Below are 57,671 nucleotides of genomic sequence, written 5' to 3'. Positions count from 1 at the left end.
TTACTCTACAAATGCTACTTTAATAGAAGCACTTAACAGAACAGACAAAGCACAGAAAAACTCAAGTAAACAATACATCGAGGATTTCTTTACACAATTCGAAGCTGTTAATCAGGAAAAAAGAACGAATCTGAAACTTGCGGATCCTGAGATCTTCGGAAACACGAATCTTTCTGAGATCAAATTCAATACGCCTGACGATCAGGTTAAAAATATTGTAAGAAAAAAAATAGATGCATCTGTAGGAACGGCTTATGAAGTTCTTAGAACACGTATCGACAAAATGGGTGTTACACAGCCAAACGTTCAGAGGGTTCCCGGAACTGGAAGGATCTTGGTGGAGATGCCTGGTATCAAGGATATCGACAGAGTTAAAAAGATGTTGGCAACTTCTGCTAAGCTTCAGTTTTGGGAAGTACAGCTAGGGCAAGAGGTTGTACCATATTTTTCTCAACTGGACCAGCTGGTTAAAGCTAAAGGAGATTCTATAGGTGTTCCCAAGACAACGAATTTAATGAACTTGATCCAATTGAATTCTACACCTGGGAATGCAGTGGCCAACGTAAAATTGGCTGATACAGCAGTTGTGAATAAATTACTTAACAGCGATATAGCTATCAAAGCGAGACCTGTTAATTTGAAATATACCCAGTTTATGTGGGGTTACAAGCCTGAGAATAATACTTCCAACAGTCTTGTATTATATGCCATCCGTGGAAATATCACACAGAAAGCGCCAGTTGACGGTGCTGTAGAATCTGCAAATATCAATTATGACCAGTTAGGTCGTATCGTGGTGGATATGCAGATGGATTCTCAAGGTGCTCGTGATTGGAAAGCGATGACTGAGAAAAACAAAGGTAAAGTGGTAGCTGTAACTCTAGATAACAGAGTTTATACCGCACCTTCTGTAAATGATGTGATTCCTAACGGTAGAACTCAGATCTCTGGAAACTTTACTCAAGAAGAAGCTAAAGATCTGGTAGATGTTCTTGGGGCTGGTAAATTGCCTGCGGGCGCCAAAATTGTACAGGCTGATGTTGTCGGTCCATCTCTTGGAGCTGAGTCTATCAATGATGGGATTATGTCATTCCTTATTGCATTTGCAATTATTATCGTTTACATCATTTTCTATTATGGTGGCGCAGGAGTTTATGCAGTCATTGCAATGACGATCAACTTATTCTACATCTTCGGGATCATGGATTCTGTGGATGCTACTCTTACGCTTCCTGGTATTGCTGGTATTGTATTATCTATGGCGATGGCAGTGGATGCCAACGTTATCATCTATGAAAGAACGAAAGAAGAATTGTTCCTTGGAAAAGGAATTATGGAAGCTTACAAAGATGGTTTCAAACATGCGATCTCTGCGATCATCGATGGTCACGCGACTACTTTCATTACAGCTTTGATTCTTTATGTCTTCGGAACAGGACCTATCAAAGGTTTTGCAGTAACGTTGATGATTGGATTGGTAATGACATTGTTCACTTCGGTATTGTTATCGAGAGTGATGATCTTCAGCAGACTGGAAAAAGGAAAATCTCTTTCTGTTTGGACGGCGCCAACTAAAAATCTTTTCAGAAATACTTGGCTAGATTTCATCGGGAAAAGAAAATGGTCTTACATTGTATCAGGTATATTGATGGTGATCGCAATTGCATCTATCGCAATCAATGGATTCAAATATGGTATTGATTTTACAGGTGGGCGTAACTATGTGGTGAGATTTGAAAAACCTGTAGATGCTGAAAAAATTGAAAGTAGTATAGGTAAATTGATGGTAACTACAGATGGTCAAAATAACATTGTAGAGGCTAAAACTTTTGGTAACTCTTCTCAGTTGAAGATAACTACTGATTATTTAATTGATGACGAGTCTCTTCAAGCCGATCAGACTGTAGAACAAAAAATATATGAAGGACTTAAATCTGAATTACCAGCCGGTATGACCTTGGCAGAATTTAAGTCTGCAGATAAAGGCCACGCAGGAATTGTTTCTTCAACCAAAGTTGGACCTACAGTTGCAGATGATATCAAAACACATGGTATGTTGGCGGTAGCTGCATCATTGATTGGTATCTTCATCTACATCCTGGTAAGATTTGATAAGTGGCAATTCTCGCTTGGAGCGGTTGCCGGTCTATTCCATGATACTGTGGTTATCCTTGGGGTCTACTCATTGTTCTACAAAGTAATGCCTTTTAATATGGAGATCAATCAGGATTTCATTGCAGCGATCCTGACGGTGATCGGATATTCCATCAATGACACGGTGATCATCTTTGATAGAATTAGAGAATACCTGCGTGAGAAGAAGGCATTGACTTTGGCTGGATTATTTGATGATTCGATTTCCAGTACAATTGGTAGAACGTTCAACACGTCTTTCACTACGATCTTGGTGATCCTTGCGATCTTCATCTTCGGTGGGGATAACTTGAGAGGATTTATGTTCTGTCTATTGATTGGTATTGGATTCGGTACTTATTCATCTATTTTCATTGCATCGGCTACGGCTTATGACTTCCTGAAAGGAAAGAAAAAGGAAGATAAGGTAACAGGAAAATCTTCGATCAGCAATGCTGAAATAGTGAAATAATTTTCTTAAAATATATAATAAAAAGCTCTCAATAAATTGGGAGCTTTTTTGTTTATGGTTGTAGCTTGTGTTGCTGGGTTGTAGTTTTAAGAATGTAGGTAATATTTTATTAAACCAAGACTATTGTTTTGTAAGCGTCCAGGTGCCTTGTTTATCTTTGTCTTTCCATGTTCCCTTCTTATCTTTCAGGTTACCGTAAAGTGTAAAGCTAAGTGTGTGGAGATCACGGGCTGCAATGTGCCATCGTCATAGACATAGCTGGCCAGGTCTACTTCTGTGCGACCCAATGACCCTGTGATATTACCATTTTTAGAAATGTCCAGAGTGAGGGTTCCCACTTCGTTGCCATTATATGTTCCGACCCATTTTCCCATAAATGGAGAGGTATGATTCTCTTCTTCTTTTTGTTGCCAATAGTTGTCTGTGATTTGGTCGCAAGATGTGATTGCGAAAAGTATGGATAGGGTTAAGGTGATTTTGATTTTCATTGGATGGTGTTTAGTTTGTTATTTTATTTGGGACAAGCAGGATGCTCGCACAGGCGAGGTTTAAATTGCTTACTAGTTTTGTGTAATATTAATTATTTTCTTCCAGAATCTACCAATTGAATATGATCAATTTAGGAAAATAAAACTATGTAATATTTTGGAATTTAATTGTAAGATCAAAAAATTCTTATCTTCGCAACCGTTATGAAAACAAATCAAAAATCTGCTGCTATCGGTTTTATATTTATCACATTATTGATAGATATCACAGGCTGGGGAATCATTATTCCTGTAGTCCCCAAACTGATAGAAGAACTGATCCACGCAGACATCAGCGAGGCTGCAAAATATGGTGGCTGGCTTAGTTTTGCTTATGCTTTTATCCAATTTGTTTTTTCCCCAATGGTTGGAAACCTCAGTGACAAATATGGGCGAAGACCAATTATTCTATTATCACTTTTTGGATTCTCTGTAGATTATATTTTCCTGGCTTTATCACCCAATATCTGGTGGCTGTTTATAGGTAGGATCATCGCAGGAATTACCGGAGCCAGTGTTACAACTGCAAGTGCGTACATCGCAGATATCTCGACAGATAAGGACCGGGCAAAGAATTTTGGATTGATAGGAGCTGCTTTTGGACTAGGTTTCATTATTGGGCCTGTTTTGGGAGGTGTTCTGGGGCATTATGGTTCCAGGGTTCCGTTTTATGCAGCGGCGGTTTTGTGTATGATCAATTTCATTTACGGATATTTCATCTTGCCCGAAAGTCTGGATAAAGACAACCGTAGGGAATTTGACTGGAAACGTGCCAACCCAATTGGCTCTTTAAAATTACTGAGGAAACATCCTGAGATTTCGGGATTGGTTATTTCCCTGATCTTGATCTATATCGGCGGGCACGCCGTACAAAGTAACTGGAGTTTCTATACGATGTACAGATTCAATTGGGATGAGAGAATGGTTGGTATTTCTCTTGGTGTTGTAGGCTTGATGGTTGGACTGGTTCAGGGATTACTGATCAGATGGGTCAACCCGAAAATAGGTGATAAAAAAAGTATTTTCTATGGATTGCTGTTGTACTCATTCGGGATGTTGCTGTATGCTTTCGCAACGGAAGGCTGGATGATGCTGGTATTTACAATCCCTTATTGCTTAGGGGGAATCTGCGGACCCGCTTTACAATCGATCATCACTAAAAATATTCCTTCCAATGAACAAGGAGAATTACAAGGGGCATTAACGAGTTTGATGAGTGCCACTTCTATCATCGGGCCACCATTGATGACGAATTTGTTTTACTATTTCACACACAAAGAAGCGCCATTCCAGTTTCCAGGAGCGCCATTTTTCTTGGCATTCTTGCTGTTTATGGCGAGTATCTATTTTGTTTATATTAATTTTAAAGGGAAGAAAGAAAATTAATAATGTTTCTTTTTATGATAAAATTATGATAACTAAATGTCTGCTAGCTTTATAATCTTTCTTAATTTTGTCAAATGGAATTGAGTATTGGAGAAATGCTGATGATTGCTCTGGCGATCGTTGTTTTGTTCGGCCCCGATAAATTACCCGAGATTGCAAGAGGTCTTGGAGAAGGTGTTCGTAAGATGCGCGGCGCCGTAGATGATATCAAAACCGAAATCATGAAGGAGGCGGATAACCCTGTTTCCGAGATCAAAAAAGAGATTGAAAAAGTGAAGCAATCTGCACAGGAATTCAATCCTTTGGCAGAGAAGAAAAATGATTCTTTTCTAAAACAAGAAACACCTAAAATAGACCTTTCCGAGGACGATTCTCACGAAGGTCCCGTAAGCCGATAATCTATGAATGAAGTAATTTCTCTGGATCAACAACTTCTATTATTTCTCAATGGTTTGGGAAGTTCCACGTTCGACCCGTTTTGGCTTTTGGTTACGGGAAAATGGTTTTGGATACCGTTTTATGTGATTTTACTTTATCTTGTTTATAAAGCTGTTCCTACTAAAAAACTAATTTTTGTCCTCATTTTCATCGCCATCGGAATCACGATTTCCGACCAATTGGCAAGTGTTTTCAAACATGGTGTAGAAAGATTGAGGCCTTGCCATGAGCCATTACTAATGGGAAAAATGCGATTGGTGATCTGTGGCGGAAAGTATGGTTTCTATTCTGCGCACGCTTCCAGCTCTTTTTTTCTGGTTAGTTTTCTTACGATATTGATTGGGAAAAACTACAGATACCTGCCGTACATCTTAGTTGTCTGGGCATTTATAGTGTCTTACAGTAGGATCTATATTGGCGTTCATTATCCGGGTGATATTGCTTTTGGCGCAGCAGTTGGTTTTCTTTTAGGTGGCGTTTTGGCGAATCTTACGAAGAAAGTACTGAACAAGCAATCGGTTTAATTTCTAAAAAATCGATTTTCCGTTTGAACTCAAAACTGACTCAAAAATTTTACGGATTAGATAATTTGCGGGCTTTCGCAATTATTTTTGTTTTCCTATTTCACTATTTTATTTTGAGTGGAGGCGAACCGGAATGGCTTCCTGATGTTGCAAGATTTGGCTGGACGGGTGTCGATTTATTTTTTGTGTTGAGTGGATTCCTGATTTCATCTCAATTATTTCAAGAAGTAAAAAATGATGGTCAATTATCATTGAAAAACTTCTTCCTTAAAAGAGTTTTCAGGATTCCGCCGGCTTACTTTTTTACAGTAGGATTATATTTTTGCTTGCCGTTTTTTCGTGAAAGAGAAAGCCTGCCGCCGTTTTGGAAATTTCTGACCTTTACTCAGAATCTTGGTTTGAATTTAAAAGATGAAGGGACATTTTCCCATTGCTGGTCACTTTGTGTGGAAGAGCATTTTTATTTATTCCTTCCATTGATCCTGATGCTTATCGTTTCCGGAAAATGGATGACGCGGGCTTATTGGGTTTTGGTTTTATTTTTCATTTTCGGGATTGCAATCAGAATTTACAGTTATAACGATTTGTATATGCCAAATATGGCGGATGAAAGCAATTGGATGTATTGGTACAAATATGTTTATTATCCGACTTACAACCGTTTGGATGGATTATTAGCCGGTGTTTTGATCGCAGGACTTTATCATTTTTATCCTAAGGTCTGGAATAGAACCTCGCTTTTTGGTAATTTGATTTTATGCTTTGGATTAATGATTCTTGTTTCTGCCTATTTTTATGTGAAAATCAAATGAGTTTTGAAGCTTCGGTTTTTGGATTTCCTTTGATTGCTTTGGGCTATGGATTGTTTGTTTTGGGGGCAATTGCTCCGACAAGTTTTTTATACAAATGGAATTCTACAATACTGAGTAGAATCGCCACGCTTTCTTATGCTGTTTATTTAACACATAAAGGTGTGGTCCATATGACCCATCAATTGTTTGAAAATTATGAGATTGACAGTAATTTGATGCTTATGATCTGTATGATGACTTGTATTGGTTTTGCTCAGGTCATACATCTGGTCGTTGAGAAACCATTTATGAAACTTAGAAAACGATTTGTCAAATAATATCAATCATTATGATAAGGCTTTCCTTGCAAAATTGTAGCTGCTCTGTAGATCTGTTCCACAAAAAATAACCGGATCATCTGGTGCGTAAAGGTCATTTTTGATAATGATATCTTTTCATTGGCACGTTGGTAGATCTCATCAGAAAAACCATAAGCACCACCAATCAAAATATTAATTTTTTTCACGGAACTTCCCATCCAGAAATCGATTTTCTCAGAGAATTCTCGGCTTGTGAATTGCTTTCCTTTTTCGTCCAAAAGAATTACCAGGTCAGAAGAATCGATTTGGTTGTGAAATAGTTTTGCTTCCTCTTTTTTCAGTTGGTCAGAACTTAGATTTTTGGCGTTTTTGATATCCGGAATCTCTATCAGTTCAAAGTTCCAGTGTTTGGGGATTCTGGGGAGATAATATTTGATAAGAGAAACAATTTCTTTATCATCTGTTTTGCCGATACAGATCAAATTAATACGCATTTACTATATTTGTGAGGCAAAGATAAATGAATGGCAAAAAAAATACAGCGTTTTTTCCTCAAAATCAAAAACTTTTTCGACGGGATCCACATACCAGTTTTGGGAATTTCTCTCTGGAAGATGTTCACGATATATTCTGATGCCATTTTCAAAAATCCTTTAGGAAGACAGGCTGCCAGTATTTCGTGGAGTTTTTTTCTAAGTCTTTTCCCGATGATTCTTTTCTTGTTGTCGGTTTTGCCTTATATGCCGCACTACGATAAACTTCAGTTTTACATCTTCGAAGTTCTGATGCCTCGTATTTTTCCGTCTCATATGCAAAGTGATGTCACGGGTTATATACAAACAAGCCTTCTTCCTAATATGAAGTCGATAAGTACTTTAACGATTTTACTATCTTTTGTTTTTGCGACTAACGGTTGTTTCACATTCATCAATGGATTCAACAGAAATACGGAACTTAAAAGAGGTTTCGTAAAAGAATATGCTTTGGCGATGTTGGTTACAATTTCCTTTCTGACACTGGTTTTCCTTTCGATTTTTGGAATCTATTACAGTGAGGTTGTCCTCAAACTTTTCACGCCGACCTATGACATTGGCTGGTTTACAAAGAATCTTACAAAGATCATTGGATTTATATCTTTTCCGTTGTTCTATCTTATTTTGTTGACACTTTTCTATTGGGTTGGCTGTCTAAAAATCACAAGACTTAGAGAAGCTTTCCCCGGAGCAGTTTTGACAACAGTTCTATTTGTTACATTGACCTACTTCTTTGCCATTTATGTGGCGAATATCGCAAGATATAACGTTCTTTATGGTTCCATTGGTTCTATTATTTTGGTAATGGTTTGGATTAATGTCAATGTTTTTCTTGTACTGATGGGAAATGAACTTAATCTTGCCATTAAAAAGGTTAAGTTGGAAAAGTTAGTACGAGATGAGATGATAACAATTAAATAGTTTGGTTGAGATGTTTATCCCAATAGCGTTTATTAAAATTATTATATTTACAATACTAAAAATAAAACACTAAAATATATAACTATGGCAAAAGGTCAAGATGCTAAAAAAACAGTGAAAAAAGAACCACTGAAAACAGCAAAAGAAAAGAAAGAAGCTAAGAGAGAAAAGAAAAATGCTTCTAAAAGAGATTAAAATTCATAAACCTTTCAATTAAATTTCGGAAGGTTTTTTATTGAAATTTAAAATTACAAAGCCTATAACTCCGGATAAAACCGAAGCAGCCAGAATGCTGATCTTGGCAATTTCTTGATTCTCAATTTGATCAGGAAAAGCTAAAAGCGAGACGAAAATTGACATAGTGAAACCTATTCCGGCTAAAAATCCTACGCCAATCAATTGCTGCCATTTTGAAAAAGCCGGAAGCTCACTCCATTTTAGCTTGACAACGATCCAAGAAAATAAATTGATACCAATAACTTTTCCAGCAAATAATCCGGCAATAATTCCTAAGCTCAATGGATTGATAAAATTGGCAAAAACCTCTGATCGAAAAGTAATATTAGTATTAGCCAATGCAAATAATGGCATTATCACAAAACTGACAGGGATATGAAGTTTTTGTTCCAGCTTTTCTAACGGAGAGATCTCGGTTTCGGAAATATTTGTTGGAATTGTAAATGCTAAAATCACTCCTGCAATAGTTGCATGAATACCGGAATGGTGCATAAAATACCAAAGAAATAATCCCGGGATCAGATAGAATAAAAGATTTTTAATCCCTATTTTGTTTAAAATAATTAGAAGAATTGTAATTCCGCCACAACCCCCTAAAGAGATCCAATCAATAGAATCTGTATAAAACAATGCGATCACGATAATAGCCCCCAGATCATCTACTATTGCTAATGCGCTTAAAAATACTTTGAGAGAATTAGGGATACTTTTTCCAAGCAATGAAATGATGGCCAGAGAAAATGCAATATCGGTTGCCATTGGAATTGCCCAGCCATTTTTATACCCGGAATTATAATTGAATGCAAAATAGATCAAAGCGGGAACCAACATGCCACCGAGTGCGGCGAAAATTGGGAGATTCGCTTTTTTCATGTCGGATAATTCGCCCTCCAACAGCTCTCTTTTGATTTCCAATCCTACCAAAAGGAAGAAAATAGCCATCAATCCATCGTTGATCCAAACAGAAACTGAATAATTCAAATGAAAAAATTCAGTTCCAATATTGGAATTAAGAAGATTTTGAAAATTCTCCGATAGAGAACTATTTGCGATACCTAATGAAATGAGAACACAAATGATAAGTACAATTCCAGAGCTTTTGCTGTTGTGAAAAAATTGTTGAAAGTATTTTGATAATTGCATTACGTTCGCTTCACTTTAGAGACGCCTTTTATAGCTTTTAACTGTTTGAAAGTTTCTTCCAATTGACTTTTATTTTTAACCTCGAGAGCGATACTTCCTGTAAAAATACCATCATTTGAAGCAATGCTCATACTCTTCATATCCATATTCATAGAACCGCTGATAACTGCTGTGATATCGTTGATCATTCCCATTCTGTCCAGGCCTTCGATCTCTATTTTGATCCTGTTTTTGAAGCTCTCTGCGTTGACCCATTTTGCCTGCAGAACTCTGTAATCGTAATTGGCTCTTAAGTTGATCGCATTTGGGCAGCTTTCACTATGGACCTTGATCCCATCAGAAATGGTAATGAACCCGAAAATTTTATCACCAGGGATTACTGTACAGCATTTAGCAAAAGAATAATTCAGTTTTTCCTCATCTTTTCCGAATACGATCATATCCAGATTAGAGTCGACCTTTTCGACGTACTCTTCTTTGGAGGATGATTTTCTGAAACGGTTGAAGATATTGCTGAGAATGCTTTTTTTATCAGAATATCTCTTGATATCACCAATATCGAAGGTTCCGTTTTGGAAGCCTAGAAATAAATCTTGAGAAGTTTTCAGATTAAGAAATTTTTGTAATCCATTGATCTCTTCATCGGAGAAATTCAGTTTTGCGTGACGCATCTTTCTCTGAAGTATCTCTTTCCCTTCCGCGGTGTTCTGATTTTTTTCGGAATTAAGGATGTTCTTGATCTTGGATTTGGCTTTGGAAGTTACTACAAAGTCCAGCCAATCAGCCTTCGGTTTTTGATTTTGAGAGGAAAGGATGTCTATCTGGTCACCATTTTGAAGAACATAACTTATCGGAACCAATTTTCCGTTGATCTTTGCTCCCAGACATTTTGTTCCCAGATCTGAGTGAACCGAAAATGCAAAATCCAAAGCAGTTGCTCCAGTCGGAAGAATTTTGATCTCCCCTTTTGGAGTAAAAACGAAAACCTCTTTGGAGTAAAGATTTAATTTGATATTATCAAGAAGTTCAGATGTGGAAAGGTTTTGTTGTTGCTCAAGAACGTCCCTGATCTCGGAAACCCAGTTTTCGAATCTCTGGTCATCAGTATTTTTTCTATAGCCTTCTTTGTATTTATAATGGGCTGCAACTCCTTTTTCGGCAATCTCGTTCATTCTTTCGGAACGGATCTGGACCTCGATCCATTTTTTATCCGGACCCATTACGGTCAAATGGAGACTCTCATAACCAGTTGACCTTGGCTGGGAGATCCAGTCACGCATTCGGGAAGGATTGCTTTGATAAAGGTCTGTTACGATGGAGTAGATCTTCCAGGCTAGGAATTTTTCATTTCTAGGGTCGGATTTATAAATGATCCTGATGGCATAATTGTCATAAACTTCTTCAAAAGTTACGTTCTGCTTTTGCATTTTACGATAAATCGAACTGATGGCTTTTGCGCGTCCTTTGATCGTGAAGTTGAGGTTTTCTTCTTTCAGCTGTTCGGAAACTTCTTTTGTGAACTCCTCAACATATTTTTCACGAACTTCTTTTGCTGTTTCTAATTTGTTCAGGATTTCATTATAGACCTCTGGATTATTATATTTTAAAGATAGGTCTTCTAGTTCGGATTTGATAGAATAAAGTCCAAATCTATGAGCTAATGGAGCATAAATGTATGCAGTTTCTGCAGCTATTTTTTTCTGCTTTACAGGATGCATGCTTTCCAGGGTTCTCATATTGTGCAGTCGGTCTGCTATTTTGATGAGAATCACACGGAAATCTTCCGAAAGTGTAAGTAATAGTTTTCTGTAATTTTCAGACTGGACAGAAATGTTCTGTTGGTTCATTACAGATATTTTTGTCAATCCACTGACTATATCCGCAATGGTTTTGCCGAAGATTTTATTAAGGTCTTCGTAAGTATATTCAGAATCCTCTATTACATCATGGAGTAGAGCGCAGGCGATACTTGTTGCACCTAAGCCGACTTCATTTGCTACAATTTTAGCGACTTCTATCGGATGGTAGATGTAGGGTTCGCCGGTTTTTCTACGCTGGTCCTTGTGGGCGTCCAAAGCAATATCAAAGGCTTTTCTGATAAGCTTGTTCTGCTCCTCGTCCAAGGTACGGTATGTATTGGTAATGAGGTCTTTATATCGCGCAAGGATTTCCTTGTTTTCTTTCTCTAGGTCGTAAATCATCTAAATCGTGTAAATGAATAACGAATATACTAAAAATTACAAAAAAAGTCAAGGGAAATGTTGTAGTTGAAAGGATTCTGTTATGGATTTCTAATTAAAATATAAAAATTGATTTTATTGCTTTGATGTGTCTTTAGATAGGGGTGTTTTAAATTTATTTTATATAAAAATTATAATTACCCCTGTTAATTTTATATATTAGTGTTTTAAAAACATAAAATATAGCTATGAATGATGGTTTTTTGAGTGGTTATCCAGCAATAAATGATATTTATGACGAAATGATGTCCGATAATGTAGTAAGAAATCATTACCGGGATTTTGTGACCGGTTTTTCCAAGTTTGATGTTTCTGAGATGGACCAGAAAAATGACCTTGCGAAAAAACTGTTTATGACGCAAGGGATTACTTTCACGGTTTATAATGATGGAGAAGGAATCGAAAAGATTTTTCCTTTTGACGTCGTTCCGAGGATAATTCAGTCTTCGGAATGGGATTTTATACAGAAAGGAATCAAGCAAAGACTCAAGGCTCTCAATATTTTTCTCAAAGATGTTTATCATCAGCAATTCATTATCAAAGATGAAGTTTTGCCATCGTCTTTGGTTTACACTTGTCCCAATTATCTTCGTGAAATGATAAATGTGGATGTGCCATTTGATATTTATACACACATCAGCGGAATCGATCTTATCAGAGATCATGATGGTAGTTATTATGTTCTGGAAGATAATCTCAGGACACCTTCCGGAGTCAGTTATATGTTGGAAAACCGGAAAATGAGTTACAGGCTTTTTCCTAATATTTTACCTAATATCAAGGTTAAACAAGTCAATATTTATCCCGATCTGTTAATAAAAAATCTATTGTCCTTTGGGCGCCAGATCAGTGCAAAACCTAATGTCGTTCTGCTAACACCGGGGATTTTCAATTCCGCTTATTTTGAACATACGACTTTAGCCCGATTAATGGGAATCGAATTGGTGGAAGGTCGCGATCTGGTGGTGCAAAATCATCAAGTCTATATGAAAACGACGAAAGGCCTAAAAAAAGTGGATGTCATTTACAGAAGAGTGGATGATGAGTTCATTGACCCGCTGGTTTTTCGCCAAGACAGTGTTTTAGGTGTTCCGGGATTGTATCACGCTTACAGAAAAGGAAATGTCATCATCGTGAATGCGATGGGAAATGGCGTTGCGGATGATAAGGCCATTTATTCCTACGTTCCGGATATGATTCGATATTACTTGGGAGAAGAACCGATTCTGAAAAGTGTTCCAACTTACCGAATGGAAAACCTGGACGAACGGAAATATACGATAGAAAACATGCACAAAATGGTTGTGAAAAAAACCAATGAAAGTGGTGGTTACGGAATGTTGATCGGAGACAAAGCTACCAATGAAGAAATCGCTGAATTCACAAAACAAATCAACCTGAATCCAAGAAGTTATATCGCGCAACCAATCATTAAGCTTTCAACTGCGCCTTGTTACATCAATGGTGTTTTGCAACCGAGAAGAGTTGATCTGAGACCTTTCGCATTATACGGTCCTGATGGAATTGATATTGTTCCAGGCGGATTAACCAGAGTTGCTTTGAAGGAAGGTTCTATTGTTGTGAATTCCTCTCAAGGTGGCGGTTCCAAAGATACTTGGGTTGTTGACTAATTCAGTTTTAATCATTAACAATTAACCATTAAGAACAATGCTAAGTAGAGTTGCAGAAAATATATTTTGGATGAGCCGTTATATGGAGCGGACCAATTTTCAGCTCAAAGTTTTTCATACCAGATACATCGCTTATCAGGATGGCGCCTCTGTAGAAAGTTGGGAGAATTTTTGTGAGGAAAATCAAATTGAGATCGATAATGATGATTACAGTTTTGGAAATCTGATCTCCAAGGTGCTTTTTGATATCAATAATGATCTGTCGATTGCCAGCAATATTTTCCGGGCGAGAGAAAATGCCAGAAGTGCGCAAGACCACATCAACAAAGATGTTTGGCAATGTCTCAACGATTTTCATCATCAGATGAAAGACCATTTTCTGTTCAATCAATCCAGATATGGTGACCCGATCAGTGTTTTTGATCTTTTGGTAAAGCAATCGATGGTTTATTATGGCGTTATTGACAATTATGTGGCGAGAGACGAAGGTTATTGTTTTTTAGAATTGGGAAAGTATATAGAAAGAATTTTAAATAGTATTAACCTGATCAGAAAACAGTGGATCCTTTACGGCGAAGACCTTTTGGATAATGATTATTCCAATTGGCGGTATTTTCTAAGTTCGGTGAGCGGGTATGATTTTTACCTTCGACATAATCTTGGAACTATGGAAAAAGAACGGATTTTTTACCAGATGATCTATGAACCGCTTTTCCCAAATTCAATTACATATTCTCTTAATGAATTAGATAAATTTTCCAAACAGCTCAATTCCGGCGAACAAGGTGAAAGTGATGAAACGGTCGGTTTTTTCATTGGAAAATGTATTGCGAATGTCCAGTTTACAAGACATCCCAGGACACGTGAGGAAAAGATGCTTTTTCTTGCCAGGATAGAAAGTGATATTTACGAAATTTCAAATATTTTTAACCACCAGTTTTTTGGTTTGGTTGTTTGAGAAAATGTTTAATTGTAAAATCGCTAAATCGTCAATTTGTCACACCAACAAATTAGAAAATCAACAAATCATCATTATAAATGCCAGTTTTCAACATTTTACACATTACAAGATACGAATATTCTTCTGCGGTCACAGACAGTGCGAACCAAATTATTTTGTCGCCATTGACCAATGATTTTCAGGAAGTTATCGAGCAAAAGATCTCCTTGTTCCCCAATTCTAATATCGATTATTATTATGATTATTTTACCAATAGAATAGGTGTTTTTACGATCATAGAACCGCATCATTTTTTGGAAATCAAAGTTGAGTTGGTTGTGGAAACTTTTCCAATAGAATTGCCGATTATCAATCTGAATGTCGAAGAGCAATGGCAGATCGTGAAAGAACAGGCCGATCAGTTTCCTTACATCGATTTTGTAAGACAGGAAAATATTAAGAGTAAAGAAGAGATTTTGTCAACCTTAAAATCTGTAGCTAATTCAGATTTGTCTGTGATGGAAACAGCAACAGCTTTGTCATCTTACATTTATGAGAATTTTACTTACAGGCAGGGAATCACAGATTTCGAAACGGAAATAGATGAGATTTGGGAGCTGAAAGCAGGTGTTTGTCAGGATTTTGCGCATTTGCTTTTGGGAATGTTGAGAATGTTGGGCGTCCCGTCAAGATATGTCAGCGGATACATTAGTCCAAGCAATCAGGAACTGAGGGGAGAAGGCGCAACGCACGCTTGGGTAGAAGTTTTCATTCCGGGTTATGGCTGGCTAGGAAACGACCCGACGAACAATTGCTGGGTAAGCGACCGACACATCAAGATTGCTGTGGGAAGAGATTTCAAAGATTGTACACCAGTGAAAGGTACTTATAAAGGGACATCCAGTCATAAATTGGGCGTTTCTGTGATCATCACAACCGATAAGACCAAAAATTTAACTGAAGTTCCTAAACTTCCAATGTACATTAGAGAAAATAATCCATCGATTGAAGAACTTTTACCTCAAAGCAATTCTTATCGGATGTTTCTAGAAATGCAACAACAGCAGCAACAGCAACAATAGTTCGTATATTTGGAATCGAATTTTCTGTATGGGTCTTTTGAGGAAATTATATAAAATACTGATTCCGTCTTACGCCTTATTTCTGCTTTATCTGATGTTTTTCGGATTTGGGAGAAATCAGTATGATATTAATATTGTGAGACTGATCCCGATGTTTTCAACGGCGGGTTTCATCAAGCAAACGATTCTTTGGAAAACGATCATCATTAACATATTCGGTAATATTCTGATGTTTGTTCCATTTGGATTTTTAGGAATTATCTTTCCGAGGCTCAACAACTTTTGGACTCTGATCCTGGACTTTCTTTCCGCTATTATTTTGATAGAAAGTCTTCAGTATTTCACAAGATTGGGTGTTTTCGATATTGATGATGTTATTCTGAATACTGTTGGTGCTGTGATCGGCTTTTGGATTTACAGAATATGGACTTCGAAAACCTCAACCCGGAAATAAAATTAAACTAAGAAATTGAAAAATATTTATCTTGCAGATTTAGCCAATTTTGCAGATTCAAACGATTAAAAATCTGCCAAATCTATAAATTCACCACTTATTGATAAGGGTTCTTAGTGTGAACTTCCATCCATCTTGCCGGTTCTTTGATGTTGTTCCATCCAAATTTTTTATAAAGCTCGTGAGCATCTGCTGTTAAAAGAATCCATCGTCTCAAACCTTGTAATTCCGGATGATTCATAATGTTTTCCATTAATAATTTGGACAGGCCAAGACCACGAAATTCATCCAAAATAAATACATCTCCCAAATAAGCGATCGTCGTAAAATCTGTGATCACTTTTGCAAATCCGACTTGCAAATCTTGATGAAATACACCGAAACAAAAAGAATTAGCAATCGATTTTTCAACAATTTCTCTTGAAACGCCTTTCGCCCAATAAGATTCTTCCGATAAATAATGATGAATGGTTTCTATGTCCATTTTAGATTTATCGGTAGAAATATAAAAGTCTTTTTTCTCGTGCATTGTTTATGAATTTAATTCCTTTGCTCTGTTTTCCGCGGCCAAGATTCCTTTTTTCAGGATTGATTTCAATTCGTTTTCCTCAAATGTTTTAAGCGCCGCTTCTGTTGTTCCGCCTTTTGAAGCCACATCTTTTATCAATTCTTCCAAAGATTTATCAGAATTATTAATGAGATGATAGGCGCCTAACATGGTCTGTTTTACAAATAATTTAGATAAGTTTTCATCAATTCCCATTTCGGTCCCGGCTTTTATCATTGCGTCTATGATGTAATAGAAATAAGCTGGTCCGCTCCCGGAAAGTGCAGTGACGGCATTCAAAAGATTTTCATCTTCCAGGTAAACAGAACGTCCTGTAGAATTCAGTAAACGTTCAACGTTCATCAATTCTGAGAAAGAAATTCCTTCCGCTGCCGTATAGCCTGTGATTCCCATCCCGAGGAGAGTAGGAGAGTTGGGCATTGCTCTTACGACGGATCTGTGATTTAGAAGTTTTTGGATTTTATCAATAGAGATGCCGGCCATTATCGATAAAATCATTGATTTTTCCGAAATTTTGAAAGGCAATTTTTCTGCCACAAAACCAAAATCCTGAGGCTTCACAGCAATGATAATAAGGTCCGCTTCCAACGTTTTAATTTCGTCAAAAGACGAGATTTCTGATTCCGGAAACAGTGTTCTTATTTTATCTTTTTTGTTCTCGTTTCTTGTAATGAGGTGTAGATTTTGCGGTTTTATCAATTCATATTTCAAAAAAGACTTTGAAAATGACAAACCCATATTTCCTGCTCCTAAAACTGCAATTTTCATTCGTGTTTTTATATTTTATTTATTTTTAATTCTCGCAGATTTTTTGATTTTGCAGATTCTTAATCCGCTAAATCTGCGAGGAGATTATTTTATAAAAGTGAGAATATATCTTTAATTTTTTAGCAATTATTTCCATCAACATCACAAGAATCACCTTCGCTTACAATATTGATCTTTGAATTGTTTTCAGAAAATTCTGTCCAGCTTTTTTCCAAAACCTCAGAAAATAGATGTGTAGGTTGTGCTCCTGAGATCGCATATTTTCTATCGAAAACAAAAAACGGAACGCTGTTGATCCCAAAAGAGGCTGCTTCAGAAATATCATTGTTTACCAATTCTGTTAATTCAGAAGATTGAACTGCATTTTGGATCTCTTCTTTTGTGAAACCCAATTTTTCTCCAATTTCAGAAAGAATTCCGATATCATCAATGTTTTTTCCAAGGATGAAATATGCTTCAAACAGGAGCTCTTCCATCTCGTTGGCCTTGCCTTTTTCCTTTGCGAGTTGAACCAATATTTGACTTTTGAAAGAATTAGAAACTTTCACTTCATCAAAATTGAAATCGATTCCTGCATTTTTTCCTATTTGAATAAGATTTTCGTGCATCTGGATCGTCTGCTGCAACGAGTGACCTTTGATGTCGGAAAGATATTCGTAATGATTTCTGCTAAGGTCGGTCTTCATTTTCGGATCAAGTTGGAAAGAATGCCAATTGACTTCAACCTTATCATTTTGAGCAAAATTCTGAAGTGCTTTTTCAAAATTTTTCTTTCCAATAAAACAAAACGGACAACGTGTGTCGCTCCAGATATCTACTTTCATTTTTTATTTTAAATATTTTCTAAATGTCTTAGAATAATTATCATTAAAGTTAATCAACTCTATGTTCTTAAAAGAAATTTTATCCGGCTTTTTTAAGATCTTTCCTGTCGTGTCATAATTCTGAATAATGACAGATTTTTCATTGATATCTAAGATTTCCCCAATCGAAAAATAGCCGATTTTCTTTTCTCTACTTTCTATGATGCAATGGAAATTTTGTTTTTTGATCGATCTGAAAAGTGATTCAAAATCTTTTAAAGAAGTTTTATCAATAACTTTTTGGTTGAATTTAATAAGTCCTTCTTCTGAAAAGATCATTTTAGAAACCTTGTCAAATTTGTTATGACGAATACTTTTTATGTTTTTGTAAGGAACGATTTTAGTTCCTGCTAATGAGAAATCGTACGTTTCCTCGATCATCAAAAACTCGTTGGATGACTTGACAATGAACCCAAATATAGAAGAATCGTCTTTGAGGATTACTTTTACAAAATTGACCTTGTCAATATGTTTCCTGATGAGTTGCCTGAATTCTTTTTCTGATCGATCCGCCATATCTGTTTTGATTTTTAGTTATTAAAAGTCATCCGACAATTTTTTTCTAAATGATATTCACTTCCCGTTCCAATTCGATCCCGAATTTTCCTTTTACCGAATTGATGATCTCCGAAGAAAAATCAAAGATTTCTTTTCCGGTTGCGTTTCCCGTTGCATTGATGATGACTAAAGCCTGAAGTTTGTGGGAAGCCACACTTCCAATTTGCTTGCCTTTCCAGCCATCTTGTTCTATCAACCAACCGGCAGGAACTTTTACAAGATCGCCATTCGGATAACCGGGGATATTTTCGAAAGTTTGTTTTAAAACTTCAAATTGTGAAAGTGCAATTGTAGGGTTTTTAAAGAAACTTCCTGCATTTCCAATAACTTTTGGGTCTGGCAATTTGCTTTGTCTGATGCGGATGACCGCTTTTGAAACATCTTGGATAGTAGGGTTATTGATTCCAAGATTTTCCAATTCAGATTTGATTGCGCCATATTCCACATCAATTTTGTGCTCTTTTCTGGTCAATCGGAAAGTGACTTCCAGAATCACATATTTGCCTTTCCCTTCTTGCTTGAAAATCGAATCTCTGTAGCCAAATCGACACTGTTCTGAGTTTAAGATTTCAATTTCAAAGTTTTGCAAATTCAGTACTTTACAACTTTCGAAAACGTCTTTTATTTCTGTTCCGTAAGCACCGATATTCTGCATTGGAGAAGTGCCGACATTTCCCGGGATCAACGACAGGTTCTCTAATCCGCCATAATTTTTCTCCAGACAATACATCACAAATTGATGCCAGTTTTCACCAGCTTTTGCTGTAACCAGAACCTGATTCTCATCAATGATCTCTTCTGAAATTCCTCTCAAATTCAAGTGAATGGCTAATCCATCAAAATCTTTTGTCAACAGAATGTTACTTCCCCCGCCAATAAATAGAAGAGGGAGAGTTTGAGCGTTTGAGAATTTGAGTGCTTCAGTTAATTCTTCAACAGAATTGACTTCTGAAAAATACCGGGCTGAGGCTTCTACTCCGAATGTATTGAAAGGTTTTAAAGAAAAATTTTCCTGCATTACTATTTATATTGTGAGAGCAGATTATTAAGATTGGTTTTTAATTTTTCTAATTGTTTGTAGTTCTGTGCATCCTCAGATGCATTGAAAATCTCATATTCCTTATCTTTTGTAACAATACTGAAAATCTCATCATGTCCATCGTAAACCCCTCTTCTGGCTCCATTTTGAGTTTTGTCTAAAACAGAAATATCTAAAACCGAAACCAATTTTTCCCAATCTTTGGAATTGATCTTTTTATTGAAATTAGGGTAATCCGTCATTCTTCCGCCTGCTGAAGTAGCTATTAACGAATCTTTTGTTGCGGTTATAGATGTGAAGCCGCCTCGTCCATAAGTATTTCTGAACGTTATAGATTCGATCTGTGAACTCTGAGCGACAGTTTTACAGCTGATCAAAAGCATTGCAAAAGCCGATGCAATTAGTCCTATTTTTAATATTTTCATCGTTTTTGATTTTATGATTGGTGTAAATTTAATGATAAAACCACATAGAAATTTTAATTTTTAATAGAATTTTCTATGTGGCTTTTTAGAAATAATCTGAAATTGATTTAATTCAAACCAAATTCGGTTCTGTATTTTTCTATCGCATCTTTTAAGAGCTCAACACTTCTTCTAAGGTCTTCCTGCTTCAAAACATATGCGATCCTTACTTGTTTTTTTCCTAACTCCGGATTGCTGTAAAAGCCTCCCATTGGCGCAACCATAACAGTTTCATTGTTATTGGAATAACTTTCCAAAAGCCATTGCGCAAATTTATCAGAGTCATCTACGGGCAGTTCTACACCGCAATAGAAAGCGCCTTTTGGTTTTGGGCATATCACGCCTGGAATTTCATTCAATAATTCTACCAGAAGATTTCTTCGGTTGGTATATTCTTCTCTTACTTTGGCGATATATTCTGCATCGTTTTTATGAGCTGCGGTTGCTGCGATCTGGCCTAAAAGAACCGGACTCAATCTCGCCTGTGCAAAAAGAATTGCTGCATCGTGAATCTTCTTAGAACGTGTGATCAAACATCCAATTCTTGCACCACACATTGAATATCTTTTAGATTCCGAATCGATGACGATAACGTTGTCTGCTACTTCAGGAAATTCAAACATTGAGATCTGTTGTTCACCGTCATAAACATATTCTCTGTAAACTTCGTCAGAAATAATCACGATATCGTGTTTTTTTGCAATCTCTGCCAACTTCTGAAGTTCTTCTCTGGAATACAGATAACCTGTTGGATTTCCAGGATTACAAACAATTATTGCTCTTGTTTTACCTGTGATTTTTTTCTCAAATTCTTCAATTGAAGGTAGAGCAAATCCTGTATCAATCGTTGAAGGAACCGCAACTACATTGATGTTGAACGTTCCTGCGAATCCGTTATAATTAGCATAATAAGGTTCCGGAATAATGATTTCATCTCCGTCATCACAAAGCGTAGAAATGGCGAAATTCAAAGCTTCTGAACCTCCGTTTGTTACGATGAAATTATCAGGAGTAAGATCCGTAAATCCAAGAGAATGATAATATTCTGTCAAAGCTTTTCTGTACTCGATATTGCCTTCTGATAAAGCGTATTCCAAAACTTTGAGGTCGATGTTTTTCACAGCATTCAAAGCAGTTTCAGGTGTTTCGATGTCCGGCTGACCAATGTTGAGATGATAAACTTTGATTCCCTTTTGTTTTGCTATTGTTGCATAAGGAACTAATTTTCTAACTGGAGATGCAGGCATATGCTGCGCTCTTTGCGATATTTTCGGCATTATTATTTGACTTTGGGATACAAAAATAAGGTTTAAATTTTCAATAAAAAAATTAGTATTTTTGATTCAGAATAATTGAATTTTATTTAATCGTAAAGGGGCTAAATTTTATAAAGTATTGTGTTTTTAAGTCGCCAATTTTTTCAATAATGAAAATCTTGCGACTTAATAGTAATTCAATTTTAATTTGTTTTTGCGACTTTGCGATAAACTTTAATAAATGATCAAATGCAGATTTTTGTTGATACCATAGAAGAATATATTTCCCAGATTCCTGAGGAAAGAAGAGATGCTTTCAGGAAGTTATTAGAAACTGTTGATCGCAATCTTCCCAAAGGCTTTCAACAGAATATGCAATACGGAATGGTCACTTGGTGCGTGCCCTTGGAAACTTATCCTGCGGGTTACCATTGTGCGAAAAATACACCTTTACCTTTCATAAGTGTAGCTTCGCAGAAGAATTTTATTGCTTTTTATAATACGGGAATCTATGCAGACCAAAAGATTTTAGATTGGTTTGTATCAGAATTTCCCAATCATTCCAAAAAGAAACTGGATATGGGAAAATCCTGTATCCGGTTCAAAAAAATGGACGATATTCCTTATGAATTGATGGGCGAACTTTGTACAAAAATATCTGTAGATGAATGGATTACAATTTATGAGAAGAATTATAAAAAGTAATTTAGTTTACCTTATTTTTGCGCTGTTTTTTTTAACAAGCTGCAAAACTCATAATACTTCGATTTTGGAAAACGGCGATTTGCTTTTCGTACCTGCTGTAGAGTCCGGATTGTCCGGAGCTATTAATAATGTGACACAGACAGAGAAAAAAACATCTTACGACCATATCGGAATTGTGAAAAAAGAAGACCATCATCTTTATGTTCTTCACGCTGCACCAAAAGGTGGTTCGCAGAAACAAAAACTCAATCATTTTTTAAAAGAACAAACAAGATCTGGGCAAAAGATCGATGTTTATCGTTTGAGATCTGAGTTCAGATCATCAATTCCGAATTCTGTTTCCAAGGCTGAAACTTTGGTTGGAAAACCTTATAACTTCAACTATATTCTGGATGAGCAATCGTATTATTGCTCCGATTTTGTAGAGCGTGCTTTTCGTGAAAATCAGATTTTCAAATTAGAGCCGATGACTTTCATCGACCCTAAAACTGGAAAAACCAATACGTTCTGGGAAAAATTCTATCAAGAGAAAAACATCAAAGTGCCGGAAGGTGAACCTGGTTGTAATCCTAATGGACTCGCAGCTTCGGAAAAATTATTTAAAGTAGGACAAATAGAGTGAGTTTTCTTCTAATTCTCATGCAATAAAAAAACGGAACCATCCCAATGTTAACAAATAATGAATTTGTGTAAATTTAATTCATACTTATTTGGTGGGAATTAAATAATTTCTATATTTGCAATGTAATTAAGAAATAATGAAACAGATTTTCTCACAGATGGCGATGATGTGTAATACGAACTGAAGGGTGCGGTGAGAAAGCTATGACATAAAGCTTCATCTTACCGGTGAAGCTTTTTTATTTTAAAATTTCAACTATGGATCAAACTAAAAAATACTATACAGACGAAAATACCGTAAGGTTGACAGCATTTTCAGTGATTGTCGTTGCCGTCGTATCTCTATTTTTTAAATGGCCGTTTCTACTTTTGCTCTTAGTTTTTGATTTTATTATTAGAGCTTTAGGACAATCATTTTCTCCTTTAGCTCTTTTTTCAAAATCAATCGCGAACATATTAAAACTGAAAAAGAGATCCATTTTTGCAGCACCTAAAAGATTTGCTGCAGCATTGGGAGCGGTTTTCACCGTGCTGGTTTTTCTATTAATGATAAATGGATTCTATGATGAGGCTTTCATCACAGGGTTTTTATTAATTATCCTCGCAAGTCTGGAAAGCTTATTCAAAATCTGTGTTGGCTGTTACATCTACCAATTTGTCGTTGTCCCAATTCAAAATAAAATTAAATAATACACCAAATACCAAATATTACTATGATCTACAAACAAGAAACTACCGGCAACAATTTTCTTCCGAAACCCACGAGAGAAATAATCCTTGAGATAGAACTGAATGGAAAGATCAGATTCGATATCTTACTTTATACGATCTATAATCATTATAACGTAAGTTACAAAATCGTAAATGCCAATATCGAATATCTCAACGGAAGTAACTTCGGAAACGTAAAACTTCTCCTAAATATCACACAGGACCAGATCAATAAGATAGAAAGTTATCTTAGAGAATATAAATTGTTGAGCAGCAAAATAGATGTTCTGCAAAAAAAGGAGGCTTCTTAAACAGCTTCCTTTTTTATTTTTTTATTTTTAATAAACTCGGAGGGAGAAACACCCGTTTTCTGTTTGAAGATTCTGTAAAAACTGGCTTTGGACTGGAATCCGCAGTCATTAGCAATGGACATGATCGTGAATTTGGATGTGTCTCCTTCTTCAAATTTCTTGATGACCTCTGCGATTCTATGATCATTAATTAAATTATAGAAATTGGTATTGAGATGTTGATTCAGTAATTCCGACAATTTTTTGTTGGAAATGCCAATGCTGTCAGACAAGTCTGTGAGATTCAGCTCATCATTTAAAAATATTTTATCGATTTCTAAAACCCTGTTCAGTTTTTCTTTTATTGAGTCTATCTCTTCTTTTGAAAAAATATCCAATTGTTTGATCGATGAATTCTTTTCCGGATTTTCAGCAATTTGATCGATTTCATTATTGAGATGATCATCACTGTTGATGGTATTGTCATTTTCGATTTTTTGTAATAGGAAATCAGGCATAAGGATCCTGGACTGGAACATCCCTTTGTAACCTAAATACAAATAGAATCCAACAAATAAAAAGGCAATGACCGTCCCGATATTCCAAGGGATTTCTGGGAAAAACATTTCGTAGATCGTGCAAAAAGAATCAATGGTTATTATGATAAAAAGACCAATTATAAGTTGTCTGTACCAATTGAGGTCGTTTTTTTCCAAGATAGAATAATTCTCCTTGAAAACACTTTTTAGTTTTGCAAAAAAGTTGAGTGTAATAATGATGTAGGTTGCCAAAAATCCATTCTCCAATAGATTAAAATAAGGTTCTATCCTTATATAAAAATGGTGGAATGGTGTAAGATAATCCGTAGCCATTGCTACAGACAAGGGAATGTTGAAACATACAAATACGACAAAAAAAGGAACAAGGTTCTTGAGAAGTGGAAGGATGATTTTTTTCTGAGGAAGGACAAGGGATTTGAGTAAAAATAATAGCACAGGTCCTAGCAGATATCCAACTCCGTGACCGAAAAATACGGCAATAGCACCAATTAGACGTGAACGATGCAAATATCCATAATAATAGAATAGAAAGAAAAGGGCATTGCTAAATAGAACAATTAGCAGGATCCGTGTAATATCTTTACCGGATTTTATTAGGAAAAAAATCAATAAAAAAATAAAAAACATTCCGGCAATCAAACCGAAGTCAATGAGCATCTCCCAACTTTCCATTCCGAAAATTAGAAAAAGTACAAGACTTTTGCAAATTTGATTGCCAGAATTTAATAAAATTTAATTTTTGATAATTTTTGTTTGATATTTGTTGCCGATTTTTAATATATAGTTTCCTTTTGGAAGAAGATTGATTTTTATTTCTTGCTTGCTATCCAGAACTCCGGTTGAGATTTCTCTGCCAGCCATGTCGTGTATAATATATTTGTTACCAGATATTTGTTCTTTTGATTTTAAATAGATCATATCTGATGTAGGATTTGGATAGATCAGTAAGTCCGTTTTTGAATTGATATCCTTGACTTTAAGATCGGTATTGTTAAGCTTCACCACATAAGAATCTCTATAACCTCTTGAAAATAGATAATAGCTTCCATTTCCTGTCGGATCAATATTCACAAGGTCAGTGAATGCGCCTCCGATGTACAGATTTTCATCAGCGTCCATCGCTGCACAATGCGTATCGATAAAATTGGAACCGGCAAATAACTTTGCATCAACAAATTTCCCCTGTGAGTCTAATTTTGCAACAAAAGCGTTCATAAAATGGTCTGTATTCTGTTCCAATTCGATATCATCAAATTTGACATTCCCGGCAATATATCCCGTTACAAATGTCTCTTGATTTTTATTGGTGACAAGGCCATAGCCAAGTGACGAAGCCTCTTCTGTACTAGGTTTTGGATAATTTGCCCAAACCAATTTCCCATCATTTCCAACTTTGAACACAAATCCGGTAAGCATACTTTCAGAAGTGAATGTGTATTGTCCATTATGTTCAACATCAGGTCCAAAATCTATACTTCCTCCGAAATATCCTGAAACATACGCATTGCCATTTCCATCTATGCTAAGATTTGTGGGCGTAGTTCCGGTAGAAGAGTTGAGGCTTTTTGTAGTTGTTACATTGACGAAATTTCCCGAAAGGTCTAATTTTAAAAGGTAAGCATCAAAACCAAGAGCCGTAATGTTATGTGTTTGTGCACTATCGGGATCAAAATCTGTGGTTTTTTTTAAATTTCCCAATGCATAAAGATTGTTATTGTGCAATTTCATATCCATTGGCGTTGTCATAAAACCACCAATTGTCCTGACCCAAGAGAGGCTTCCGTTGTCTGATAATTTTGCAAAGAAAGAATCTACAAGACCAATTGGACTAATAGTATTTTCTGATTCAGATGGGTCGAAATCAACAACTCCCGTAAAATATCCGGCAAGGTAAACCTCTCCATTGGATGCGACTTGTATAGCACTTGTTTCTTCATAGAGTTCTCCTCCGATTCCCTTTACCCAAACAAAATTTCCACTCGAATTTAATTTCAAGATAAAAATATCCTGCACACCTTTCGATGTTAAGTTTTGAGCAGTTCCATTCGGGTTGAAATTCACTGTTTCCTGAAAAATACCAGTGATATAAACATTACCATTAGAATCGACAGTTATTGCTGTTCCATAATCGTCGGCAGTTCCTCCTATGGCTTTTACCCAAAGTAATTCGCCATTTGGGGAAGTTTTGGAAATGAAGATATCAAACATCCCTTTGGACGCTATTTCTGTCTGCTGCAATTCTTCTCCGAAAATACAATAATCGGAAAAATAGCCGGTCGCATAAGAATTGCCTTGTGCATCTACAACCAAAGATCGGATGACATCTTCGCCTTCTCCCCCGAGTCTTTTGCCCCAAGAAAACTCTTGCGCATTACTTTGAAAGAACAATAAAAGAACTGTAATAAAATAAAATAGTTTTCTCATACTCAATTGATTGTTTAATTATTTTGAGCAAAATAAGTGAGAAATACCATATTAAAGTTCTTATTGGAAGCAGTGAGACATCTAAAAGCTCCTTTTCGGGCATTAAATGCGAATTTGAAAAATAAGCATAAAAAAAGCGCTCAGAAATTTGAACGCTTTTAAATTTTATATTCTTCTGATATCTGCACCAATGGCTCTCAATCTTTCGTCGATATTTTCATAACCACGGTCGATTTGCTCGATGTTTTGGATCACTGATTTTCCTTCTGCAGAAAGTGCTGCGATCAAAAGTGCATTTCCGGCTCGGATATCCGGTGATATCATCGTTGTTCCACGAAGTGGTGTTTCCTGATTCATTCCAATTACAGTTGCTCTGTGCGGATCGCAAAGAATAATTTGTGCTCCCATATCAATCAATTTATCCACGAAGAACAATCTGCTTTCGAACATTTTTTGATGGATCAAAACAGAACCTTTTGCCTGAGTCGCTACAACCAAAATAATTGATAACAGATCTGGTGTAAAACCTGGCCAAGGCGCATCTGAAACTGTTAGTATAGAACCGTCAATAAATTTTTGTACTTTATAATTTTCCTGAGAAGGAATATAGATATCGTCACCTCTTTGCTCAAGCTCGATTCCTAATTTTCTGAATGTATTTGGAATAACACCAAGTTGATTCCAGTTAACGTTTTTGATGGTGATCTCAGATTTTGTCATTGCTGCCAATCCGATCCAAGAACCGATCTCAACCATATCAGGAAGCATTGTGTGTTCTGTTCCGTGTAGTTTGTCAACGCCTTCAATTGTTAATAAATTTGATCCGATTCCAGAAATGTTAGCTCCCATTCTATTCAGCATTTTACACAATTGCTGAAGATAAGGTTCGCAGGCAGCATTATAGATTCTGGTTTTTCCTTTTGCTAAAACAGCTGCCATCACAATGTTTGCAGTTCCTGTAACCGAAGCTTCTTCCAATAGGATGAATTTCCCATTCAGTTCTTTTGCTCTCAAGGAGTAGAATGCTTCTTCCTCATCATAAGAGAACTCTGCGCCGAGCTCCACAAAACCTTGGAAATGCGTATCCAGTCTTCTTCTTCCGATCTTGTCTCCACCAGGTGTAGGTAAATAGGCTTCGCCGAATCTCGCCAACATTGGCCCCAATATCATAACAGAGCCTCTTAGTTTTGCCCCGTCTTTTTTGAATTCTTTAGATTTTATATAATCGAAGTTGACTTCATCTGCCTTGAAGGTATAATCGCCTTTTCCATTTTTTATTACCTTTACATTGAAGTCCTGAAGGATTTCTATCAGTTTGTTAACATCTTTGATATCTGGAATATTGTTGATTCTAACTTCATCCTCCGTTAGCAAGACAGCGCAAAGGATTTGTAAAGCCTCATTCTTCGCACCTTGTGGCGTGATCTCTCCGCTTAATCTTTTTCCTCCTCTTATTTCGAAAGCTCCGCTCATTATCTTCTCTTGTTTTTATGGTTCTGGAAATTATTTTTCCTGTTGTTGTTATTGTGATTTGAATTTCTGTTGTTATTTCTATTATTATTGTTTCTGTTTGTCGCGTAATAGATCTTGCTCTTGTCCAGAGAATCCAATCCGGTAAGATCCAATCGGTTTTTGGAAAGTTCTTTCAAATGTCTGAAGATGACATCATCCTGCACATGTTCTTTGTTGTAAACATTGTAGGATTTTTTCATATTATTGGCAATCACTTGTATCAGAGCATCTTTTTCATCACCTTCTTCCAGGGCAATTGCTGTTTCTATCAGTTGAAGAATACTCTTCCCGTAAAATTTATAATCATTTTCCAAAGATGGGTAATCCATTTTTCTTGGTTTGGTGATCAGATCATCGGCTGAAAGAATTGGATAAGGAGAATCCACGTCCAAATTGTGGTCAGCAAGAATGAACAGATGGTCCCAAAGTTTATGTTTGTAATTTTCCTCATCACGAAGATGCGGATTTCTTTGTCCCATGAACTCGATGATGGCGAGCGCCATTTCGTTACGTTCCTCTTTGGTTTGCAGTGTTTTGCAATGCTCCACCAGCTGCTGTATATTGCGCCCGTATTCGGGCATTAGTAGTTGTGTTCTGTCGGTATTATATTCCATAATATTGCAAATATAAAACATTTCGAGCTCAAAGTTTGAAATTCAAAACCGAGTCTGTGTTTTTCTGGATTAAATTTCATTTAACATTACTTAAGCGGAGCTTCTCAAGCCAATTTTTTATTCTTCAATAAATTTTTTTCTCTGTTCTGCATTCGGGAGAAAACATTGGTTTGCTGCCAATTTTTTTCGATTTCTGGAAATCAAATTATAGAACTGATTCCCAATAAAATCTGGAATGATTTTCCCGATCGCAGCCAAAGAATAGATTCCGCCAACTTCTGTGGCAATTTTTAAAATTGCCTGGTATTTAGATAAGTAAAAATCCGCTGGTTTCCAAAGATAAAGCGTATCAAAAACCTCATTCGGAAGATTTCTGTCATTCAAAAACTTCTGTCCAAATACCGATTGAAGAGAAGAAAACAAGAACTTATCCTTCTTATCCCTTTCCAATATCCACTGCACCCAATGATTGCAGAATCCACATTCACCGTCATAGAAAACAATGAATTTATCTTTCAAATTAACAGATATTTCTGTGGTCATAATACATTTGAATTTTCAAGCTCCTTCTGGATTTTCCTGAAATACTGTGCCAATTCCTTTCTCTGTTCATCAGTCAATTTTGCATCTGGATGTCCCAAAAGATAACTTTCCAAAGGCATTTTCTTTTGCTCTACATACTCCGCAGCTTCCTCCAATTTGTGTGCTTGCCTTTTAGGTTCATAAGTTGCAAATGTAGAGAAATTCATCTCTTTTCTACCTTCATCAATATGGTTTTTCAACAGCCATGCAAAAGGCTGGATATTACTGTAAAAAGGATATCTCGTTTCGTTGGAATGGCAGTCGTAGCAGGAGTTACGTATGATTTTCGCAATTGGTTCCGGTGTGTTTTTGATCTTCAGAAAATCCATTCCTTCGTTGGTCGCAGGATTCGTTTTATCAATCGGAAAAAACTGGATGATTATGAAGGCGACAAGTAGTACAATTAATATTTTTTTCATAGTTCAGATTTTAAAATTAGTATTACAAAATCTTGTCCAAAAATAAAATTAAGAAATAAGACAAATGTAAAAAGAAACAAGTTGAATAATTATTAGAATTATATGTTTTAAATCTTTGATGAGTTTGTAGTTTATGCTGAGCCTGTCGAAGTCCTCTGCGAACCTTAAAAATATCTTCGATAATGGATGAAAACTGTATGGACTTTGTATTCAGAATTTTGAATAACAACTCTCAGTCAAAAAACCGTATCTTTGCAAAAAATTTGGGCTCTTAAAGTAAGAGTAACCCATTAATAATCTTATTATTAAACAATTTTATGTCAAACATTGTCGCTATCGTTGGGCGTCCCAACGTAGGAAAATCCACATTATTTAACCGTCTGTTAGAAAGAAGAGAAGCCATTGTAGACTCTACAGCAGGTGTTACGCGTGACCGTCATTACGGAAAATCCGATTGGAACGGCGTAGACTTCACAGTAATTGATACAGGAGGTTATGATGTGGGAACGGATGACGTTTTTGAAATGGAAATCCGTAAACAAGTTCAGCTTGCTGTGGACGAGGCTACGTCTATCATTTTTATGGTAAATGTGGAAGAAGGTCTTACCGATACAGACCAGGAAATATATGAACTTTTAAGAAAGGCCAACAAACCACTTTATTTGGTGGTCAACAAAGTGGATTCTTCAAAAGAAGAATTGCCAGCAACCGAGTTTTACCAATTAGGCGTTGAAAAATATTACACCTTGTCTTCAGCGACCGGTTCTGGAACTGGAGAATTGTTGGACGATGTTGTGAAAGATTTTCCGACAACAGACTACAAAGACCCGTTTGAAGGTTTGCCGAAAATCACAATCGCAGGTCGTCCAAATGTTGGAAAATCAACTTTGACAAACGCTTTACTTGATGTCGAAAGAAACATCGTGACTGATATTGCAGGAACGACTAGAGACAGTATCCAGACTTTGTATAACAAATTCGGACATGAGTTTGTATTGGTTGATACGGCTGGAATGAGAAGAAAATCTAAAGTTAATGAGGATCTGGAATTCTATTCCGTGATGCGTTCCATTCGTTCCATCGAGTTTTCTGATGTTGTCATCATTATGGTAGATGCAACTTTGGGCTGGGAATCTCAGGATATGAATATCTTCGGTCTTGCTCAGAAAAACAGGAAAGGAATTGTAATTCTTGTGAACAAATGGGATTTGGTTGAGAAAGATACCAATTCAACCCGTGATTTCGAAGCGGCTATCAAGAATAAAATCGGACAGTTTACCGATATTCCGATCTTGTTCGTTTCTGCATTGACTAAACAAAGAATCCTGAAGGCTGTTGAGGTTGCTATGGAAGTTTATAATGACAGAGCTAAAAAGATCAAAACTTCTAGACTGAATGAAGTAATGCTTCCTGTTTTCGAAGCATTGCCGCCGCCAGCAATCAAAGGGAAATATGTTAAAATCAAATATTGTGTGCAGTTGCCAACGCCGTCGCCACAATTTGTATTCTTCTGTAATCTTCCTCAATATGTGAAAGAGCCATACAAGCGCTTCACGGAAAACCAACTGAGAAAACACTTTGGATTCACAGGTGTTCCAATCGAGGTTTACTTCAGACAAAAATAAATATCAACCCTTTCAGAGCTTAGGTTCTGAAAGGGTTTTTTATAATAATTAATTAATTTTTGAGATTTAAGTTATATTTTTGAATCTAATAATCATACATCAAACTATGCTAGCTATACTTTCAGAAAACTTTTCTCTTGTCAATTCATGGATCAATGATCTTCGAAACGTTGAAGCGCAGCAAGACCGAATGAAATTCCGTAGAAATATGGAAAGGATCGGGGAGATTGCTGCTTTCGAGATCAGTAAAACACTTGGACAAAAAGAGATTGAAATCACAACGCCTCTTGATAAAATCACAGTAAAAGAAATCGAGACACAGCCTGTTATTACCACTATTTTGAGAGCGGGAGTTCCATTATTTCAAGGAATTCTTAACTATTTTGATAAAGCAGATTGTGGATTTGTTGCGGCTTACAGAAAACACGATGCCAACGATTATTTCTCAATCAAACAGGATTATTTGACTTGCCCAAAACTAGACGGTCGCCCATTGATCGTTGCTGACCCAATGTTAGCAACTGGAGCATCGCTTATCGAAGCTATCAAAGATCTGTTGACGAATGGGAAACCGACTTCTATTCATATTGTTGCTGCAATTGCGAGCAGACAAGGAGTTGAAACTATCCAGAATGCTTATCCTGATGCAAATGTTTGGATTGGCGCTTTGGACGAGAGTTTAACTTCAAAAGGTTACATCACGCCAGGTTTGGGAGACGCAGGAGATTTGTCTTACGGCGAAAAACTGCAAAGGTAATTATGAATTATCAGTTATAAATTATGAGTTGTGAGTTTTTCAAATCACTCATCACTCATAATTTATAACTGATTAAACGTCCATCGCCATCACCAAAATACTGATTTTTACATTCTCGGAATTATTGAGGATTTCCCACGCAATATTCGACATTGTGTTTCCGGTAGTATAAACGTCGTCAATTAAAAGAATGTGCTTGTCATTGATGTTTTCTGTCAATTGGTAAGCATTTTTTGTTTTCAGTCTTTCACTTTGATTTTTCTTAGCCTGCGCTCGGGAATGTTTGATTCGTTTCAGTAAAGTGTGATTAACAGGAATGTTGTAATGCTTCGATAATTCGTTTCCAAAAAGATGCAGCTGATTGTAACCGCGTTGTTTCAGCTTTTTGTAATGAAGTGGAACAGTAACCAATAAATCTGGTTTTCCATTAGCGAAATCAATTCTTTCTGTAGTCCAATTCACTAAGACTTTCCCGATTTTTTCTCTGTGATTGTATTTTAATTGATGAACAATTTTCTGCGCAAGGCTTTCCTTTTCATAGTATAATAAAGAAAAGGCGTTTTCAACAGGAATCAGCAAAGATGCTTTTTCCATCAGCGAATTAGTTTCAAAAAATTGGTGATTGGAGAAATTGACCTTGTCCAGACACAATTCGCAAACGACATCTCGTTTGTCAATCAGCTGATTGCAATCCAGACAACGATTTGGGAAAAGAAAGTCAAAAATCATTGTCCTAAATTAATGATTTTCTGATTTTCTCAATCGATTTTTTCATATCGAGGTTGAATTGCTCTTTTTCCAGTCTCGTCGGTGGTGCTTGTCTTACTTCACAATTCTGTATGCTGCAGCTTTCACAGGTCACACCAACTTCAATCGTTTTTAAAGAAGACGATTTGGCAAAATTCAGTTTTTTTATGGTTTGATTATTGAGCAAAATTCCCAAACAATAACTTCTGTTGCTTCCGTCGGAAAAAGGGTTTTTTTGTGAAGTGGAAATCACGAGATAACTCACGCCCTGATCCTTGTAATGCGAGATTTGCGCATCGGTCAAAGTTTCATTTTCCTTTAGATGATGCAGATTTTTCACCGCAATCCAGCGCCTGCAATAGTGCTCATTGGTTGCATTGGAATGTGGTGCTTGCTGATGATTAAGATGCAATTCTTTCAAGATTTGAATTTTATCAGAATCATCTTTCTTCACAAAACACAGGTAAAACAAATCCTTGATTCCAAGTTCTGATGTCAAAACATTCGTTAATCGATAATAAAATGTCTCCGGCGAATCTGTAAAATGATTGATCAATGCTTCAAAATTCTGAGATTCCCATTGTTTTTGGTCGAAGAAATCCGAGGTTTTTTCAATCAGTTCTTTTTTCGAAATTAAGAAACAGCCTGCAAAATAAGAAGCGTAAAAATTATTTAGAATTTCTTCAAAACTTCCAAAGTCCAACCAGGAATAAGTATTTGGTCTCGGATTCAGTTTCAAAACATTGAAGCCGATTTCTTTTGCAAGAATAAAGGTTTTTTGATTGAAGTCCAGTCGCTCGTTCAAAAGCAACAATTTTTTTTCCGGAATATATAGTGAACGAAGTTTGTTCAATGCATAATCATGCGAAAAATCCTTTGACTGAATATGATAACCGAATTTTTCTTTCAACAGATTTTCCAAGATTTCGGTCTTGAGATTTTTATTGAGTTCCAGCTGATTTTCATTCGCAAACTGGATCGCTTTTTCCTCAACTTCCGGGAAATAATTATCATACAATTCCTGAAAAGAACGCATCACAGCAAAATAAAATCGTTCTTTTCCTAGGTTGTAATTCTGGGAAACCTCAATTAAAGCGTTAATGAAGGCTGTTACTTTTTTCGGTGCATCGCTGATGATGCTGATGAGATTGTTCTTATTGATCCCGAAAAGGTCCAATGGAATTTCCTTGAAAAAATCAGATTGCAAAACATCATTGATTGGCGTCAGACTTTTATCTAATTTAGTCGAAACCAGATCATCGAAAGTACAATTCAAAGCTTCCGAAAGCTGGATTATCTTGTCATGTTTCGGATACTTTTTGCCGTTTTCTATTTCGTTGAGATAAGATTTGGAAAGTCCGGTTTTGGTTGCAAGGTCTTGCAGGGACCAGTTTTTTTTCTGTCTCTGTTGTTTCAGTTTTAGTCCGAAAACTACGCGTATATAGTCGCTTTCTGCAATCATAGAATCAAAGATAAATATTAAAGCGATTATCCGCATAATAATTTTTATAAAAAAATTAGCGAACGTTCGCTAAATGTGAAAATCTTTTTTATATATTTGTCAAACCAAATCACAAAATATTTTAATTATGGAAACGATGAGCCAGCTGAAAATTTCTCCAAAAAGTAAATTCCAAGAGGTTTTTACCGACGAACTAACGGATTTTTTAATCAAACTTCACAGGAATTTCAATCATTCAAGGATTGATTTATTAGAAGAAAGAAAAAAGACGCAATTAAGATTTGATTCGGGAGAATTGCCATCATTTCCATCAGAAACGATTCATATCAGAAATGGAGAATGGACTTGTTCAGAAACGCCAAAAGATCTATTGGATAGGAGAGTGGAGATCACTGGTCCGGTTGATAGGAAAATGATCATCAATGCACTTAATTCCGGAGCTAATGCTTTTATGGCAGATTTTGAAGACAGTAATTCTCCGACTTGGGAAAATTGTATTCAGGGTCAAATCAATCTTACGGATGCTATCAATAGGAATATCGATTTTATTAACGAACAAGGTAGATCTTACCAACTGAATGATAAGATTGCAACATTGATCGTTCGTCCGAGAGGTTTGCATCTATCCGAAAAAAATATTGAAATTGAGGGTGAAAACGCGTCGGGTTCTTTGGTAGATTTTGGAATTTACTTTTTCAGAAATGCGAAAACTTTGATTGAAAAAGGAACAGCGCCTTATTTTTATCTTCCAAAGTTAGAACATTACAAAGAAGCGCGTTGGTGGAATGATGTTTTCATTTTTGCTCAGAATTATCTGGAAATTCCGCAAGGAACGATCAAGGCAACAGTTCTGATAGAAACAATTACAGCTTCTTTTCAATTGGACGAGATTCTTTTCGAACTGAAAAATCATAGCTCCGGACTCAATTGTGGACGTTGGGATTATATATTTTCTTATATCAAGAAATTCAGGAATCAAGCCCAATTCTTAGTTCCTGACAGAGACCAGGTGACGATGACTTCACCTTTTATGAGTGCCTATTCCAAACGAGTGATTGAGGTTTGCCACAAAAGAAATGTCCACGCAATGGGCGGGATGGCAGCGCAGATTCCTGTGAAAAATGATGATGAAGCCAACGAATTGGCGTTTGAAAAAGTAAGAAACGATAAAGAAAGAGAAGTCAGGAATGGTCACGACGGAACTTGGGTGGCGCATCCGGCCTTGGTTCCTGTAGCGAAGGAAATTTTCGACCAATATATGCCGAAGAAAAATCAGATCCATAAAAAATTTGACCATAAAATCAAGGAGTCCGAATTGCTTGAAGTTCCCGCCGGAACAATCACGGAAAATGGCGTTCGAAAAAACATCAATGTTGGAATTCTCTATATCGAATCCTGGTTAATGGGCGTTGGAGCGGCTGCACTTTATGATCTGATGGAAGATGCGGCAACGGCTGAGATTTCCAGAACTCAGGTTTGGCAGTGGTTACATCACGGTGTTGTGCTCCAAGATGAAAGAACACTGACTAGAGAATTGGTTTTGCAATGGGAAAAAGAAGAACTTTCCAGAATCAAAAAATATGTTGGAGAAGACCGATTTACAAAAGGGAAATTCAATCTCGCAAAAGAGCTTTTCAATGAATTGATATTCTGTGATAAGTTTGAGGAATTCCTCACTTTGAAAGCGTATCCGTTTATTTAAAAACAAGAATAAAGAACAAAGATGAAAGACTCAAGATTTAACAAAGAAATTTTGAGTCAGGAATCTTTATTTCTAAAATCTAAAAATATAATCAAACCAAATCACCAAATATTATGCAAACAAAACAAGAACAGATCCAGGCTTTGGAAAAAGACTGGCTGACAAATCCGCGATGGATTGGCGTTACAAGACCTTACACGGCAGAAGATGTATTGAAACTAAGGGGTTCTTACAAACTGGATTACACGATTGCAAATGAAATGTCCCAAAAACTTTGGGATAAACTCAATAACCAAGATTGGGTTGCCGGACTTGGAGCGTTGACAGGAAATCAAGCGGTTCAGGAAGTGGATGCAGGACTGGAAGCGATTTATTTATCAGGATGGCAAGTTGCAGCAGATGCGAATCTTTCAGGCGAAATGTATCCGGACCAGTCGCTTTATCCTGCGAATTCAGTTCCATCTGTTGTCAAGAAAATCAATAATGCCTTATTGAGAGCAGACCAGATTCAATCAGTCAACGGAGGCGGAGAAAAAGAATATCTCGTTCCAATCGTTGCTGATGCAGAAGCGGGCTTCGGCGGAAACCTGAATGCTTTTGAATTGATGAAACAAATGATTGAAGCTGGTGCGGCAGGCGTTCATTTCGAAGATCAATTGTCTTCTGCCAAAAAATGCGGCCACCTTGGTGGAAAAGTTCTGGTTCCGACTCAGGAAGCAATCAATAAATTGATTGCTGCTAGATTGGCTGCGGATGTTTGTGGTGTTCCGTCTGTGATTGTTGCAAGAACTGATGCGGATGCGGCGGATCTGTTAACTTCTGATATCGATGATAGGGATAAGAAATTTGTAACCGGAGAAAGAACTTCGGAAGGATTTTATGTTGTGAATAACGGTGTGGAGCAGGGAATTGACAGAGGTTTGTCTTATGCCCCTTATGCTGACCTGATCTGGATGGAAACGTCAAATCCTGATCTGGAATATGCAAGACGATTTGCTGAGGGGATCCACGCTAAGTTTCCAAACAAGATGTTAGCTTATAACTGTTCGCCGTCTTTTAATTGGGCAGCAAAATTGACCGTTGAAGAAATGGAGAACTTCCGTGAGGAGCTGGCGAAAATGGGATACAAATTCCAGTTTATCACCTTGGCTGGCTTCCATGCTTTGAATACAGCGATGTTTGAGTTAGCTTATGCTTACAAAGAAAGAGGAATGGCAGGATATTCTGAATTGCAGGAAAGAGAATTTGCGCTTCAATCCAAAGGTTTCCGTGCTGTGAAACATCAGTCGTTTGTTGGGACAGGATATTTTGATGAGATCCAAACGATCGTTACTAGCGGAAAATCTGCAACTGTGGCCATGAGGGATTCTACAGAAACAGCACAATTTCATTAAGGCTCATAATCCATATTATAATTGTTGAATTTCGAAATATGTCAACAAAAAACCCTGATTTCTATGAAGTCAGGGTTTTGAATTTTATTTGGACGATGATCAATACATCAATTTATAATATTCATCCGCCATTCTGTCGCTATTGAATTGATATTTCACATCATCCATTGCAGTTTGTACGATCTTTCTCCATTGGTTTGGATTTTCATAATAAGTTGGGATAATTTGATTTTCCAGAACATCATATAGATTATTAAGGTCGAAATTATCCTGCTCGATTTGGGGCCAGTTTTTGTAATCTGCCTGTGGAACTACGAAAGAATTTTCTCCGTTTTTCGCAAATTCCGGAATCCAGCCATCGTCAGTAGAAAGGTTTACAGAACCGTTCATAGAAGCAGTCATTCCACTTGTTCCTGACGCTTCTCTTGGAACTCTTGGATTGTTGAGCCAGATGTCAGAACCCTGTTTCAGGGATTTGCTTAATGATAATTCGTAACCTGTAAGAACTGCCATGTTTTTATGATTCTTGCTTTCCTCAACCAGGTTGTTGAAAGTAGAAATTGCTCCATAATCCATTGGGTAAGGTTTTCCTGCCCAGATGATCTGAACCGGGTATTTACTGTTTTCAAGCATTTTTCTGAAACGCTCTTTGTCTGCTAAAAGAAGGTCGGCTCTTTTGTAACCTGCAAAACGTCTTGCCCAAACGATCGTCAACACACTTGGGTCAAAGATTTTTCCTGTCTGGTCAGCAACGATCTTGAATGTTCTTTTCTTGAGATGTTTTTTTCTGTAATCGAAAAGTGCGTCATCACTTTCGTCTTTAGCATCATATAATGGCTTATCTGCCCAATATTTGAATTCCTGGGCGTTTGTTATTGATTTGATTTCACAGATTCCCGGATATTTGCTCCACATTTCTCTGGAAACAACACCGTGAAGCTGAGAGACACCATTGGAAATTCTCGACATTCTCAATGCACAAAGTGAGTGGTTGAAACGGTCGTCATTTACACCCTCGATGTTCTTAACTTCATCGATCGTTAATCCGCAGAAGTATGACATATCGTGGCAAAGGTGGATGTTGTGTTTCTCGTTTCCTGCTTCTTCTGGCGTGTGTGTTGTGAAAACTAATTTTTCTTTCACCTTGGAAAGATCTCCGCCATATTTTCTTAATAAGTAAAAAGCGGCTGGTAAGCCGTGCGCTTCATTCAAGTGATAGATATCTCTTTCGAAGTTCATTTCGTCCAACAATTTTGCTCCACCTTTTCCAAGAAGGATGTACTGGGCCAGTTTTGTTGACTCGTTTGCATCGTATAATCTGTGAGAAATTGTTTTTGAAAGGTGGTCGTTTTCCGGAACATCCGTACTTAGAAAAAACATTGGGCAGGTCTTGAAAGTTTCAGGATTCAGGTACCAAACTTTTACCCAAACCGGAGCATTGTGGATCTCGATTTGGAATTTGATGCCTGTATCTTCCAGGAAGCTGTACATTTTTTTTGTCCAGATCGGGTTCAGTGTTTGGTCGGCGTTTCTGCTTTGGTCGTAGTATCCATATTTCCATAGGATTCCAATTCCTACGAAGTCTTGCTTTAAATTATATGCGCTTCTCATATGCGATCCGGCCAAGAAGCCAAGTCCGCCACTGTAGATCTTGAGCGATTGGTCTATAGCGAATTCCATAGAGAAATAGGCAGTTCTTTTGGAGTAGTTTGGATTGATGCTGTAAGGCATCTTGAAGTTTTTGAAATCCATAGTTCTTTTTATATATTTTAAGGTCTTGTCTATAAGGTTGCAAATATAAGAATTAGTTTTTTGTGCAATAGATCAGGGTGGTGTAAAGTCATGAAATTAAAGGTGAAAATCTGCCATGTGACCATTATTGCTTACGAAGCTTTCTTCTGTCCTTGAACATTCATTAGCCTCTTTATATTTTCTTTATTATTAATTTTAATTAATATAATTATTTTGTAATCAATTATTTAGTAATTTAGAACAGGTTTAATTTCTAAAAGGAATGGTATGATCTTTTGCGAGGACCTTAATAAGAATCTGGAGATCTGTGTGGCTTCCAAAAATGAGAAGACGGACGACCTTGTCAAATGGTATGATTCCATTGGCAGGGCAAATCTGCATGAGCGCGAAGAATATCAGAAAAAAACCGAGTTGCTTTTGCTTAATACATTGTTTAGCCATTTTCCTGAAATGGAGATTGAAAACCTGACAGGTGAAAGCCCGGATTTTATCATCAATTATAAAGGAAAGCGGATCGGGTTAGAGGTTTCGGAGATTATCAACCATTTTGAACTCAAGAAAAAAGAAAGCTATATTAATCATATCTTTCGTACGGTGGAAAATCTGTTGTCCGAATATAAAAGTCTCTACGGCATCTATCATCTTAATATCGATTATTTCCAAGATGACTTTTATCAGCAGCCGGAACAATTGATCAAAGAGATCTCGTCAGCAATTACCAATAACAAGAGAACTAAAATAGTTAGATCCATAAGAAGGACGCCTCATCATAAAGGCGTTCTTTTGTTTTTAGAATACAACCTGTCTTTGTTTGATGAGCTCCATTCCGATAAAATATTGGAAGTCATCGAAAAGAAGAATTCCAAATACCCCCTGTATAATCACAAGGCCAAGGAATGTTGGCTGATCCTGGTCTCCAATATGTACAACATTGCGTCCAGATACAGCTATATCAATGGCAAAGAGGAGCTCAGGAAAGTGAAGAGCCCGTTCTCAAAGATCTTGCATTTGGAAAATCTCTATAGCCAAATGATGGTGATCAAGTGAATTTAAATCATTTTTTATGCTGTTTATTATGTTAAGTGTCTATTTGTTTGATGTTATTTGTAAATAATTTTCATTTTAATGTTGTTTTTGTGTTGAATTAATTATTAATTTAGACTCAATGCAATATTGCAGAAAAACACAAATAATTTTTTTAAATGGCTATCAAGTACAATTTGATTCAAAAGGCACAGCCGGGCATTGCCGGTGGAGGCAGAAAGAAGTGGTATGCAAATATTGCAATAGATGGTGAGCTAATGATCGATGATCTGGTAAAGCAGATCGAGAAATTTTCTGCGCTCTCGGAAGCGGATATCCGGGGTGTCATCATTGCCCTCGAAAATGTGATACAAGACCAGCTCGCCAATGGCAAGATCATCCGACTGGACAAACTGGGGAGTTTCTATCCAAGCCTTACCAGCGAAGGGGTGGATAAGGAAGGAGAATTCACTACCGCTAATATCCGTGGTGTAAAAGTGAATTACAGACCCGGGAAACGGATCAGTAACGCCCTGTCTGTGGCCACTTTCAAGAAGAAAAGTTAGTATTTCTGAAAAACCAAGCTTGTAGTTCACCAACTACAAGCTTGTTGTTAAGTAAGAACAAGCTTGCTTTTAGGAGAAACCAAGCTTGTTGTTTTATAATCGTTAACCAGGGTTTCTTGAACTTAAGGTTAAGTGTTTGTGAAATTTAATAAAATAGGATATGAATTCATAAGAGGGTTCTACTTAACAAAGCCATCATTTGTGAACCTTTTTTACATTTATATTAACTTTTTATACCCTCGGATTTTATCCTTCTTATAATTTTATATTTGCTTGCTTATGAAAACAAAATGTGATGAAACTAAATCTATTATCAAAAATTTCGTGCTTTTATGGTAGTTCTTTAAAAGCTTTTTTTCTTTTCTTTTTATTGATTGGCGTGAACGTTTGGGCACAGACAATTACAATAACAAATACTACGGCAGGAGGGACTGGCAATCTGAGCAGTGCCAATTATGATGGTGGTGCGGAGCGTCTCTGGACTCAAAATAGTTTAAATTTTGGAGGGCAATACATTACCAATGGAACGGGCGGTAATGCAAGTGCGATTCAAGGACAGGCAAATAATGGTTTATTATATAATATATCTGCAGTACCTGGTAAAATTATTAGTATCGTAATTAATGGGAATGCTGTTGCATCAACACTATATGTTGGGACATTATCGACAGGAAGATTGGTGCCTGCTGGTGCGGGAACTGGCTACATACCATCCGGGACTGCCCAAGGGGCAGGTAGCCCTGGTAGTTGGACAATTGGTTCTGGAGATTATAGATTTTTTGCAATAAAAAGAGGCTCGAGTGCGTCCTATTGGACATCTGTTGTAATCACTTATGATGCCGGCAAGACAGTTACATTCAACTCTAATGGAGGCTCGGGAACCATGGGTTCTCAAACGGCATCTGTCCCTACCAATCTTACATCCAATACGTTTACGAGAACCGGTTATAGCTTTACCGGATGGAATACCAGCGCAAATGGATCAAGCACGCCTTATGCCAATGGCGCCCAGTATAGCTTCAGTGCAGACATGACGCTTTATGCGCAATGGTCTGTCAACAGCTATAATGTAACTTACAATGCAAATGCATCCACTAGTGGAACTGTTCCGGCAGCACAAAGCGGAAATTATAACTCAAGCATCAATTTATCATCCAACACTGGAGCGCTTGCAAAGACAGGATATGTCTTCAATGGATGGAATACCAATGCCAGCGGAACAGGAACTCATTATAGCGAGAATGCAAACTTTACAATACCTGCGGGCAATACAACTCTGTATGCGGAGTGGAAACTGATAGCGTCTTATTCCGGGGTGGGTGCGGGAGCAGGTACGGAACCGGCAACACTTTCATCTCTTGTCAATACACAAACGGATTCCGTACTTAGCTTTGATTTTACAGTCACAGATGATAATAATACGACGGACGGCAATGATAGTCTGCCAACTTTGATCAGTCAGATCGTTATCCCTCAAAATACAGGAAATGATATTGCCAACTGGACGCAGGCTATCGATGGGGCTGTGCTTACAGATGGCGTCAATACGATCATGGGAACGGTTAATGCCACTAACATCACATTTTCTGGTATTCCTGTCGCGGCCAAATCATTAGGATATATTGCGGATGATGATAATAAGACCTACAGCTTGAAGATTTGGTTGAAGACCTCTCTTGGGGGAACTTTGCCTACAACGATAGATGGTCAGAATCTGGTCTTCAAAGTAGATAGAGGTAATTTTACAACGGCAGGCTCCACAACGTCTACTCAATTTGAAGCTGGTACAGGAGCGGTAGTGGGATCTGGAGCCAGTAATAATGCGGTTGAGGTCATTGCAACAAAATTGGATTTTGTACAACAGCCTACCAATATTACGGTCAATAGCAATATGTCTCCCGGGGTCACGATATCGGCAAATGATGCTAATGGAAATAGGGACAAGGATTATACAACGGCAGTTACAGTAACATCTACAGGGAACTTGACGGGTGCTCCTGTGAGCTCTAATGCTGTGTCTGGATTAGCTACTTTTTCTACACTTAGACATATGGCGGGTGGAACTAATCTGAAATTGACTGCCGGTTCCTCGTCGTTCGCAAGTATAGAATCGGATCCATTCAGTGTGACCTTGGTGACGCAGGCGTCTGATTATTTTAAAAGTAAAGAGGTGACGGGTACTTGGGCAACGGCAAGTAACTGGCTGTCTTCACCGGACAATGTAACCTGGATCAACTCTACTTTGGTACCTTCAAATACGGCATCTGGGATTACTATATCAGATAACAGTACAATTACGGTCTCTGCAACTGCGACGGGGAAAGATATTACTATAGAAAGTAGCGGTGTTTTGACGGTCAACAGTACATTTACTATTTCAGGGACCAATGTTGTGAACGGAACTTGGAACCAATTAACAACAACGGCCATCTCAAACAGTGGGACACTTGTTTTCGGAGACGATGCTATCTATAATCATAATGCCAATGGCGGCACAATACCAACGGCAACCTGGAGTGATTCTTCCAATTGCAACGTGATAGGCTATACGGGTACTTCCAATATAAATGGTGTTTCTGGGATAGTACAAGACTTTGGGAACTTGACCTTTAATAATACAAAAACGGGTTATCTCAATTTGTTTGCTGCTGCCGGAACTATGACCGTAAGAGGAACGCTTACAGTGGGGCCATTGACAAGTAATCTTGTGTCATTTGGTAATTCTAGTTTTTCTGTGACGGCAAACATTAATAAAATTAATGTAACTGGCGGTGCTTTGCATGGGGTTGGGTCTGGAACGGTTTTGAACTTGAATGTCACAACTGACCTTGTTGTTGATGATACTGGTGCATTTCGTCTGGCGACTGGCAACGGGAATGCTAATGTCACGGTAACAAATGATGTTTTGCTCAAGGGTCAGGGAAGTTTAGAGGTTGTAGCTGGTACAAGTTCAACTGTTGGGACGCAAATACTTTCTGTTGGAAGAGATTTTGTTATTGCCGGAACTTCGGCCATTTTAAATTTGAAATCCAATATAGGAGGGGCCACAGGGCCTGGTGTAGTTAATGTTGGAAGAAACTTCAGTTCAAATAATACTGCTACAGATGCTATAGATGTTGATTTTGGTATTGGGAGTGTGTCAAGTAATTATATTGCGATTTCTGGTAATCTGACCCACACAGGAAATGGTGTTTATCAAACAACTTCATCATCACAGGCAAGAGGTTTTGTTTTTAGAGGTACCTCTTCTATGCCATCCCAGATCAGCTACTCGGGAGAGAATTCTGATTACACGAGTTATGAAGTAGATGCTGGCTACTATGCAAAATTAAATACCGATCTGACATTGGGGAGTAATACAGGACCTGTTTCCTATTTTACAGTAAAAGGGACTCTTGACTTTGACGATAAGTCGATCATAGGAAATAATGTTGCAAGATTTGTTACTGCAAATGGAGCTGTGTTAAGTACATCCAATGCTCACGGATTTGGAGGGACCAATACTACGGGTAGCTTGAGGTCGTTTGGCGCAACTGGTTCCACTTCTAATAACGGAACAGCACAGTTTATAGCGGGTGCCAACTATTTGTTCAATACTAATACAATTACTCCTTTTCCAACAGGAACCATAGGGAATCCTGCAAGCCTTACTTTTAACAATGCAGAAGTTGTATCTAACAGAATGGGAAGTTTGATAGTTTCAGGAGCTGTTAATATCAACGGAACTTCTAAGTTTTCACTCAATAGTGCGGGAAACAGTCTGGCTTTGGGAGGTGTAATGACCATTGGGGAGAATGCTGCATTTGATAATAATGGTGAAAACCAGATTACAAGTGGGGGAAGTGGAGCAGCAATTGTAATAAATGGAACATTTGTTACAAAGGATGCACAAGGGTTCACCGGTAGTAATTCTAGTGTGCCTACCGTTCCCGTTACTATTAATGCGGGTGCTACGGTTCATTATGCGCTAGATGGTGCTCAAACAGTGTCGTCCAGGGCAGATTATCAAAATCTACTCTTTACAGGGAGTGGTACAAAAAGTACTACGGGTAGCATTGCAGCCATCGCTGGTACGGTTGCTATAGATGGGAGTAATACTATATTGGATGTTTCCAATAATACATTTGGTAATTCTACAACTGGTCTTACAATGGTTGCCGGGACTTTTCGTTTGGCAGGTTCTGGTGTAAAACCGGATATCAGTGGGTCTTATAATCTGGCATCAGGAACCAATATAGAATTTACAGGAACCTCTGCCACACAAATTCGCTTAGCACCTCAGTATGCGAACGTTATTATTTCAGGAAGTAATGTGGTTGCGGGAACTACAACTAATGGAGGGCTGACTTTCCAGGAAAATGGAAACTTCATAGTGAAAAACGGAGCGAGGTTCAAGGTTAATAATGATAATGGCTTTAGCGGAGCTTCTACTACGGCTATTAAAAATACCAATAATCCAACAATTACTTTAGAATCAGGTTCTTCGATAGACTATACAGGTGCCGATCAAATAGTGACCAATAGTTTGGATTATCATAATTTGATAATTTCTACAGCTGGGGTGAAAACGGCGGCTCCCGGAAACATTATTGTGAATGGCCTAACAACGGTAAGCGCCGGAAGCTTAATTATTTCTGAAACGGCAGATCATACGACTTCTAACGTCCTGTATGCCCATAAGGGGATTTCTAACTACGGTGGGGCACTTAATTTTGGAACTAATGCACAGCTCATGCAGGATTCTGATGCAGTTAACATTGGAAATATTGTGTCTGCAAGAAAAGGCAGGCTTCCCAAAATGGGTTACAACTATTGGAGCTCGCCAGTCAACGCTCAGAATCTTTATGCGTTCTCAAATGGAGGACAGGTAGGAGGTACGCCTAAGAATAGGTTTTGGGTTTATGACGAAGCAACAGACATGTTTAAAAATACAGGAGCTTTCTTGTTGAATGACTCTTCTGTGTTCGAAACTGGGAGAGGGTATGCTATTCGTGGTATGGATAACTTCAGTACATCGATGCCAACCGTATCGCATGAATTCGCATTTGCAGGTGTGCCAAATAACGGTGAATTATCGTTTGCTTCTTTGAAGTATACCAATGATATGAAAGGTTATAATCTCGTAGGGAATCCTTATCCGTCCAATATCGATTTTGATAAGCTTTATGCTGCCAATTCTTCTAAAATATACGCAACGGCCTATTTTTGGACCAATAACGACATGACGGTTACACAACAACAGGGAGCTGGCTATTCTGGTAATAATTATGCTGTCTATAATCTTACCGGCGGCTCTCCTGCGGTTCAAATAGATGGAGATCCAAATCAATCTGGCTCTGCAGGCCTGGCTCCAAGTAATATTATCAAAGTAGGACAGGGATTCATCATCAAAACAAAACTGGCGGGAAAAGATCAGCCTCTTGATTTTACCAATGACATGCGTTCTACGGATGACGGCAATTTCTTTAATAATAAAAATAATAAAAATAATGATAGATTTTGGCTGAAATTGATATCTCCTTCTAGTGTTTCAAATACAGTGCTGGTCGGTTATATCCCTTCTGCAACCAATGATTTTGAAATCGATTATGACGGGGAGTTGTTTGTAATAGGTTCGGATTCTTTCTATTCTCTGTTAGGGAGCAGAAAATTAGCGATACAGGGTAGGTCTGCCTTTGATAGAGAAGATAAAGTGGCTTTGGGAAATGTCTATTCTCAAAATGGAAATTACAGGATATCGATTGCTGATAAACAAGGTGTTTTCGATAATGGGCAAAAAATATATTTGAAAGATAAATTACTTGATAAAATCATCGATCTGACCAATGGAGATTACATGTTCCAAGCTGTGAAAGGTACCGATCACACCCGTTTCGAGATTGTCTATAAGGCGGAAGAAGTGCTGGGTGTTGGAGCTGACCTTAAATCTGATTTTATGGTCTATAAGGATAATAACGAGCAGGTTATCAAATCAACTAAGAAACTAGGAAGGGTTGAGATTTATGATGCTTCCGGGAAACTGGTCAAGGCTGCAATTGTGAATGGCACGGAAGCAAGATTTGACACCACAATTTTATCAAATGGTGTTTATATACTTAAGATTGAGAACTCTGGAGACTTGAAAACAAAGAAATTCATAAAGTAAGATATACAATTTATTATAAAAAAGCCTTTCAAAGTTTTAAACTTTGAAAGGCTTTTTTATAATAATAATTTTATTCATTGCCAACTCTCTTGAAAATCATGGAAAACAAAACATGCGGAAATTTAATTGTTTTGGATGATGTGTTTTGGATGATGTGTTTTGATTGGGATTGTTTATGCGGATGTTTGTGATGATTATTAGAAATAAGTAAATGTCACATATGTGTTGCTTATACGAAATATTTTTTACAAATCATTGATTACAATGTGAACTAACTGCTAATTTAATTGTAATATCGATAAAAATAATAATTATTTCTTTTACCATATCTATTAATATCTTAATTTTGTGAAATTATATATGATAAATAATTTGTTATGAAAATAAAATTACTAACTGATTGCATTCTTGTTAAGCGAGGGGATGGTTTTTTGAGGCTCTTTCAAAAAAATGGTATGATTGCTTTATCATTTCTACTTTCGCAACTAAGTTTTGGACAACAAAGTATTACGTCTTTAAGCACAGAAGTGAGTCAAAACTTTGATGGTATTGGTACATCTGGTACAGCAACACTACCAACGGGTTTTAGAGTAAATACTACTGCAAACTGGAATACAGGGACTACTGCTACAACGCAAGTTGGAGGTACATCAGGCACGGGAGTACTGACTGGGACTTCATCAGGTGGTACATATAACTTTGCAAACGGAATAGCTGCTTCAGCTACAGACAGGGCGGTGGGTTTTATAACTTCAGGAAGTTATTCGATTCCGAGATATATTATCTATGCATTTACTAATAATACAGGCGCTACTGTAGGTTCGGTAACAATAAACTATGACTATGAAAAATATAGAACTGGTACAAATGCACGAGATTTTAATTTTTATCATGGAGCTACGGCTACAGCTGTCAACACTGCTGTAACAAACGGGAACCAGGCATACGCTGCTGATGGAGCTAATGCGGTAGTGAATCCCCCTACAACTGTGGCTAAATCATTTACGATTACGAATCTTTCAATAGCAAATGGAACTACTCATTATTTGGCTTGGGCATATACAGGTTCGGCTGCTGGAAATGCTCAAGGTCTAGCATTGGATAATTTTAAAATTACGCTTAATCCAGCCAAAACGACACCAACTATTTCTGGTACTGGTTCCGCAACTAATATAACATATGGGCAAACATTAGCCTCTTCAACAATCAGTGGGTTTACGGCAAGTGTACCAGGAACGTTCGCTTTCACAACGCCAACTACTGCTCCTAATGCAGGTACCGCAAGCTATGGTGTGACTTTCACGCCAACAGATACGGCTAATTATAACAATGCCACAACTACGGTAAGCGTTACTACTGTTCCGGCGACGCCAACTGTTACCGCTACAGGAACAACAACATATACTTATAACGGTGCTGCCCAAGGCCCTGCGTCTGCCACGAATACTGGTACTGGTAACAGCTATACTTATAGCTATTCGGGAACGGAGAACGGAGGTGTTACTTATGGGTCAACTGCTACTAGTCCAACTAATGCTGGTGAATATCAGATGATTGCGACTGTTGCAGCGTCTGGAAACTATGGGTCGGCAAGTTCTTCGCCTTTGGCGTTTACGATCAATAAAGCAAGCTCTACTATTAGCGTTACAGGAGATAATTCATATGCATTTAATGGAAGCGAGCATGGACCAACAACTTACGACCACACTGGATCTTCGGGGTCGGTAACCTTCCATTATACTGGTGTGGGTTCTACAAGCTATGTAGAGAGTACAACAAGGCCAACGGCTGTTGGAACTTATAAAGCAGTTGCCACATTAGCAGCTGACAATAATTACGCAAGTGCAGTATCAGATGACTTTAATTTTCAGATAACATCTGTTCCGGTACCGCAGATCACCAGTCCATTGACATGGTCTATGACCTATGGCATAACGGCTACAACGTATACTGTGACGGCTTCCAATAATCCTACATCATTCGGTGTTTCCGGGTTGCCGGCTGGATTAAGCTACAATTCTACAACTCACGAAATCACAGGGACTCCGGCTGTTGCGCCAGGTGATTATGATGTTGCGCTGACGGCTACTAATGAAGGTGGAACAGGTGATGAGGCAACTTTGGTGATTACGGTAGCTCAAAAAGAGGTGACGATTTCTAATCCGGTAGTTTCAGATAAAGTCTACGATGGTAATACTACAGCTATATTAACAGGTACAGCGAATGGTTTTATAAATGGTGATGATGTAGACTTATCGTTATCTGCTCATTTCGATGATGCGAATGCGGGTCAGGATAAGCCGGTAACTTCTACAAGCACATTGACGGGAACTATGGCTGGTTATTATACATTGACGCAACCGACCGGCTTGACTGCTGATATTGCAAAGGCGACGCCTACTGTAGTGGTCACAGGAAGTAATTCTTATACATTTAACGGTCTAGCTCAGGGGCCTGCTACTTCTACAGTGACGCCTTCTGCTGCTGGAACCGCAACTTATTCCTATTCCGGTACAGAAAACGGAGGCAATACGTACGGTCCATCTGCAACCAGACCAACCAATGCAGGTTCGTATTCTGCTATAGCTACAGTAGCTGAAAGTTCCAACTACAATACGGCTAGCTCTACAGCGTTTGCATTTACTATAGCCAAAGCTGATCAGGCATTGACAGGATTCGGAAGCAATATCACAAAACTATCTACGGATGCGCCTTTCAACTTACCTGCTGCTGTTACCACAACTGGCGGACAAACTGTAACTTATGCTATAACTGATACACCAAATGCTGGCGTAGCTACTGTTTCAGGAAATACGGTGACAATTACCGGGGTCGGGACTACAGGAATCACCGCACATGCGGATGCAAATGCAAACTATAATGCATACGATGCAAGTATCAGTCTTACAGTAAACTTTGATACATCATTGGTTCCTGTGGCAAATGCTGCAACCAATGTATTGGGAACGGGATTTGTTGCTAACTGGAACTCTGTTTTGGATGCGGATAGCTACAAATTGGATGTTTATACTAAAGAAACTGCTTCTACACCGGTTAATACAGATATAACTCAAGCATTTAGCAGTTATGGATTTGTGAATGCTGAAACCTTCCCTGATGGTATGATAGCGAATGGCCAACTATCGTTTACTACTGAGACCAATGAGTCAGGAACTGATCCGGCCTATTTTACAACTGGTCCTGGAATTAGATTGTATGGTAATACCTCTAATGGAAATGGAAATACATTTACTCTTAATATTAGCGGAGGAGTAACGGTTACCGGAATAGAATTTGAAAGAGGCACCGGCAGTCAGGCTGCATCTTACAGCTACTTTGTAGATGGATCAACATCGGCTGCAGGTACCGGTTCTTTCCCGGCAGGTACAGGAACTACTGTGATTTCTGGACTTTCAGCGGTCTCTAATGTTAAAATAAAAAATACAAGTACTGTTGCTAGTTCTGCACCACGTCTAAGCAGTATTAAAGTTTACTACACTTATAACGAAACAAGCACAACCCAAGTGCTGATTCCTGGTGCGCCATTTAATATACCGGCTCAGGAGCCTCAGCCTTCTGTGTACACCAGGGTTTTTGATAATCTGAATCGTAATACACAGTATTACTATGTGGTCAGAGCGGTTAATGGTTCTAATGAGACTGCAAATTCTAATGAAGTAGCAGTGAAAACTACCAATGCAGTGGTTTGGGATGGCTCTGGCTGGAGTAATGCTAATGTCGGTCCTGATGAAACGCTTGATGCGGAGATTATTGGAGCTTACACAAATAACACTAATTTTGAGACTAAGAATCTGACTATCACCAGTACAGGTTCACTCACGATCCAACCACAACAGGATGTTGTCGTTTATGGAAACATTATACTTCCTGCTGATAACAAATTAGTTCTTGAAAGTGATGCTAACCTGGTGCAGAAGTCATCAGGTGCAGATGCCAATCCTACTAATTATTCTATTATTGTAAAAAGAACGGCGACAATGCCAAAGATGGGTTATACTTTCTGGGGCTCTCCGATAAGCGGTCAGAATCTTTACAGTTTCTCCGAAGGTTACAACCAATCCGGTGGTAACACTGGAGATGGAACACCATGGAACAGATTCTATATATATAATGAGTCCAATGATTATTTTGTAAGCGCGGGACTGAATTCTCAATCAGTTTTTGAAACAGGTAGAGGATATGCAATACGAGGAATGAACAAGTTTGATGTTGACCCGGCGAACGAATTCCTGTTTACAGGTAAAATCAATAATGGTGTTCTTTATTCACAGGCTCTTAGTAATTCTTGCGCTTCTGAAGAAGGCTGTGAAAAAGGATATAATTTGGTAGCTAATCCTTATCCGTCTAACATAAGCTTTGATAATCTGTATAATGCAAACTCATCTAAAATCTATGGAACGGCTTATTTTTGGACCAATAATGATCTTACAGTAACACAGCAGGCAGGGAATAACTATACAGGAAATAATTATGCTATATACAATCTGAGTGGTGGAACAGGTGCGGTGGATCCGGACCCTAGCGTTCCGGAAGATTATGAAGGAATACCAAATGGTGTTTTGAAAGTAGGACAAGGCTTCATTGTGAAAGCTAAAGTTGCAGGCAAAGGACAATCGTTGGAATTCAATAATGATATGAGAATAGGTTATGATCCGAATGCTGTTTTCTACAACAGTAAAAAAGCGAATAGGAACCGTTTCTGGTTGACATTTACCTCGCCGGCCAATGTTGGCAACACTATTTTGGTGGCTTATGTCCCTGAGGCAACTAACGGTTTCGAGATCAACTATGATGGAGAATTGTTTGTGATCGGTTCTGATGCGTTCTATTCTACATTAGGAAGCAGAAAACTGGCTATCCATGGTAGAGCAGAGTTCAATTCAGAGGATAAAGTGGCACTAGGAAATGTTTATTCTAAAGATGGAGAATACAAAATTTCCATCAAAAATAGAGAAGGTATTTTCGATGGCTCTCAAAATATTTATCTAAAAGATAAAGTTCTTAACAAAGTCGTGAATTTGTCACAAGGAGATTATGCCTTCCAAGGAGTAAAGGGTACAGATGAAACACGTTTCGAAATTATCTACAAAGAAGATGCTGTTCTTGCTACGGATGCTGCTGCGAAATCTGATTTCGTTGTTTACAAAGATGGAAACAGCTATGTGGTCACTTCTTCTAAGAAGTTAGGGAAAGTAGAGTTGTATGATACAGCTGGAAGATTGATGAAGGCGTTGAGTACCAATGAAACAACCGTAAGAATTGATGTTTCTGCATTCTCTAATGGAGTTTATATATTGAAGGTTGAAAACTTAGGAGATGTAAAAACTAAAAAAATAGTAAAATAATATTATTTTTAAATAATCAGCAAAAGACACCATTTATGGTGTCTTTTTTTTATTCATAATTTCAAATTTTTATTTTAAATATAATTTATAAAATCCTTTATTTATTGTATAATTTAAAATATTATAAATTTTTTACCAGTATATTTAAAAAATAATTAATTTAGCGGGCTGATTTGAATGGATCTGATTTTTTTGATTCTAAATCAAAGCAGGCTGTGAAATTATTTTTAATGAAATCCTTATGAATAGGGTCTTTCATTAGAATCTAAAAAAAATAAATAGAAACATAATATGAAAAAAAATTTACTGAATGACCAGGTCTTGGTTCATTTTCTAAAACGGTATCTGTTCTTTGCCGTTTTGTTTTTTACGATCGGAGTCTGGGGGCAGGTAAGTATAACTTCATTACCACAGACCTATTCTCAGGATTTTAATGGCTTAAGTACTACGGCAACAACTTTTACAAATAATACAACTTTAACTGGTTGGTACATTAGCTCTGGTACTTTGCCGGTTTCAGACGGAAATGCCAATTCCAATAGCTGTTACAATTACGGTACGAGTAGTGCTTCAGATAGAAGTATTGGTGCTTTGTCAACTTCTACAACTCATAATTTTGGAGTAAGAATCAAGAATAATTCAACTGTAGCAATTGCGTCATTTGATATAGCTTTTAATGGTGAACAATGGAGGCAGAACTCAACTGCTCAAACTCTTGTTTTTGAATATCAAATAAGCTCTAGTGCTATTACAAGTTTAACGAGTGGAACATGGACAGCTGCATCATCTTTTGATTATACTGGGATCAATACTGGGACAGCGGGGCCTTTAGATGGAAATCTTACAGCCAACAGAACTGCAAAATCAGGTACTTTAACAGTAAATGTTCCTGCAGGTTCGGAAATTTTTCTGCGATGGACTAAGTCAGGTTCGTCAAGTCCCGGATTAGCAATTGATGATTTGTCTATTACTGCACGAGCAGCAGGTATCACTTCGGCGCAAACTGGAAACTGGGCAGATGGCACTACGTGGGTTGGAGGAGTTGCTCCGACATCTTCTCAAAATGCTGTCATTGCTTCCGGTCATATTGTTACAGTTGCTTCTGCAGTTACACGTAATAGTGGGACATCGACTACGGTGACAGGAACATTGGCTGCTGCAGCTACATATACCAATGATGGTACAACTACAATCAATGGAACTTTCCAGATCAATGCTGGTGGTTATGCTAACGGAACTACTAATTTAACTTATGGGACGGCTGGAACTTTGGTGTTTAATCATTCCAATAGTACTGACTATGGTGTGAGTGGTGGAAGTTACTGGCCGATTACGAATGGTCCGGTTAATGTTACTTTGAATGCTAATAGTCCTATAAGCTTAGGCTTTGCGAGAACTGTAACAGGAGTATTCGCAACTTCTGCTGCCTTGACTGGTGCATCCAATCTTACGGTCAATGGGACTGATCAGATCAATAGTACATCGGCATCTTTTGATTCAGCGGTAAATTATGGGGCTTCATCTACGTTGGTATATAATTCAGGTTCTACTTTTAACAGAGGTAATGAGTGGAATAATAACCCAAATAGTGTTACTATTCAAAATAATACAACGCTTAATTATCCTAATGGCTGGGGAGCAATCACAAGAACCTTGAATGGGAATCTTACTGTGGGTACTGGTTCAGCTTTATATATGGATTGGGGTTCACCATCTCCGGGGGTTGGCACTTTGACCGTTAAGGGAAATGTTTTGGCAAATGGAAATATTTCTTTAGGAAATCAGCCTGGAGGTGATCTTGTAATTGGTGGCAACTTCATAAATACAGCTACTTTCAATGCGAATGGAAGAAAAGTTACATTCAATGGTAGTGCGGGCCAATCTATTACAGGAGCAACATCATTTGCATATTTAGAATATAATAGTACTGCGGGGACTAATGTGCTTACTATTAATAATGACATAACAGTTAGTAATGAACTGAGATTTACGACAGGTCTTGTAAGCTTGGCTTCTGGGGTTAATGTAAATATTGCAAACAATGCATCCATAGTTGCGACATCTGGTAACTTCAATAGTGCAAGTACTAATGGAACAATCAATTTCCTCGGAACAGGAACTACAACTGGTACTATTAATTTCTATCCTTCTGTTGCACAAACTCCAAGTGGTTTGTTGGGGGTATCGTATTCTACGGGTACAACGATTCAAAATGTATTAACACTTAATAGTAACAGCTATGTTACCAGTGCGCCAAAATATGCTACAGGTTCTACCTTGGTCTATAACAACACCGGAACTTATGCTAGGGGAGTTGAGTGGGGCTCAGTAGGAACAACTTTCCCTGCGAACGGTTATCCTCATAATGTAACAATACAGAATGGGACGGCACTTAATATAGAAACTGGCTTGACGGGAACTTTGAGAGCAAATGGTAATCTTAATCTCGGGGTTGCTACAAGTGCAGGAAGCTTGAGTATGCAGAATACAGGTAATGCTCTAGAAATAAAAGGAAATGTAAACTTAGGTAATTCTACAGGAACTTCTACGTTGACTTTATCAACAAATGTTGGAGGGGATCTTTCAGTTGCTGGTAACTGGGTAAAGAATGCGACCAATGGTGTTTTGGTTAATAATAATAGAGCTGTGGCCTTTAACGGAACATCGGCTCAAACCTTAACCGGAGCCACTACTTTTGATTATCTTACAATCAATAATTCTGCAGGGCTTACGTTGAATAATGCAGTTAATGTAAACCAAACCCTTAATTTGACATCAGGGAAAATAACGATAGGAAACAATGACCTTACAATTGCTTCCACAGGAAATATCAATGGCAATAGTAATTCTAGTTATGTTGTTACTTTGGGGACTGGGCAACTGAAAAGAACTGTAGGTCCAAGCGCTACGGTTTTTCCGGTTGGTTCCGCAAGTGCGTATAATCCTATTACATTTACCAACGTGGGGACGTCGGATGTTTTTGGAGTGATATTGACATCAGGAACTGTCCCAAATGTTCAAGATGCAACAAGTACTGTGAATGATAGATGGCTTGTTTCAGAAGCGACTGCTGGCGGTAGTACTTTGACAGTTGTTCCTCAATGGAGCACTTCCGACCAAGGGATTAATTTTGCTTCTGGTAATCAAACATATGTTGGATTTTATAATGGAACATCTTGGACGCAAAATGCAGCTACAGTTTCCGGTTCTAATCCTTATACGGCTACTGGAGCATCTGCGTTTTCACCATCAGTATTATCAGGAACGCAATATTTTGCTATAGGTAAGGATAATGCTTTTATCTGTGGAACAACTCCCATTGCTTATTCTCAAGGATTTAATTCTACAACGATTCCAACTTGCTGGAGTACAACAATTATCCCAACCAGTACACAGACTGGTACTAAAATATCATTTGTTACAAGTTCAACCAACCCAAACCCGGGTTTACAGGAAGGGACTCATTTTGTGAGATATAATTCTTACTCCAATGGTAATGGAGGAGCGGGATCTGAGGAGAGATTAGGAAGTAATCCATTGTCATCTATTGGGATTGCGAGCGTTGATGTAGAGTTTTACATGTATAATGATAGTGGTTATAGCGATAAATTAACAGAGGGAATTCAAGTTCAATATTCATTAGATGGTACAAATTGGACAGATGTTTCAGGTGCATACTTTCAAAGATATGCAACCTCTAATGCTTGGAATCTTAAAAAAATTACATTACCAGTTGCTTGTGCAAATGCAACGAAGTTCTATGTTGGGTTTAAATTTCGCTCAGAATATGGTAATAATATTTATTTAGATAACGTAGTGGTTAAACAAAGTCCACCAACATTATTTGTAAATGGTACTTCTTCTGCTACTTTAAGTTTTGGAACAAATGATATCGGTTCTACGGTTACAGCTCAGACATTCAGTTTGTCTGGTGCAAATCTTACCGGAGCTCCTTCAAATGTGACATTAACCGTTCCTTCAGATTTTCAGATATCTTCGGATGCAGGAACAACTTGGGGTAGTTCGGTAACTGTTCCTTATGCAACATCCACCTTGGCTGCTCATGATATTTCTGTAAAATATATCCCTACGACTTGTGGAAATGCTTCTTCGGGTACAATTACTTTCTCGGGAGGTGGTGTTTCAACTTATCCTGTGGTTTCGTTATCAGGAACTGCGATATTGGCTAAACCTGTAACAAATGAAACCGATATTACGGCTACAACATTCACGGCAAACTGGAGTGCTGTGAGTGGGGCAAGTGGATACGAGTTGGATGTTTATAGAAAAACAGAAACCAATAAAACTTTATTTGAAAATTTTGAGACGGGATTACCAACCGGTTATACTACTGGAACGGCAACTTTAGGCACAGGTGTATGGAGTGGTGCTCGTTTTATTAAAGGGTCTACCCAGCCTAATAGTGGGTCATCCGTTTTACAGTTGGAAAGTTCATCCAACTCATATTTACAAACACCGGCTTTGGAAAATATATCCTCTATAAGTTTTTGGATGGCAGGAAGTAATGCCGCTGTTTCCTTAAAAGTTCAATATTCTTATGATGACGTAAACTGGTTGCCGGTTGATGCAACAACCCCAACGTATTATGGAGCAGTTACAAAACAATTATTCACAGTTAATTTAGCGGCTCCAATTCCAGGTTTGGCAAAAATCAGATTCTTAAGATTCGGGTCAGCTGTTTATATTGATGATGTGACAATTAATTATACCGAAACAACTTATGATCATGTATCCAATTATAATCCGTATGTGATAAGTGGAGGTGCAGTGGTTTCGCAACTTGTTACAGGATTAACTCCAAATACTCAATATTATTACAAAGTAAGAGCTACGCAGGGAAGCTGTAAATCTATAGATTCGGATGAAAGATCAGTTACGACCAACAATATTGTAATATGGACCAACAATGCCTGGACCAATGGTACAGGTCCAACTGCCAATTTGGATGCGATTGTTAGGGATAATTATTCAACATCTTCTACGGGAAGCTTCACTGCAAAGGACCTTACAGTTGAAGATACAGGTAAGGTGACGATCGGTTCAGGCGATTATGTGAAAGTGGAAGGTATCTTAACGGTAAATAATAATGTTGCTAAGGACAACTTTGTTATCTTGACTGGAGGTAATCTTTTACAAACAAGTACAGCGACAAATGATGTAAACGGAATCATTCAGGCACAGCGTTCAGTAGCTGATATTAATAATGATCTTAATACTGCTATGGATTATGTGTATTGGAGTTCTCCGGTAAGCGGGCAGGCAACAACTGGTTCAACTGGATTCTCTCCGGGAACGCCAGCTAACAGATTCTATGAATATAATGAGTCTAAAGATACCTTCAAGGCAACAATGGATGGTACGTTCGTATCTGGAAAAGGTTACGCC

At 37.7% G+C, this 57,671-nt stretch carries 44 protein-coding genes (2 of these 44 cut by a window edge); 24 read left to right on the top strand and 20 right to left on the bottom strand.

The features are described 5' to 3' along the window. Positions 1 to 2,605: the 3' portion of a protein translocase subunit SecD gene (gene secD / locus BLT30_RS09030; RefSeq protein WP_089873248.1), read on the top strand. The gene continues 305 nt to the left of window position 1, outside the view; the window shows 2,605 of its 2,910 coding nt (coding positions 306-2,910); its start codon lies beyond the left edge, outside the window; it ends in the stop codon at positions 2,603 to 2,605. A 185-nt stretch (positions 2,606 to 2,790) separates the two neighbouring features. On the opposite strand, the gene BLT30_RS09025 is transcribed toward secD, so the two are convergent. After that, positions 2,791 to 3,093: a hypothetical protein gene (locus BLT30_RS09025; RefSeq protein ID WP_089873247.1), complete on the bottom strand. Its 303-nt coding sequence runs from the start codon at positions 3,091 to 3,093 to the stop codon at positions 2,791 to 2,793. Between the two features lie 204 nt (positions 3,094 to 3,297). On the opposite strand from BLT30_RS09025, the gene BLT30_RS09020 reads away from it, so the two are divergent. The 5 genes from BLT30_RS09020 (at position 3,298) to BLT30_RS18180 (ending at position 6,609) form a co-directional block, all read left to right on the top strand. Then, the gene (locus BLT30_RS09020) at positions 3,298 to 4,518 is read left to right on the top strand and encodes a TCR/Tet family MFS transporter (RefSeq protein WP_089873246.1); all 1,221 of its coding nucleotides are present in this window, start codon (positions 3,298 to 3,300) and stop codon (positions 4,516 to 4,518) included. 74 nt (positions 4,519 to 4,592) lie between these two features. After that, positions 4,593 to 4,916, top strand: a complete 324-nt coding sequence (locus BLT30_RS09015) for a Sec-independent protein translocase subunit TatA/TatB (RefSeq protein WP_027384053.1) — start codon at positions 4,593 to 4,595, stop codon at positions 4,914 to 4,916. Between the two features lie 3 nt (positions 4,917 to 4,919). Beyond that, entirely contained in the window at positions 4,920 to 5,480 is a 561-nt protein-coding gene (locus BLT30_RS09010) for a phosphatase PAP2 family protein (RefSeq protein WP_089873245.1), read from the top strand. A 23-nt stretch (positions 5,481 to 5,503) separates the two neighbouring features. Beyond that, positions 5,504 to 6,292, top strand: a complete 789-nt coding sequence (locus BLT30_RS09005; protein ID WP_175487168.1) for an acyltransferase family protein — start codon at positions 5,504 to 5,506, stop codon at positions 6,290 to 6,292. After that, entirely contained in the window at positions 6,289 to 6,609 is a 321-nt protein-coding gene (locus BLT30_RS18180) for an acyltransferase family protein (protein ID WP_175487167.1), read from the top strand. Before BLT30_RS09005 ends, BLT30_RS18180 begins: the two co-directional genes overlap by 4 nt. A 2-nt stretch (positions 6,610 to 6,611) precedes the next feature. Here the strand turns inward: BLT30_RS18180 and rlmH are convergent, their stop codons facing one another. Next, a complete protein-coding gene (gene rlmH, locus BLT30_RS09000) occupies positions 6,612 to 7,085 on the bottom strand; it encodes a 23S rRNA (pseudouridine(1915)-N(3))-methyltransferase RlmH (protein ID WP_089873244.1) in 474 nt (157 codons plus the stop codon). A gap of 30 nt (positions 7,086 to 7,115) precedes the next feature. Between rlmH and BLT30_RS08995 the strand changes: the two genes are divergently transcribed. Continuing rightward, entirely contained in the window at positions 7,116 to 8,045 is a 930-nt protein-coding gene (locus BLT30_RS08995; RefSeq protein WP_089873243.1) for a YihY/virulence factor BrkB family protein, read from the top strand. Positions 8,046 to 8,258: 213 nt separating this feature from the next. Here BLT30_RS08995 and nhaA read toward each other — a convergent pair whose 3' ends face one another. Together nhaA and BLT30_RS08980 are read right to left on the bottom strand one after the other, a co-directional pair. Continuing rightward, positions 8,259 to 9,425, bottom strand: a complete 1,167-nt coding sequence (gene nhaA, locus BLT30_RS08985) for a Na+/H+ antiporter NhaA (protein ID WP_089873241.1) — start codon at positions 9,423 to 9,425, stop codon at positions 8,259 to 8,261. Next, the gene (locus BLT30_RS08980) at positions 9,425 to 11,626 is read right to left on the bottom strand and encodes a RelA/SpoT family protein (RefSeq protein WP_089873240.1); all 2,202 of its coding nucleotides are present in this window, start codon (positions 11,624 to 11,626) and stop codon (positions 9,425 to 9,427) included. The genes nhaA and BLT30_RS08980 overlap by 1 nt, the downstream gene beginning before the upstream one ends. Positions 11,627 to 11,853: 227 nt before the next feature. Between BLT30_RS08980 and BLT30_RS08975 the strand changes: the two genes are divergently transcribed. The 4 genes from BLT30_RS08975 (at position 11,854) to BLT30_RS08960 (ending at position 15,772) form a co-directional block, all read left to right on the top strand. Continuing rightward, entirely contained in the window at positions 11,854 to 13,296 is a 1,443-nt protein-coding gene (locus BLT30_RS08975; RefSeq protein WP_089873239.1) for a circularly permuted type 2 ATP-grasp protein, read from the top strand. Between the two features lie 37 nt (positions 13,297 to 13,333). Continuing rightward, a complete protein-coding gene (locus BLT30_RS08970) occupies positions 13,334 to 14,254 on the top strand; it encodes an alpha-E domain-containing protein (protein WP_089873238.1) in 921 nt (306 codons plus the stop codon). A gap of 80 nt (positions 14,255 to 14,334) precedes the next feature. Further along, positions 14,335 to 15,318 (top strand): transglutaminase family protein, encoded by a 984-nt coding sequence (locus BLT30_RS08965; protein ID WP_089873237.1) that lies wholly within the window; start codon positions 14,335 to 14,337, stop codon positions 15,316 to 15,318. A 28-nt stretch (positions 15,319 to 15,346) separates the two neighbouring features. Beyond that, the gene (locus tag BLT30_RS08960; RefSeq protein WP_089873236.1) at positions 15,347 to 15,772 is read left to right on the top strand and encodes a VanZ family protein; all 426 of its coding nucleotides are present in this window, start codon (positions 15,347 to 15,349) and stop codon (positions 15,770 to 15,772) included. A gap of 97 nt (positions 15,773 to 15,869) precedes the next feature. On the opposite strand, the gene BLT30_RS08955 is transcribed toward BLT30_RS08960, so the two are convergent. The 7 genes from BLT30_RS08955 to BLT30_RS08925 form a co-directional block, all read right to left on the bottom strand. After that, positions 15,870 to 16,301: a GNAT family N-acetyltransferase gene (locus tag BLT30_RS08955; RefSeq protein WP_089873235.1), complete on the bottom strand. Its 432-nt coding sequence runs from the start codon at positions 16,299 to 16,301 to the stop codon at positions 15,870 to 15,872. A 3-nt stretch (positions 16,302 to 16,304) separates the two neighbouring features. Further along, positions 16,305 to 17,108, bottom strand: a complete 804-nt coding sequence (proC, locus tag BLT30_RS08950; protein WP_089873234.1) for a pyrroline-5-carboxylate reductase — start codon at positions 17,106 to 17,108, stop codon at positions 16,305 to 16,307. Positions 17,109 to 17,227: 119 nt separating this feature from the next. Then, on the bottom strand, positions 17,228 to 17,932 hold the full coding sequence (locus BLT30_RS08945; RefSeq protein ID WP_089873233.1) for a DsbA family oxidoreductase: 705 nt from the start codon (positions 17,930 to 17,932) through the stop codon (positions 17,228 to 17,230). 3 nt (positions 17,933 to 17,935) lie between these two features. Continuing rightward, positions 17,936 to 18,487, bottom strand: a complete 552-nt coding sequence (locus tag BLT30_RS08940) for a hypothetical protein (RefSeq protein ID WP_089873232.1) — start codon at positions 18,485 to 18,487, stop codon at positions 17,936 to 17,938. A 46-nt stretch (positions 18,488 to 18,533) separates the two neighbouring features. Continuing rightward, positions 18,534 to 19,553, bottom strand: a complete 1,020-nt coding sequence (gene murB, locus BLT30_RS08935) for a UDP-N-acetylmuramate dehydrogenase (RefSeq protein WP_089873231.1) — start codon at positions 19,551 to 19,553, stop codon at positions 18,534 to 18,536. Continuing rightward, positions 19,550 to 19,993, bottom strand: coding sequence for a hypothetical protein (locus BLT30_RS08930; protein ID WP_089873230.1), 444 nt, complete (start codon positions 19,991 to 19,993; stop codon positions 19,550 to 19,552). The genes murB and BLT30_RS08930 overlap by 4 nt, the downstream gene beginning before the upstream one ends. A gap of 107 nt (positions 19,994 to 20,100) precedes the next feature. Next, complete coding sequence (locus tag BLT30_RS08925; protein WP_089873229.1) at positions 20,101 to 21,309, bottom strand: pyridoxal phosphate-dependent aminotransferase; 1,209 nt, start codon at positions 21,307 to 21,309, stop codon at positions 20,101 to 20,103. A 228-nt stretch (positions 21,310 to 21,537) separates the two neighbouring features. On the opposite strand from BLT30_RS08925, the gene BLT30_RS08920 reads away from it, so the two are divergent. The 4 genes from BLT30_RS08920 (at position 21,538) to BLT30_RS08905 (ending at position 23,636) form a co-directional block, all read left to right on the top strand. Further along, positions 21,538 to 21,993, top strand: a complete 456-nt coding sequence (locus tag BLT30_RS08920; RefSeq protein WP_089873228.1) for a DUF1801 domain-containing protein — start codon at positions 21,538 to 21,540, stop codon at positions 21,991 to 21,993. Then, complete coding sequence (locus BLT30_RS08915) at positions 21,953 to 22,615, top strand: YiiX/YebB-like N1pC/P60 family cysteine hydrolase (RefSeq protein ID WP_089873227.1); 663 nt, start codon at positions 21,953 to 21,955, stop codon at positions 22,613 to 22,615. The genes BLT30_RS08920 and BLT30_RS08915 overlap by 41 nt, the downstream gene beginning before the upstream one ends. Positions 22,616 to 22,872: 257 nt before the next feature. Further along, on the top strand, positions 22,873 to 23,304 hold the full coding sequence (locus tag BLT30_RS08910; protein WP_089873226.1) for a DUF4395 domain-containing protein: 432 nt from the start codon (positions 22,873 to 22,875) through the stop codon (positions 23,302 to 23,304). A gap of 23 nt (positions 23,305 to 23,327) precedes the next feature. Further along, the gene (locus BLT30_RS08905) at positions 23,328 to 23,636 is read left to right on the top strand and encodes an NIL domain-containing protein (RefSeq protein WP_089873225.1); all 309 of its coding nucleotides are present in this window, start codon (positions 23,328 to 23,330) and stop codon (positions 23,634 to 23,636) included. Here BLT30_RS08905 and BLT30_RS08900 read toward each other — a convergent pair. From BLT30_RS08900 to BLT30_RS08875, 6 genes are all read right to left on the bottom strand, one after another. Next, positions 23,633 to 24,832 carry a helix-turn-helix domain-containing protein gene (locus BLT30_RS08900; protein ID WP_175487166.1) on the bottom strand — a complete coding sequence of 400 codons (1,200 nt, stop codon included), beginning with the start codon at positions 24,830 to 24,832 and terminating at the stop codon, positions 23,633 to 23,635. The two genes, BLT30_RS08905 and BLT30_RS08900, sit on opposite strands and share 4 nt — an antisense overlap. A gap of 75 nt (positions 24,833 to 24,907) precedes the next feature. Next, on the bottom strand, positions 24,908 to 26,599 hold the full coding sequence (locus BLT30_RS08895; protein WP_089873223.1) for an SBBP repeat-containing protein: 1,692 nt from the start codon (positions 26,597 to 26,599) through the stop codon (positions 24,908 to 24,910). A 165-nt stretch (positions 26,600 to 26,764) separates the two neighbouring features. Continuing rightward, a complete protein-coding gene (murA, locus tag BLT30_RS08890) occupies positions 26,765 to 28,072 on the bottom strand; it encodes a UDP-N-acetylglucosamine 1-carboxyvinyltransferase (RefSeq protein ID WP_089873222.1) in 1,308 nt (435 codons plus the stop codon). Continuing rightward, positions 28,072 to 28,725 carry a DUF4290 domain-containing protein gene (locus BLT30_RS08885; protein WP_089873221.1) on the bottom strand — a complete coding sequence of 218 codons (654 nt, stop codon included), beginning with the start codon at positions 28,723 to 28,725 and terminating at the stop codon, positions 28,072 to 28,074. The genes murA and BLT30_RS08885 overlap by 1 nt, the downstream gene beginning before the upstream one ends. A gap of 117 nt (positions 28,726 to 28,842) precedes the next feature. Then, entirely contained in the window at positions 28,843 to 29,268 is a 426-nt protein-coding gene (locus tag BLT30_RS08880; RefSeq protein ID WP_089873220.1) for a thiol-disulfide oxidoreductase DCC family protein, read from the bottom strand. Then, complete coding sequence (locus tag BLT30_RS08875) at positions 29,265 to 29,726, bottom strand: heme-binding domain-containing protein (RefSeq protein ID WP_089873219.1); 462 nt, start codon at positions 29,724 to 29,726, stop codon at positions 29,265 to 29,267. Before BLT30_RS08875 ends, BLT30_RS08880 begins: the two co-directional genes overlap by 4 nt. A gap of 317 nt (positions 29,727 to 30,043) precedes the next feature. Between BLT30_RS08875 and der the strand changes: the two genes are divergently transcribed. Then, positions 30,044 to 31,351 carry a ribosome biogenesis GTPase Der gene (gene der, locus BLT30_RS08870; protein WP_089873218.1) on the top strand — a complete coding sequence of 436 codons (1,308 nt, stop codon included), beginning with the start codon at positions 30,044 to 30,046 and terminating at the stop codon, positions 31,349 to 31,351. A gap of 106 nt (positions 31,352 to 31,457) precedes the next feature. Continuing rightward, entirely contained in the window at positions 31,458 to 32,108 is a 651-nt protein-coding gene (gene upp / locus BLT30_RS08865) for a uracil phosphoribosyltransferase (protein WP_089873217.1), read from the top strand. 72 nt (positions 32,109 to 32,180) lie between these two features. Here upp and BLT30_RS08860 read toward each other — a convergent pair whose 3' ends face one another. Further along, positions 32,181 to 32,837, bottom strand: coding sequence for a ComF family protein (locus BLT30_RS08860; RefSeq protein ID WP_089873216.1), 657 nt, complete (start codon positions 32,835 to 32,837; stop codon positions 32,181 to 32,183). 4 nt (positions 32,838 to 32,841) lie between these two features. Next, the gene (locus BLT30_RS08855) at positions 32,842 to 34,317 is read right to left on the bottom strand and encodes a helix-turn-helix domain-containing protein (RefSeq protein ID WP_089873215.1); all 1,476 of its coding nucleotides are present in this window, start codon (positions 34,315 to 34,317) and stop codon (positions 32,842 to 32,844) included. Positions 34,318 to 34,444: 127 nt separating this feature from the next. Between BLT30_RS08855 and aceB the strand changes: the two genes are divergently transcribed. Both aceB and aceA read left to right on the top strand, forming a co-directional pair. Further along, a complete protein-coding gene (gene aceB, locus BLT30_RS08850; protein WP_089873214.1) occupies positions 34,445 to 36,019 on the top strand; it encodes a malate synthase A in 1,575 nt (524 codons plus the stop codon). Positions 36,020 to 36,132: 113 nt separating this feature from the next. Beyond that, positions 36,133 to 37,413 carry an isocitrate lyase gene (gene aceA / locus BLT30_RS08845; protein WP_089873213.1) on the top strand — a complete coding sequence of 427 codons (1,281 nt, stop codon included), beginning with the start codon at positions 36,133 to 36,135 and terminating at the stop codon, positions 37,411 to 37,413. A gap of 99 nt (positions 37,414 to 37,512) precedes the next feature. Here aceA and glgP read toward each other — a convergent pair whose 3' ends face one another. After that, a complete protein-coding gene (glgP, locus tag BLT30_RS08840) occupies positions 37,513 to 39,165 on the bottom strand; it encodes an alpha-glucan family phosphorylase (RefSeq protein WP_175487165.1) in 1,653 nt (550 codons plus the stop codon). Positions 39,166 to 39,432: 267 nt separating this feature from the next. On the opposite strand from glgP, the gene BLT30_RS08835 reads away from it, so the two are divergent. From BLT30_RS08835 to BLT30_RS08815, 5 genes are all read left to right on the top strand, one after another. Further along, positions 39,433 to 40,212, top strand: coding sequence for a hypothetical protein (locus tag BLT30_RS08835; RefSeq protein ID WP_089873211.1), 780 nt, complete (start codon positions 39,433 to 39,435; stop codon positions 40,210 to 40,212). A gap of 155 nt (positions 40,213 to 40,367) precedes the next feature. Next, positions 40,368 to 40,754 carry an HU family DNA-binding protein gene (locus tag BLT30_RS08830; RefSeq protein WP_089873210.1) on the top strand — a complete coding sequence of 129 codons (387 nt, stop codon included), beginning with the start codon at positions 40,368 to 40,370 and terminating at the stop codon, positions 40,752 to 40,754. Between the two features lie 295 nt (positions 40,755 to 41,049). Further along, a complete protein-coding gene (locus tag BLT30_RS08825; protein ID WP_089873209.1) occupies positions 41,050 to 46,899 on the top strand; it encodes an InlB B-repeat-containing protein in 5,850 nt (1,949 codons plus the stop codon). 455 nt (positions 46,900 to 47,354) lie between these two features. After that, positions 47,355 to 52,265 (top strand): YDG domain-containing protein, encoded by a 4,911-nt coding sequence (locus BLT30_RS08820; protein WP_175487164.1) that lies wholly within the window; start codon positions 47,355 to 47,357, stop codon positions 52,263 to 52,265. Between the two features lie 291 nt (positions 52,266 to 52,556). Beyond that, positions 52,557 to 57,671: the 5' portion of a T9SS type A sorting domain-containing protein gene (locus tag BLT30_RS08815; protein ID WP_089873207.1), read on the top strand. Its footprint extends 1,185 nt past the window's final position; the window shows 5,115 of its 6,300 coding nt (coding positions 1-5,115); the start codon lies at positions 52,557 to 52,559; the stop codon falls past the right edge of the window.

This window comes from Epilithonimonas hungarica (genome assembly GCF_900102265.1).
GTDB classification, from domain to species: domain Bacteria; phylum Bacteroidota; class Bacteroidia; order Flavobacteriales; family Weeksellaceae; genus Epilithonimonas; species Epilithonimonas hungarica.
This window is presented reverse-complemented; position numbering and strand designations above follow the sequence as displayed.

Bases quoted from the DNA above. Each gene is read 5' to 3' on its own strand.
- BLT30_RS09025 (WP_089873247.1), bottom strand. From the start codon at position 3,093: ATGAAAATCAAAATCACCTTAACCCTATCCATACTTTTCGCAATCACA.
- BLT30_RS09020 (WP_089873246.1), top strand. From the start codon at position 3,298: ATGAAAACAAATCAAAAATCTGCTGCTATCGGTTTTATATTTATCACA.
- BLT30_RS09015 (WP_027384053.1), top strand. From the start codon at position 4,593: ATGGAATTGAGTATTGGAGAAATGCTGATGATTGCTCTGGCGATCGTT.
- BLT30_RS09010 (WP_089873245.1), top strand. From the start codon at position 4,920: ATGAATGAAGTAATTTCTCTGGATCAACAACTTCTATTATTTCTCAAT.
- BLT30_RS18180 (WP_175487167.1), top strand. From the start codon at position 6,289: ATGAGTTTTGAAGCTTCGGTTTTTGGATTTCCTTTGATTGCTTTGGGC.
- rlmH (WP_089873244.1), bottom strand. From the start codon at position 7,085: ATGCGTATTAATTTGATCTGTATCGGCAAAACAGATGATAAAGAAATT.
- BLT30_RS08995 (WP_089873243.1), top strand. From the start codon at position 7,116: ATGGCAAAAAAAATACAGCGTTTTTTCCTCAAAATCAAAAACTTTTTC.
- nhaA (WP_089873241.1), bottom strand. From the start codon at position 9,425: ATGCAATTATCAAAATACTTTCAACAATTTTTTCACAACAGCAAAAGC.
- BLT30_RS08980 (WP_089873240.1), bottom strand. From the start codon at position 11,626: ATGATTTACGACCTAGAGAAAGAAAACAAGGAAATCCTTGCGCGATAT.
- BLT30_RS08975 (WP_089873239.1), top strand. From the start codon at position 11,854: ATGAATGATGGTTTTTTGAGTGGTTATCCAGCAATAAATGATATTTAT.
- BLT30_RS08970 (WP_089873238.1), top strand. From the start codon at position 13,334: ATGCTAAGTAGAGTTGCAGAAAATATATTTTGGATGAGCCGTTATATG.
- BLT30_RS08965 (WP_089873237.1), top strand. From the start codon at position 14,335: ATGCCAGTTTTCAACATTTTACACATTACAAGATACGAATATTCTTCT.
- BLT30_RS08960 (WP_089873236.1), top strand. From the start codon at position 15,347: ATGGGTCTTTTGAGGAAATTATATAAAATACTGATTCCGTCTTACGCC.
- BLT30_RS08955 (WP_089873235.1), bottom strand. From the start codon at position 16,301: ATGCACGAGAAAAAAGACTTTTATATTTCTACCGATAAATCTAAAATG.
- proC (WP_089873234.1), bottom strand. From the start codon at position 17,108: ATGAAAATTGCAGTTTTAGGAGCAGGAAATATGGGTTTGTCATTTTCA.
- BLT30_RS08945 (WP_089873233.1), bottom strand. From the start codon at position 17,932: ATGAAAGTAGATATCTGGAGCGACACACGTTGTCCGTTTTGTTTTATT.
- BLT30_RS08940 (WP_089873232.1), bottom strand. From the start codon at position 18,487: ATGGCGGATCGATCAGAAAAAGAATTCAGGCAACTCATCAGGAAACAT.
- BLT30_RS08930 (WP_089873230.1), bottom strand. From the start codon at position 19,993: ATGAAAATATTAAAAATAGGACTAATTGCATCGGCTTTTGCAATGCTT.
- BLT30_RS08925 (WP_089873229.1), bottom strand. From the start codon at position 21,309: ATGCCGAAAATATCGCAAAGAGCGCAGCATATGCCTGCATCTCCAGTT.
- BLT30_RS08920 (WP_089873228.1), top strand. From the start codon at position 21,538: ATGCAGATTTTTGTTGATACCATAGAAGAATATATTTCCCAGATTCCT.
- BLT30_RS08915 (WP_089873227.1), top strand. From the start codon at position 21,953: ATGAATGGATTACAATTTATGAGAAGAATTATAAAAAGTAATTTAGTT.
- BLT30_RS08910 (WP_089873226.1), top strand. From the start codon at position 22,873: ATGGATCAAACTAAAAAATACTATACAGACGAAAATACCGTAAGGTTG.
- BLT30_RS08905 (WP_089873225.1), top strand. From the start codon at position 23,328: ATGATCTACAAACAAGAAACTACCGGCAACAATTTTCTTCCGAAACCC.
- BLT30_RS08900 (WP_175487166.1), bottom strand. From the start codon at position 24,832: ATGCTCATTGACTTCGGTTTGATTGCCGGAATGTTTTTTATTTTTTTA.
- BLT30_RS08895 (WP_089873223.1), bottom strand. From the start codon at position 26,599: ATGAGAAAACTATTTTATTTTATTACAGTTCTTTTATTGTTCTTTCAA.
- murA (WP_089873222.1), bottom strand. From the start codon at position 28,072: ATGAGCGGAGCTTTCGAAATAAGAGGAGGAAAAAGATTAAGCGGAGAG.
- BLT30_RS08885 (WP_089873221.1), bottom strand. From the start codon at position 28,725: ATGGAATATAATACCGACAGAACACAACTACTAATGCCCGAATACGGG.
- BLT30_RS08880 (WP_089873220.1), bottom strand. From the start codon at position 29,268: ATGACCACAGAAATATCTGTTAATTTGAAAGATAAATTCATTGTTTTC.
- BLT30_RS08875 (WP_089873219.1), bottom strand. From the start codon at position 29,726: ATGAAAAAAATATTAATTGTACTACTTGTCGCCTTCATAATCATCCAG.
- der (WP_089873218.1), top strand. From the start codon at position 30,044: ATGTCAAACATTGTCGCTATCGTTGGGCGTCCCAACGTAGGAAAATCC.
- upp (WP_089873217.1), top strand. From the start codon at position 31,458: ATGCTAGCTATACTTTCAGAAAACTTTTCTCTTGTCAATTCATGGATC.
- BLT30_RS08860 (WP_089873216.1), bottom strand. From the start codon at position 32,837: ATGATTTTTGACTTTCTTTTCCCAAATCGTTGTCTGGATTGCAATCAG.
- BLT30_RS08855 (WP_089873215.1), bottom strand. From the start codon at position 34,317: ATGATTGCAGAAAGCGACTATATACGCGTAGTTTTCGGACTAAAACTG.
- aceB (WP_089873214.1), top strand. From the start codon at position 34,445: ATGGAAACGATGAGCCAGCTGAAAATTTCTCCAAAAAGTAAATTCCAA.
- aceA (WP_089873213.1), top strand. From the start codon at position 36,133: ATGCAAACAAAACAAGAACAGATCCAGGCTTTGGAAAAAGACTGGCTG.
- glgP (WP_175487165.1), bottom strand. From the start codon at position 39,165: ATGGATTTCAAAAACTTCAAGATGCCTTACAGCATCAATCCAAACTAC.
- BLT30_RS08835 (WP_089873211.1), top strand. From the start codon at position 39,433: ATGATCTTTTGCGAGGACCTTAATAAGAATCTGGAGATCTGTGTGGCT.
- BLT30_RS08830 (WP_089873210.1), top strand. From the start codon at position 40,368: ATGGCTATCAAGTACAATTTGATTCAAAAGGCACAGCCGGGCATTGCC.
- BLT30_RS08825 (WP_089873209.1), top strand. From the start codon at position 41,050: ATGAAACTAAATCTATTATCAAAAATTTCGTGCTTTTATGGTAGTTCT.
- BLT30_RS08820 (WP_175487164.1), top strand. From the start codon at position 47,355: ATGATTGCTTTATCATTTCTACTTTCGCAACTAAGTTTTGGACAACAA.